The organism is Pandoraea bronchicola (genome assembly GCF_902459805.1).
Taxonomy (GTDB): domain Bacteria; phylum Pseudomonadota; class Gammaproteobacteria; order Burkholderiales; family Burkholderiaceae; genus Pandoraea; species Pandoraea bronchicola.
The window spans coordinates 227,407-282,914 of record NZ_CABPST010000003.1; the positions used below are offsets into that span (position 1 = coordinate 227,407).

Here is a 55,508-nt window from a genome sequence, read left to right on the forward strand (position 1 = left end):
CCCGACGCGTCGACGACTTGCTGGACCCCCTTGAAATAGGCGCCGAACGCCTGATCGAACTTGTCGTAGTGCTTCTCGTCCTTGATCAGCGAGAGGCGCGCCAGATAGTAGAACTCGTCGAGCGAGGGCGCGATGACCTGACGTTGCAAGGCTTCGAGCAGCGTCAGGTATTCCTTGACCGAGACCGGCAGTTTCGCCGCGCGCAAGGTGTAGAAGAAGTCGATCAGCATGACGGTGGCGAGCTTACCGGTTGGCGCGGTTCATGAAGACGAGGCGCTCGAACAGATGCATGTCCTGTTCGTTCTTGAGCAACGCGCCGGCAAGTGGCGGGATCGCCAGCTTGTTGTCGGCGCTGCGCAGCGCTTCGGGGCCGATTTCCTCGGCCATCAGCAGCTTGAGCCAGTCGATCAGCTCCGAGGTCGACGGCTTCTTCTTGAGCCCGGGGATCTCGCGCACTTCGAAGAAGGTCGCCATCGCGGCGTTGACCAGTTCGCGGCGAATGTTCGGGAAATGCACGTCGATGATCGACTGCATGGTCGCCGGATCGGGGAACTTGATGTAGTGGAAGAAGCAGCGGCGCAGGAAGGCGTCGGGCAGCTCCTTTTCGTTGTTCGACGTGATGATGACCAGCGGACGGTGGCGCGCCTTCACGAGCTGGCGTGTCTCGTACACATAGAATTCCATGCGGTCGAGTTCGCGCAGCAGGTCGTTGGGGAATTCAATGTCGGCCTTGTCGATTTCGTCGATGAGCAGCACGACGGGATGGTCGGCCTCGAACGCCTGCCAGAGCACGCCCCTGACGATGTAGTTGGCGATGTCGCGCACCCGCTCGTCGCCCAACTGCGAATCGCGCAAACGCGAAACCGCGTCGTACTCATACAGACCCTGCTGCGCTTTGGTCGTGGACTTCACGTGCCATTGCAGCAGCGGCATATCGAGTGCGGCGGCGACTTCCTCCGCGAGCATGGTCTTGCCGGTGCCGGGCTCGCCTTTGATGAGCAGCGGGCGTTGCAGCGTGGCCGCCGCATTCACGGCGAGCTTGAGGTCGTCGGTGGCGACGTACTGGGAAGAGCCTTCGAAGCGCATTGTCTGTGCCGTCCGCAAACAGCCGGCCAACCGGCCGGGCAGGGAAAAAGTTCAGTATAAGACATTGCGCATAAGCCTCGCTCGGACAGTCAAAATCTGTCTTTGCATCAAGGGCTTGCGAAAAAACTTCGGAGAACTGTGCGGGTCAGCCCCGAGTTTGCGGGGGCAAGGGTGTGGGTTACAATCGATTGCTTTTTTCACAGGTCGGCGGCCTTGGAGTCGGGACGGCGATCTGCGTGTTGCGGGCCGGTATTCCAACCAAAAACGTTCCCAAGAAGACCATGAAAAAGTTCCTCACGATGATGGCGCTGGCGCTCGGCAGCACGTCGCTCATGTCGCTCAGTGCGCTTCACGCGGCCGAACTCAAGCCCAATCTGGACGCGGCAAAGGACAAGGTAGCCATGTGTATCGGCTGCCACGGCATTCCCGACTATCGCACCGCGTTTCCCGAGGTGTATCACGTGCCCCGGATCGGCGGACAGAATGCGAAGTACATCGAAAACGCCCTGAAGGAGTACGCGAAGGGCGACCGCAAGTTCCAGACGATGCATGGCATCGCAGCCACGTTGACCGATCAGGACATCGTCGACATTGCCGCGTACTACGCGGCGCAATCGGCGTCGACGCCGGTCAATCCCCAGAAGTAAAACGTGCGTGGCTGAGGAGAACACGATGAAGCACTCGATGGTAAAGGCCGCGGCTGCGGCATCCCTGGCGCTCGGCGCCATGTTCGCGGGTTGGACCGGTTCGGCGTTCGCTGCCGGCAATATCGCCAACGGCAAAGCGCTCGTCGACAAAGGCATGTGCGCAAGCTGCCACGGCGCCAATCTGAACGCACCGATCACCCCGGAATACCCGAAACTGGCGGGGCAATATGCGGACTACGTCTATAACGCGCTGCGTGCCTATCAGAACGAAACCAGTCTCGTGTTCGGGCGTAGCAACGCCATCATGAAGACGCAGGTCATGTCCAATCCCGCGACGATCGGTGCGGACGGCAAGCCGCGTCCGTTCACCTCGCAGGAGCTGAAGGACATTTCGGCCTATATCGAATCGCTGCCCGGCGATCTCGTCACGAAGAAGTAAGCGCTCTGGCGTCACCATAAAAAAACGACGGTTGCTCCGATGGCAACCGTCGTCTGCATTTGTCTTCGCTCGCGGGCGTGCCTCGCGCAGGCTTGCGCTCAGCGCGAGGCTTGCTGCTCGATGCGTTGCAGGTAGGCGTCGGAGTCTGGCGGCTGGCCGGTGCGCTGCGCTTCCCAGAGCGTTTGTCCCAGACATTCCATGATGCGATGCTGCGCGTCATGCGGCGAGTCGAGACGCTGGGTCAGCTTCTCGTAGGCGGCACGAATGCCCGGGGGCTGATCGATCGAGACCTGCTCGCTGATTGCCAGATGCATCGACAGATGCAGGAACGGGTTGGTCTGTCCGGCCTCGGGCGAGTAATCGCGGGCGCTGGCGTCTTCGGTGTCGGACAGCGCGTCGTGATACTCGGGATGTTCATTGATCCAGTCGGCGGCCATGGTCTCGAGCGGCGTCAGGATGCTGCCGCTGCGCTGCTTTTGCCAGGTGGTGCAGAAGAATTGCCGGACTTCGTCTCGGCTCGGATTGAACATGGGGACTCCGTGGGGTTCTGATAAGGCATCTTGCAGCGCGCCATGCCATGACTACAATGGCGGATCGATTGCCGCAGTGCGCCGGGCGTGCCGTTGTGGGCGGAGTGCGCCGGAATCGCATGAAAACTGGCCGTATTGTCGCTCAATTTTCTCAATCATGTCGCAAAGCCCTCGCGTGCCGGCCGCCGCCGGAGACGTCTCTGTCATGCACCCGGCGCCCCCGCCTTCGGCCTGGGCTGGCGTCGCGCTGATTGCTGTCTCGGCGTCGGCGTTTGGGGCCATGGCCATCTTTGCGCGGGCGGCTGCGGCGTCAGGCGCCGACATCTTCGCGATGCTGCTGTTTCGCTTCTTCGTGGCGGCCATCCTGTTGCTGGTCTGGTGCCGGTTGCAACAGGTGCGCTTCCCGGCGCGCCGCAGGGCGCTCGGCATTGCCCTGATGGGCGGTATCGGCTACGTTGGCCAGTCGCTTTGCTTTTTCGGGGCGCTGCAATACGCACAGGCGTCGCTAGTCGCACTGCTGCTTTATCTCTATCCGGTGTTCGTCACGATCTTGGCGGCCATCTTTCTGCACGAACGCCTCACGCCGGTGACGCTCGGCGCGCTCGTGCTCTGTTCGCTCGGGACGGCGCTGACCGTCGGGGGCGGGCACGGGCAGCCGCTGGGCATGGCGTTGGCCGTGGCGGCGGCGTTGATCTACTCGGGCTATATCGTGGTCGGCGCTCGACTGACCCAGGGGGTGGATGCCCGCGCCACTGCAACGCTCGTCTGCCTGGCGGCGACGGTTTCCTTCGGAGCGATGGCGGCGGTGCGCGCGTCGCAAGGACTGCCCCTTCAATGGCCGGCAGGCGCGGGCGGCTGGGTGGCGCTCACCGCCATTGCGGTGTGCTCGACGGTCATCGCCATTCTGACGTTCTTCGCCGGATTGCAGCGTCTCGGGGCGGGGCGCGCCTCGATGCTCTCAACGCTGGAGCCGGTGGTCACGGTGCTGCTCGCGGCCATGCTGCTGGGTGAAACGCTCACCGCAGCGCAGCTTGGCGGCGGTGGACTGATTCTGGCGGGCGTGGTCTGGCTATCGGCACGCGGAGCGTCGGCAAACCCCTGATCGAACGGGGATTTTTGCCGCGTCAGCGCACGTCGCACGGCGACGGTACAATCGCCCATCGTTCGTTATTCATCCCGCCGAGGTCAATCGACATGAGCACCATTGCCAAAGAAGCCATCGCCCAACTGTTCACCGATGCCCGCACGCATAATGTGTGGCTCGACAAACCGGTCAGCGACGACACGCTGCACGAACTGTATGACCTGGTGAAGTGGGGCCCGACCTCGGCCAACACCACGCCCGCGCGCATCGTCTTTGTGAAGAGCGCGCAGGAGAAGGCCAGGCTGCTCGAATGCATGGCGCCGGGCAACGTCGACAAGACCCGCACCGCGCCGGTAACGGCCATCATCGCGTTCGATCTGAAGTTCTACGAGCACCTGCCCAAGCTGTTCCCGAATGGGGCCGAGAAGATGGTGCCGATGTTCTCGGGCGACGCTGCCAAGGCCGCCGGCGCGGCGCACATGAACAGCTCGCTGCAAGGCGGTTACTTCATTCTTGCTGCCCGCGCGCTGGGCCTCGACTGCGGCCCGATGGCCGGTTTCGATGCGCAGAAGGTCAACGACACGTTCTTCGCGGGTACCGACTGGCGCGTCAACTTCATCTGCAATCTCGGTTACGGCGATCACGGCAAGTTGTTCCCGCGCAATCCGCGTCTGTCGTTCGACGAGGCGGCGCGCATCATCTAAGCCGGACACGCGAGACCCTGAGGGCATTCTCAGGGCGCGCCAAACCCAACGGGCGGCCCCGATGTGCGGGCCGCCCGTTGCCGTTTACGGCGTTTGACTGAAGATGATCGTGGATCAGGTCTTCGGTGCGGGCGTCTTGGGGCGGAAGTCGCACAGCGGTTCGATGGCGCAATGCCAGCACTCCGGCTTGCGTGCCTTGCACACATAGCGGCCGTGCAGGATGAGCCAGTGATGCGCGTCGTGCTTGAACTCCCGTGGCGTGACGCGTTCCAGCGCCAGTTCCACGGCGAGCGGGTCTTTGCCGGGCGCCAGGCCCGTGCGGTTCGCGACGCGGAAGATGTGCGTGTCCACGGCAATCGTATCTTCGCCAAACGCGGTGTTGAGCACCACGTTCGCCGTCTTGCGACCCACGCCCGGCAGTGCTTCGAGCGCCTCACGCGAGCGCGGCACTTCGCCTCCATGCACGTCGAGCAGCAACTGACACGTCGCGATGACATTCTTGGCCTTCGTGCGGTACAGGCCGATGGTCTTGATGTAATCCGAGACGCCGGCCTCGCCGAGCGCGAGCATCTTCGCCGGGGTGTTCGCCACGGCGTACAACTTGCGGGTGGCTTTGTTCACGGAAACGTCGGTCGCCTGCGCCGAGAGCAGCACGGCAATCAGCAATTCGAACGGCGACGTGTACTCCAGCTCCGTCGTCGGATGAGGATTGAGTTGTTGCAGCGTCTCGAACAGGGCACGGCGTTTGGCGTCGTTCATGGCGGGTGGCGCGTGAGTTGTGGCGTCTGTCTTGTTGTCGGGGGACGGAACGTGCTGCGCTGTGCCTATGCCTTGCCCGGGGTGTCGTTGGTGTCCGGGAGAGCGGCGTCATGGGGGGGTGAGAGACCCATACGCTTACGCCGTGCCTCGGCTTCGTCGATCTGCGCCTGCACGTTGGCAGACACGTTCTCCGTATTTTTCGGCCCGAGTCCTTCCGCAGCCAGTGCGGCTTTCTTCTGGCGGGCGCGTTCGAGTGCCGCCTGAATGATGGCCTGCTTGCGGGCGGCAGCTTCGTCGACCACAGGGGACGACGCTGCCGTGCCGCTGGGTAAAACGGGCAATGTCGCCGCTTGCGCCTCGGTGGTTTGCGGCGCGCCGTGCGCTGCGCTCGGTGCAGTGGAGGCGCCGGGTGCCACGCGCGCCGCGCGAGCGGCCAGACGTGCTTCGCGCTGCGCCTTGTCCTTCTCGAGACGCACCTGATGCGCTTCGAAATGCGAGCGGGCCGCGTCGGCCTGTGTCTGCGACCAGGCGTCCCAGCCAGTGCGTTCGCCGGTGACCGGCACCATGTCGATACAGTCGACGGGGCAGGGCGGCACACACAGATCGCAACCCGTGCAGCGGTCTTCGATGACCGTATGCATCAACTTGGCAGCACCTACGATGGCATCGACAGGGCAGGCCTGCAGGCAAAGCGTACAGCCGATGCACAGCGATTCGTCGATGATGGCGCGGGGGCGCGGGCGCGCGACGCCATTCTCCGGATTGAGCGGAATAATGGGGCGGTCGAGCAGTTTGGCGAGACGTTCGACGCCTTCGGCACCGCCCGGCGGGCACTGGTTATAGCTGGCTTGCCCGCTGGCGATGGCGTCGGCATACGGGCGGCAACCCGCGTAACCGCACTTGGTGCACTGCGTCTGGGGCAATAGGGCATCGATGCGTTGCGCGAGCGCGCTGACTTCGGACACGTCTTTAGTGGGGGATTCGGCGGAAAGTCGAATTATCCTGCATTTTGCAGAAACACTGAAACCGTTGTGCCATAATTCCGCCCGTTGAGAACGACCGGCCGATCATGACAACCTCAGAAACCAAGATCAAACGGGACCCCGAACGCACCCGACAGCGCATTCTTGCCGCTGCGATCGAGGAGTTTGCCGAACGTGGTTCGAGCGGTGCGCGCGTGGACAGCATTGCGCGCCGAGCCGATATCAATGAACGCATGCTGTATTACTACTTCGGCAACAAGGATCAGCTCTATCTGGCCGTGCTCGAAGAGGTCTACGGCGAATTCAACCGAGCGGAACACGGGCTGAAGCTCGACGTACTCGCCCCGCTCGACGCCGTGGCCGAACTGGCTCACTTCGTGTGGGACTACTACGCCGAACATCCGGAACTGATTCAGCTCATCAATAACGAGAATCTGCACGAAGCGAAGTCGATGCGACAGTCGACGGAGATTCGTCAGCAGGTCTCGCCGATTGTCGAGCTGCTCGCGCAGACGCTCAAGCGCGGCCAAGCGAGCGGCGAAATCCGTCTGGGCGTCGATCCAGTGGATCTGTACGTGACGATCTCGGCGATGGGCTATTACGTCATGTCGAACCGGCACACATTGTCGATCGTCATGGGCCGCGACGTGATGGCTGCCGATTCGCGCAAGACGTATTCGGCCTTCAATACGCAAATGCTGCTGGATTCGCTACGTACGCGCTAACCGGGCGGCCGCGATCTGCGCCGGCCGGCACTGCCCGTCAAAAACAAAACCGCCGCGTGGGCCGAAGCCCTCGCGGCGGTTTTGTTATGACGCTGCGAAACACCGAATGCGGCTCAGGCGTGCTTCGCGATGAAGTCGCGGATCTGCGGATAGATCACGTTGCGCCAGCGGCTGCCGGAGAAAATCCCGTAATGGCCGCAAGACGGCGCCGTGAAATGCGCCCGGCGTTTGACCGGGATGCCGGTACACAGCTCGTGTGCGGCCTGCGTCTGGCCGCTGCCCGAGATATCGTCCAGTTCGCCTTCGATGGTGAAGAGCGCGGTCGTCTTGATGTCCTGCGGACGCACTCGCTGACCGGCCACGTCCCACGTGCCGCGCGCGAGGCTGAAATCCTGGAACACGGTCTTGATCGTGTCGAGATAGTACTCGGCCGCCATGTCGAGCACGGCGTTGTACTCGTCGTAGAAACGGCGATGCGAGTCGGCATCGTCGTTGTCGCCGCGCATCAGATCGAGATAGAAGTCCCAGTGCGACTTCAGGTGACGGTCCGGATTCATCGCAACGAACCCTGCGTGCTGCAGGAAGCCCGGATAGACCAGCCGGCCCGAGCCCGGATAGTTGGCCGGCACCGGGTGAATCACGTGATTCTCGAACCACTCGTACGACTTGTTCGTCGCAAGCGAGTTGACAGACGTCGGACTCTTGCGCGCATCGATCGGGCCACCCATCATCGTCATGGTCTTGGGCGTCTTTTCGCCGTTCGACGCCATGAGCGAGATCGCACCGAGCACCGGCACGGTCGGCTGGCACACCGAGATGACGTGCAGATTCTCAGCGCCGATGTGGCGAATGAAGTCCTGGATGTAGGCGACGTAGTCGTCCAGATGAAACTCGCCGTCTTCCAGCGGCACCATGCGCGCATCGACCCAGTCAGTGATGTAGACCTTGTGGTCCTTGAGCAGCGTGGTGACCGTGTCGCGCAACAGCGTGGCGTGGTGCCCCGACAGCGGTGCAACGACCAGCACGACCGGATCGTCCTTGAGCTGCCCCACGGCGCCAGCATCGTCTGCGTACCGCTTGAATCGCAGCAGGCGGCAGAACGGCTTCTCCATCGCCGTCATTTCTACGACGGGAATGTTGTAGCCATCGACTTCGACGGCCTTGATATTGAACTCGGGTTTTTCGTAGTCCTTGCCGAGCCGGTAGAGCAATTCATATCCGGCGGCGATGCGGGGCGCACCCGGCATCATGGCGAGCAGGCTGCCCGGGTTGACGAACGTCGTCGCCGCCGCCTTGGCCCACGTGGTGAGGGGATTCAACCACGCACGATTGTATTCGTGAATCTGATACAGCATGTTGTGTGCCCTGAGGCGGATGATGGAGGCAATTATGCAACCGTTTATCGCGGCTGTGCAACGCAGCATAACCCTGATATATGGCATTCCCGCATCATGGCGATAGTTTTAGCTTATTCCTATGATTGTTATTAACTATCGTTGTTGCAATGCAACAATGCGAATGCAAAAAAAAACCCGCCGGATCAGGCGGGCTTTTTCATCGATGACGCCAGAGGCGATCAGCGCAGCACTTGGGCGATGGCCGACGCGACGCTGTCGATGTTCTTGTCGTTGAGCGCGGCCACGCAGATACGGCCCGTGCTCACGGCATAGATGCCGAACTCTTCGCGCAGACGTTCGACCTGATCGGCCGTGAGGCCCGAGTACGAGAACATGCCGCGTTGCTTGATCACGAACGAGAAATCGCGTTCCACGCCGTGGGCGCGCAGCTTCTCGACCAGTGCCAGACGCATGGCGCGGATGCGCTCACGCATTTCGGCCAGCTCTTCCTCCCACAGGGCGCGCAGTTCGGCGTTGCCCAGCACGGCGGCGACGACCGAGCCACCGTGCGTCGGCGGGTTCGAATAGTTGGTGCGGATCACGCGCTTGAGCTGCGAGAGCACGCGGGTCGATTCGTCCTTGTTGCCCGTCACGATGGACAGGGCGCCGACGCGCTCGCCATACAGCGAGAACGACTTGGAGAACGAGCTCGACACGAAGAAGTTCAGGCCGGCGGCGGCGAACAGGCGCACCACGGCGGCGTCGGCATCGATGCCGTCACCAAAGCCTTGGTAGGCGATGTCGAGGAACGGCACCAGCTTGCGGGCCTTCACGAGTTCCACGACCTGGGCCCATTGGTCCATCGTCAGGTCGACGCCAGTCGGGTTGTGGCAGCAGGCGTGCAGCACGACGATGGTGCCTTCCGGCTCCTTGCCGAGCATGTCGAGCATGCCCGTCAGGTTCACGCCGTGCGATTCGGCGTCGTAGTACGGGTACGAGACGACGTTGAAGCCGGCTTGCGTGAACAGGGCGCGGTGGTTTTCCCAGCTCGGGTCGCTGATGGCGACCGTGGCGTTCGGGTTCAGTTGCTTGAGGAAGTCGGCGCCAATCTTGAGGGCGCCGGTGCCGCCCAGCGCCTGAGCGGTGATCACGCGGCCTTCGGCCAGCACGGGCGATTCCTTGCCGAACAGCATTTCCTGCACTGCCTTGTCGTACGCGGCGATGCCTTCGATCGGCAGATAGCCGCGCGGCAGACCGGCGGCCACACGTTGTTCTTCCGCTGCCTTCACGGCCTTGAGCAGGGGCAGTTTGCCTTCCGCATTGAAATACACGCCGACGCCCAGATTCACCTTATTGGTACGGTGATCGGCGTTGTAGGCTTCGTTCAGGCCAAGGATGGGGTCGCGCGGGGCGAGTTCGACAGCGGAGAAGAGGGTCATTTCGACGGCTCGAGGCAGGTAGTAGGAAAATGCAGCGGGTCGGCCGCAACTTACGCAGGATCGGCCCAACGGGGTATTTTAGCGAAGATTACCCGCGCTTGTGGTAAACACCCGCTCGCGCTGCGCGAATTCGCGCTATTTCGACACGAAAACTGCCACGTATTGCCAGAATTTGACGAAATCGCAGTGAAGCGTGCGGCGCGAAGGCGGTGCTGGCCGGGGCGCGTGCCGCCCTGGGGTCCCTGTTACCCATCGGACTCAGGGAATCGTCCGACGCGCTAGAATGCCAGATTACGTCTCTCATGCTCGCGCCCCCGCCATGACCCCTGCGGCTGACCACGACCTCGACGAAAGCAAGTTCCTGACGTTCCCGGATTCGCCTTACCAACTCTACTGTCCATTCCCTGCCGCCGGCGATCAGCCTGCGGCCATCGCGCAGTTGACCGAGGGCGTGCAAGACGGGCTCGCGTTCCAGACCTTGCTCGGTGTCACCGGGTCGGGCAAGACCTTCACGATGGCGAACGTGATCGCGCGGCTTGGCCGCCCGGCCATCGTATTCGCGCCCAACAAGACGCTTGCTGCCCAGCTTTACTCGGAGTTCCGCGAGTTCTTCCCGCGCAACGCGGTGGAGTACTTCGTCTCGTACTACGACTATTACCAGCCGGAAGCGTATGTGCCGCAGCGCGATCTCTTCATCGAGAAGGACTCGTCTGTCAACGAACACATCGAGCAGATGCGCCTTTCGGCAACGAAGAGCCTGCTCGAGCGCCGCGACGTGGTGATCGTGGCCACCGTCTCCGCCATCTACGGTATCGGAAATCCGAACGAATACCACCAGATGATTCTGACGGTACGTCAGGGCGACAAGATCGGCCAGCGCGACATCATCGCGCGATTGATCGCAATGCAGTACACGCGCAATGAAACGGATTTCGGACGGGGCACGTTCCGCGTGCGAGGCGACACCATCGATGTCTTCCCGGCGGAACACGCCGAACTGGCGTTGCGCGTGGAGTTGTTCGACGATGAAGTCGACACGCTGCAACTCTTCGATCCGCTCACGGGGCGCGTGCGGCAGAAGGTGCCGCGATTCACGGTGTATCCGTCGTCGCACTATGTGACTCCGCGAGACACGGTGCTGCGCGCCATCGAGACGATCAAGGACGAACTGCGCGAGCGGCTCGACTTCTTCTACAAGGAAGGCAAGCTGGTCGAGGCGCAGCGTCTGGAGCAGCGCACCCGGTTCGATCTGGAGATGTTGCAGGAACTGGGCTTCTGCAAGGGCATCGAGAACTATTCGCGGCATTTGTCCGGTGCCGCGCCGGGTGAGCCGCCGCCGACGCTTGTCGACTATCTGCCGCCAGACGCGTTGATGTTCCTCGACGAGTCTCACGTCCTCATCGGGCAGTTCAACGGCATGTACAACGGCGACCGGGCGCGCAAGGAAAACCTCGTCAACTACGGCTTCCGTTTGCCGTCGGCGCTGGATAATCGTCCGCTCAAGTTTGCCGAGTACGAACGCAAGATGCGTCAGGCGATTTTCGTCTCCGCCACGCCCGCAGATTACGAGGCCAAGCGCACGGGGCAGGTCGTGGAGCAGGTGGTGCGTCCGACCGGACTGATCGACCCGATCATCATGGTCCGCCCGGCGCGTACGCAGGTCGACGACGTCCTCACGGAAATCAACAAACGCGTCGCCGTGGAGGAGCGTGTGCTGGTCACCACGCTCACGAAGCGCATGGCGGAGCAGCTCACCGAGTATCTGTCCGATAACGGCGTGAAGGTCCGCTATCTGCACAGCGACATCGATACTGTCGAACGCGTAGAGATCATCCGTGATTTGCGCCTGGGCGCATTCGACGTGCTGGTCGGGATCAACTTGCTGCGTGAGGGGCTGGATATTCCGGAGGTGTCGCTCGTGGCAATTCTCGACGCGGACAAGGAAGGCTTCCTGCGCGCCGAGCGGTCATTGATTCAGACGATCGGCCGTGCGGCGCGCAACGTCAACGGAACGGCCATTCTGTACGGCGACAAGATGACCGATTCGATGAAGCGGGCGATCAGCGAGACGGAGCGTCGCCGTGCCAAGCAGATGGCGCACAACGAGGCCAACGGCATCGTGCCGACGGGCGTGAAGAAGCGCATCAAGGACATCATCGACGGTGTCTACGATCCGCAGGACGCCAAGGCGGAACTGGCCGAGGCCAAAGAGCAGGCGCATTATCAGGACATGTCGGAAAAGCAACTGGCTCGCGAGATCAAGAAGCTCGAGAAGCAGATGCAGGAACACGCTCGGAATCTGGAATTCGAGAAGGCTGCCAAGGTGCGCGACCAACTATTGCACGTCAAGGCGCTGGTGTTCGGAACCGATGGGGCGAGCGAGGCGGAGCTCGGGCCCAAGGTCTGATGGCCGGTGAAGGGGGAGGGCTTCTGCGCACGTGCGCGCCGCACGGCGACGTGATAAGCATTCCACAAGCAATTCGTTCCCATCGCCGCAGTGGCCGATTAGTCTGGACGGCACTGTCAACTTCGATGGATGTCCCATGTCTGCACACTTCTCCGGCGCTCGGCGCCGACTGCTGACGACCGGTGCCGCTGCACTGGCCGCTGCTGTCGCCGCCTCAACGGCATTCGCACAATCGGGCACGTCTGGCACGTCTGGCACGTCTGGCACGTCTGGCGCGACGGGCGCGACCGGAGGGCGAGTGCTGCGGATCGGTCATCAGAAGGGGCTGCTGACGCTGCTCAAGGGGCGCGGCACGCTCGAAAAGCAGCTGGCAACGCTGGGTGTCCACGTGAGCTGGACCGAATTCCCGTCAGGCCCCCCGCAGCTCGAAGCGCTCAATGTCGGTTCGATCGATTTTGGCGACGTCGGTGAAGCACCGCCGGTGTTCGCGCTCGCGGCCGGCGCGCCGTTCGTCTACTACGGGCAGAGCGTTCAGCGGCCAAAGAGCGAAGGACTGCTTGTGCCGAAGGGGTCGCCGATTACGTCGTTTGCGCAGCTCAAGGGCAAGCGCGTCGCGTTCACGAAGGGCTCGAATACACACTACCTGTATGTGCGCCTGCTGCAACAGGCCGGCCTCAAGCCGCAGGACATCACACCGGTTTTCCTGCAACCCGCCGATGCGCGTGCCGCGTTCGAGCGCGGCTCGGTCGACGCGTGGCTGGTGTGGGACCCGTTCCTCGCAGTTGCGCAAAAGTCACTCGGCGCGCGCCTCGTGGCCGATGGCTCCGGCCTCGTCGGCAATCGTTTGTATTTCTTTACCTCGCGCACGTACGTGCAACACAACGAGGACGTGTTGCGCGTGGTGATCGAGGAACTCAACGCCGTCGATCGATGGGTCGAGGCCAATCGTGCGGCGGCGGCTTCCGAATACGCGCAGTTGTGGGGTGTGCCGCGCGATGCGGTCGAGTTGGCGCTGTCGCGTCAGCGGTTCGGTATCGAGCGCATCACGCGCGCTACCCTGGCCGAACAGCAGCAGATCGCCGACGCGTTTCTTGAACTCAATCTTTTGCCCAAGCGTATCGACGTTGCGCAAGCGGCCCCGCCTTCGCTGGGGTGAGCGGCCCCGCCTTATTCACGGGATGGGAGCCCCGGTGCTGGGCGAAGATGCGCGGGGCGCAGGCGTCGAGTCCGGTTGCCGGGGCCGCCGGACCCGACGCCATCACAAGACGTTCGGGCGAGGCCCGAGCGCATGGCCCGGCAGCCAACCTGCTGGCATGTGGACTAATGAGACAATCGTGAGTGTTCGAGGCCGTGCGGAAACACTTCGAACGTATCGGACCCCGTGAGACGCTCTCGCGCCAGTTTCATGGGGCGGATTTCCGGTGTATCACGTTGATTATTCATGAGAAAAACCTCCGTCCTGTTTGTCTGCATGGGCAACATCTGCCGCTCACCCAGCGCCGACGGCATTTTCCGTTACCGTCTGGCCGAGGCCGGACTGACTGAGCTGATCGCCGTCGACTCGGCGGGCACGCACAGCTATCACATCGGCCATGCCCCCGATGCCCGCACACAAGCCGCGGCACAGCGGCGTGGCTACGATCTGAGCGCGTTGCGGGCGCGTCGGGTCGAAGCCGGCGACTTCGAGAACTTCGAGTGGATCGTCGCGATGGATAACGCCAACGCCGCCGAACTCTCGGCACGTTGTCCGGCTGAGTATCGTCACAAGATCGTGCGTCTGATGGACTTTGCGACGCGCCACGACGCCGCTGAAGTGCCCGACCCGTATTACGGTGGCGCGCAAGACTTCGAAACCGTGCTCGACTATATTGAGGACGGCCTCGACGGCCTGCTCGCGCGGCTGACAGAAGACGCCTGAAGCGTCGCGGTTCGACGGATGACGGGCGAGTGGCGAAAGACTGAGCATCTTCCGCGACACGCATCGATGGCGATATCATTCGCCCCAGCATCGGCGCAGTTGCGCCGGTTCGGCGGTATCCCCCGTCTTTCCTCGTCTCGCTGTCTGTCTTCATCCGCTCCCAATCGATGCTTAATTCGCTCACCTCGTACTGGCGCAAGTGGCGCACCTCGCGTCATGCCGGCCATCAGCTCGACGAACTGCTCGCGCATGCCGATCCGACGGCGTCGCTGGCCGTGCGCAATCAATGGCTGATCGAACTGGCGCATTGGGTGCAAAAGCGTGGCGCGCTCGTCAACGAAGTGCGCGAGGCGGGGGAGGCGGCGCGCTATCGTCCGCATACCCGTTTGCGTTATCTGCTCCAGATGCTGGAGCGCAATCCGGCGTGGCGTTTGCCTGTCGCTCGCACGCTACGTAGCATCATCAACGAGAGCGATGCGATTTCGCTGCTATGCGATACCGGCATGCCCGTGCGACCGGGGTTCTGGGGCGCGCTGGTCGAGCGTATCGAGAAGGCGCTGATTCCGCCGCCGCCGACGCGCCGCGATCTCTCCGCGCTATGCTCGCTCATGTTTCCCGACGCAGAGGCGGCCGACTGGATTGCCGTCATGCCGTCTGAGCTGCTGGCCGACCTCATCGCGCTGCTGCACTTCGGCGAGGATGAGGATGACGACATCGACTGGAATCCGTTCGCCGAAGACCTGCTCGCCGCCATGCATCACCTCGTCGACCAGATTGCGTCGACCGGGCTGTCACAGGCGGTGCGCTCACGTCTGACCTATCCCCGCGTTACCGAATCGCCGTTCTACCGGCTCGGACGCGCCATGCAGGAACTCGAGGAAGCGGGTCAGGAATTTGCACACGGCGCGCCGCCGTCGCAGTCCTTCGTGCAGCGCATCAATGTGTTTCGCGCGTTGCTCGACGATTGCGCCCGCGCGGCGCGTCAGGTCTATGCGCACCTCGACGAGAACGGTGTGAGCGTTGACATCGTGTTCCAGGTGGAGCGGGCCAAGGCGCGTATTCGCCGGCTCGAGCGCCTGCTCGAGGCGTGGCTGACCCAGGGTGACGAGGACCGCGCCACCGCGCGCGTGCGGTTGTTCGCAGATCTGGTGCGGGCTAACCGGGCCAGCCAGAGCGTGGGCGAACTGGCGCGTACATCGTTCGGACTGCTGGCACGCAAGGTCGTGGAGCGAAGCGCTGAGACGGGCGAACATTACATCGCGCGCAATCGCAGCGAGTACTTCGCGATGTTGAAGATGGCCTGCGGCGGCGGCCTCGTGACCGTGGTGACCGTCTATGTGAAGTTTCTGATCGTCAGTGCGCATTTGCCCGCCATCGTCGAAGGCTTCCTGGCCGGGGCCAACTACGCGCTTTGCTTCCTTTTCATGCATTTTTGCCACTTCACACTGGCCACCAAGCAGCCCGCGATGACAGCGCCCGCCATCGCCAGCAAGCTCGACGACGTTGACACCCCGGCTGGCATGGACGCCTTCGTCGGCGAGGTTATCGCGCTCGTGCGCACGCAGGCGGCGGCCATCTTCGGCAATCTGGCGATGGTGTTTCCCTTCTGCCTGCTGGTGCAATGGGTCGTCTCGGCGGCGCTGGGCATGAATACGATCCCGCCCGAAAAGGCGCACGCGACGCTCAATTCGTTCTCGATTCTTGGCGTAACCCCGCTCTTTGCCGCTATGACCGGGGTGCTGCTGTGGTTCTCGAGTCTGATTTCGGGTTGGGCGGACAACTGGTTTGCGCTGCATGGCATCGGCGATGTGCTGACCTACAACCGGCGTCTGCGTTTCGTTTTCGGCCGCAGCGGGGCGGCTCGACTGGCGGACGCGTGCCGTCGCCACATCGCTCCGGTGCTCGGGAATTTGACGCTCGGCTTCATGCTGGGTCTGGTGCCTGCCGTGCTGACGGCGTTCGCGTTGCCGTTCGAAGTCCGTCACGTGACCCTGTCGACCGGCGCTATCGCTACGTCGATCGGTGTGCTGGGCATGCCGGCGCTGCACGATCCGGCCCTTTGGCTCGCAGTCGCGGGTGTCGGGTCGATGGCCCTGCTCAACGTCGGCGTCAGTTTTGCGTTAGCATTTCACATGGCGCTCCGATCGCGTCCACTGCGACTGGGCGACCGCCGGCAAATCCACCGCGCCATCTGGCGAGCCGTGCTGCGCAATCCTCTGGTGCTGCTGTTCCCGCTGCGTTCGCCGCAGGGGGATGCTCGTCCCGAAAAATAAGAAATCTCATAAGCGGGCGAGGGAACTTCCGCAAAAAATGGGCCAGAAGTACTTGACTAAATTCGTAGGGAATTTATACTTGACGAAAATAGTCGAGATTAATCCCCTGCATCATCATGAGACTTACCACGAAAGGCCGTTTCGCCGTTACGGCGATGATCGACCTGGCCATGCGCCAGGACGCGGGTCCCGTGACGCTTGCGGGCATTAGTCAGCGTCAGCGAATTTCCCTCTCTTATCTGGAACAGCTGTTCGGTAAGCTGCGCCGCCATGAGATCGTGGAGAGCGTGCGCGGGCCGGGCGGCGGTTACAGCCTTGCGCGTCGTGCGGAAGAGGTGACGGTCGCCGACATCATCATTGCGGTCGACGAACCGCTTGACGCCACACAGTGCGGTAGCAAGGGCAACTGCGAAAAGGGCCAGGACGGCCATCGCGGCCACTGCATGACGCACGAGTTGTGGGCGACACTCAACCAGAAGATGGTCGAGTATCTTGATTCCGTTTCCCTGCGCGACCTCGTCGAGCAGCAGCGTAGCAAGCAGGCCCAGCAGACGGTCCTGCGCGACACCCGCGAGTCCGGCGCTACGAGTCAGACCATCGCTACGCGCATTCCCAATTCGGTCTTCGATATGGCCCGTTCATAACAGGCGCCACGGCACGATCCTGGAGCACCCCATGAAAAACGACACCCTCAACCTCCCCATCTACATGGATTACAGCGCCACGACGCCGATTGACCCGCGCGTGGTGGACAAGATGCTGCCCTACCTGCGCGAGCAGTTCGGCAACCCGGCATCGCGCAGCCACTCGTTTGGCTGGGCCGCCGAGCAAGCGGTGGAAGAGGCACGCGAGGAAGTGGCCAAGCTGGTGAACGCCGATCCGCGCGAGATCGTCTGGACGTCGGGCGCCACCGAGTCGAACAACCTCGCCATCAAGGGCGCGGCACACTTCTACCAGGGCAAGGGCAAGCACCTCATCACGGTGAAGACCGAGCACAAGGCCGTGCTCGACACGATGCGCGAACTTGAGCGCGAAGGCTTCGAAGTCACGTATCTGGACGTCAAGGACGACGGTCTGCTCGATCTGGATGTCTTCAAGGCGGCCCTGCGTCCGGACACGATTCTCGTGTCGATCATGGCGGTGAACAACGAGATCGGCGTGATTCAGGACATCGAAACCCTCGGCGAGATCTGCCGCGAGAAGGGCATCATTTTCCATGTCGACGCGGCACAGGCGACCGGCAAGATGCCGATCGATCTGGCTAAGCTGAAGGTCGACCTGATGTCGTTCTCGGCGCACAAGACGTATGGCCCGAAGGGTATCGGCGCGCTGTACGTGCGCCGTAAGCCGCGTGTGCGTATCGAGGCACAGATTCACGGCGGCGGTCACGAACGCGGCATGCGGTCGGGCACGCTGGCCACGCACCAGATCGTCGGCATGGGCGAGGCGTTCCGTCTCGCACGTGAAGAGATGGCGGCAGAGAACGAGCGCGTGCGTATGCTGCGCGATCGCCTGCTGCGCGGTCTGACGGAAATGGAAGAGGTGTATGTGAACGGCGACATGGAACAACGTGTGCCGCACAACCTGAACATCAGCTTCAATTTTGTCGAAGGCGAATCGCTGATCATGGCGATCAAGGATGTCGCGGTGTCGTCGGGTTCGGCGTGCACGTCGGCCTCGCTGGAGCCTTCGTACGTATTGCGTGCCCTGGGCCGTAACGACGAACTGGCGCACAGCTCGATTCGCTTTACGGTGGGTCGTTTCACGACCGAGCAGGAAGTCGACTACGTCATCGAACTGCTCAAGGGCAAGATCGGCAAGCTGCGCGATCTGTCGCCGCTGTGGGAAATGTACAAGGACGGGGTCGATCTGAATTCGATCCAGTGGGCCGCACACTGAGCATTCAAGGAGTTAGCCATGTCGTACAGCAAGGAAGTTCTGGATCACTACGAAAACCCGCGTAACGTTGGCTCGTTCGAAAAGGGCGATGACGCCGTCGGTACCGGTATGGTCGGCGCCCCGGCTTGCGGTGACGTGATGAAGCTGCAGATTCGTGTGAACGAAGCCGGCGTGATCGAAGACGCCAAGTTCAAGACCTACGGCTGCGGTTCGGCGATTGCATCGTCATCGCTCGTGACCGAGTGGGTCAAGGGCAAGACGCTGGATCAGGCGCTCGAAATCAAGAACACCGAGATCGCGCAGGAACTGGCGTTGCCGCCGGTGAAGATTCACTGCTCGATTCTGGCCGAAGACGCCATCAAGGCGGCCGTAGCCGACTACAAGCAGAAGCACGGCCAGACGGCCGAGCCGGCAAAGGCCGCCTGAGCGGCACGACGGATAAAGGAATCAGGCAAAAATGGCCATTACATTGACCGAGAAGGCCGCGCAGCACGTTTCGCGTTATCTGACGCGGCGCGGCAAGGGCGTGGGCCTGCGGCTGGGCGTGAAGACGACCGGCTGCTCGGGCCTGGCCTACAAGCTGGAATACGCCGACGAAGTGGCGACTGAAGACACGGTCTTCGAGAGCCACGGCGTGAAGGTACTCGTCGATCCGAAGAGTCTGCCGTATATCGATGGCACCGAGCTGGATTTCGCGCGCGAAGGCTTGAACGAAGGGTTCCGCTTCAACAATCCGAACGTCAAGGATGAGTGCGGCTGCGGCGAGTCGTTCCGCGTCTGACACCGTGCCATTGCGCGAGATCGTTGGTTTTCGCCAAGACGACGAAGGCCAGTGGGTCGCGCGATTGGCGTGCGGACATGGGCAACATGTCCGGCATCTTCCCCCGTGGCAGATCCGGACATGGACGCAAAGTCCCGCAGGCCGTGAAGCGATGCTCGGCACGACGCTGCCCTGCCGCAAGTGTGAGCGCGGCGAGCCGTCCGATGCGTGAAGCGCATCAAGCGGCGCAGTGAGGTTGCTGCGGATGCCGCAAGCCTGGGCCGCCGTGGTGAGCATGGCGGGCGGTGAGCAACAGCGTAGGCAGCAAGGCGGCGCGAGCCGCTTTTTTTACGGGCCGAAGGCGGGCCGAGTGCGGGTGGCGTGACGCGACGGCATGTCGCATCGACGCCCGTGACGAATGAAGAGTGCGCGATGAGTGCGTTGACTGACAACTATTTCACGCTGTTCGATCTGCCGCAGCGCTTTGCGCTAGACATCGAGTCGCTCGAGGCGGCCTACCGTGCCGTGCAATCGCGCGTGCATCCGGATCGATTCGCGAGTGCGAGCGACGCCGAGCGGCGCGTGGCCATGCAATGGGCTGCGCAGGCGAACGCTGCCTATCGCACGTTGCGCGACCCGTTGCAACGCGCGACGTATCTGCTCACGTTGCAGGGCATCGATGTGGGTGCGGAGAACAACACCGCGATGGCCCCCGATTTCCTGATGCAGCAGATGGAGTGGCGCGAAGCGATCGATGACGCCGTCGCCGCGCGCAATATCAATGCCCTCGAAGCGCTCGCCCGGTCCCTGCGCGACGATCGTCGTGTGCGGCTGACCAAGCTGGGTGACTGGCTCGAAAGCAGCGCCTGGCAGCCGGCGGCGGAAGCCGTGCGGCAACTGATGTTCATTGCGCGCGCCGAAGACGACATCGCGCAGCGCATCGAAATGCTGGAAAACGCGTGACGGCCCGGTGCGGCGCCGTCACATGTCATTGAGAACTGCTTGAGAACAGGGCGCACGCGCGAGCGCGTCGCCCGCATTGCAAAGTCATGGCCCTTCTGCAAATTTCCGAACCCGGCATGTCCCCCGCGCCGCACCAGCGGCGACTCGCCGTGGGCATCGACCTGGGCACGACGCATTCGCTCGTGGCCTCCGTACGCAGCGGTGTGGCCGAAGTCCTCCCCGACGATCAGGGCCGCGTGCTGCTGCCGTCCGTCGTGCGTTATCTGGGCGGTCATCGTACCCAGATCGGTTACGACGCCAAGGCGGCCGCCGCGACCGATCCGCGTAACACCATCGTCTCCGTCAAACGCTTCATGGGCCGGGGTCTGGCCGATGTCGCGCACGCCGATAACGCGCCGTACGATTTTGTCGACGCCCCCGGCATGGTGCAGATGACCACCGCAGGTGGCGTGAAGAGCCCGGTGGAAGTGTCTGCCGAAATTCTTGCGACGCTGCGTCAGCGCGCCGAAGACACGCTCGGCGACGATCTGGTGGGCGCGGTGATTACCGTTCCCGCGTACTTCGACGACGCGCAGCGTCAGGCCACCAAGGACGCCGCGCGTCTGGCCGGTCTGAATGTGCTGCGCCTGCTCAATGAGCCGACGGCCGCCGCGATCGCGTACGGTCTCGACAACGGGGCGGAAGGCCTCTACGCCGTCTACGATCTGGGCGGCGGCACATTCGATATTTCGATCCTTCGTCTGACGAAGGGGGTATTCGAAGTGCTCGCAGCGGGCGGTGATTCTGCGCTCGGCGGCGACGACTTCGATCAGGTGATCTACCGCTGGGCGGTGCAAGCTGCGGGTCTCGATGCGGCCTCGCTCACGCCTGAGGATGTGCGTGGCCTGCTCGATCAGGCGCGCACGGCAAAGGAAGCGCTGACCGACGCCGAGCAAGCGCCCATCGCGCTTGCGCTGTCTGGCGGACGCCACGTTGCGCTGCAGCTCACCCGCGAGCAGTTCACCGCGCTTGGCGCACCCCTCGTGCAGCGCACGATCGGTCCGATGCGCAAGGCGCTGCGCGACGCCGCGATGGGCCCGGAAGATGTCAAGGGCGTTGTGCTCGTGGGCGGCGCCACGCGCATGCCGCAAGTGCGCGCGGCCGTCGCGGCTTTCTTCGGTCGCGAGCCGCTGGTCGATCTCGACCCGGATCAGGTAGTGGCGCTCGGCGCTGCCGTGCAAGCCAATCTGCTCGCCGGCAATCAGGCGGAAGGTGACGATTGGTTGCTGCTCGACGTGATTCCGCTCTCGCTCGGTGTCGAGACGATGGGGGGCCTCGTCGAGAAAATCATTCCGCGCAACGCGACGATTCCGGTGGCGCGTGCGCAGGAATTCACCACGTTCAAGGACGGCCAGACGGCGATGGCCATTCACGTGCTGCAAGGCGAACGCGAACTGGCGTCGGATTGCCGGTCGCTGGCCCGGTTCGAGCTGCGTGGCATTCCGCCGATGACGGCCGGTGCGGCGCGCATTCGCGTGACGTATCAGGTCGACGCCGACGGGCTGCTGTCCGTCTCGGCACAAGAGATGCACTCGGGCGTTGCGGCCTCCATCGAGGTGAAGCCGTCTTACGGTCTGGCCGACGACGACATTTCGCGCATGCTGCAGGACAGCTTCGGCTCGGCCGAGCAGGATATGCGCGCCCGCGCGCTGCGCGAGCAGCAGGTGGAAGCAGAGCGTCTGCTGGTGGCGATCGACAGTGCCCTGCAGGCCGACCCGGAATTGCTCGAGGCCGCAGAGCGCGCAAAGATCGATAGCCTGCTGGCCGACTTGCGCCAGAAGGCTTCCGGCGATGATCAGACGGCGATCAAGGCGGCGACCGAAACGCTCTCGCACGCGACCGATGAGTTTGCTGCACGCCGCATGGACAAGAGCATCCGTGCAGCGCTGGCCGGCCGGCGCGTGGCGGACATCGACAAACTGTAAGACACACACGGAAATCCAAAGCCATGCCTCAAATCGTTGTATTGCCCCACGTCGAGCTGTGCCCCGAGGGCGCCGTGCTGGAAGTTCCGACGGGCACCTCCGTGTGCAGAGCGTTGCTGGACAACGGCATCGAGATCGAGCATGCGTGCGAGCTGTCGTGCGCCTGCACCACTTGCCACGTCATCGTGCGCGAGGGCTTCGAGTCGCTCGAGCCGGCCGAGGACGAGGAGGAGGATCTGCTCGACAAGGCCTGGGGCCTGGAGCCGACGTCGCGCCTGTCGTGCCAGACCTTGATGCCCGCCGACACCGATCTGGTCGTCGAAATTCCCAAGTACACGATCAATCACGCCAAGGAAAATCACTGAGCAACGCCGCTGGCGTCGTGTGGTGACAAGTCAGGAGAAAAGGAGCCTGCCCCATGAAATGGACCGACATTCAGGACATCGCGATTGCGCTTACCGAGGCACATCCCGATGTCGATCCGCAATACGTTCGCTTTACCGATCTGCACAAGTGGGTGATGGCGCTTGACGGTTTCGACGATTCGCCGGACCGTGCCGGTGAAAAGGTGCTGGAAGCCATTCAGATGGCGTGGATCGACGAAGTCTGACGACAGCGTATCGCGTTGGACGATGACCGAGCGGGATGACCCGCTACGCTACGCTGCGTAGTCGGTGTTTCGGTCGACGGTTCGGTCAAAACAAAAGCCGCTCATTTGAGCGGCTTTTGCATTTTTCTGCGATGTCCGTCACGTCGAGTACGACGCGCCGGGCGCGACGATCATCCCGCGCGCACCAGTCCGTTGTTCTCGAGCCGCACGCGATCGCCTGGCTGCACGCCCGGTGCCGACTGATACGTCCAGTAGCGAGTCTTGCCGGTATCCATACGCACGTACACGCGATAGACGGTCTCGGAGCGCACACGCTTTTCGACTTCATTGCCGGCCAGACCACCGCCCAGCGCGCCGACCACCGTCATCGCGGTGCGCCCGTTACCGGCGCCGAACTGGTTGCCCAGCAGGCCACCGGCCACGGCGCCGCCGACAGCGCCCAGACCCGATGCGCTGCCTTGCGTACGGATCGGCTCGACCGACTGCACGGTGCCGCATGTCGAGCAGGCGCCCGCCTGTTGTTGTGCGGCGGCTGCCGAGGTTCGCGCATACGACGGTTGCGGAGCAGGAGCAGGTTGTGCCGGGGCCTGCTGCGGTGCGTATCTGGATTGCTGAGTGGCTTGCTGAGTGGCTTGCTGCGGCACTTGCTGGGCCTGTTGTGACGCTTGCGGCTTTCCTTGCGGCGATTGCAGCGAAGACGACGACGGTTCTTGCGTCGAGGTCAATGCGTATTGGGAAGGGTTGCCGGCCGGCGCTGGGCCGTCCGTGCTCTTGGCCACGGGCAGCACGCCCGTGATCGCGGCCACGCCGAGCAGGCTGACGACGACGACGCTGCCGGCGGCGGCAGCGACCAGTGGATGCATGCGACGCGGTTGCAGATCGTTATCCATATTGTTTTCTCCATCGTGCGGTTGTTGCGCCCCCCTTTTTGCGTGCTGGCATGCACGGGGGTTTCGCTTAAGAAAAGTTTCCGTCAGGGCAAGCGCGGCATGCGTTTCATTTTGTAACGCGATGTAAGATGTGCATCGCGGCGACGCCGTGAAAATGCACATTGATGGCGCGGTAAGTGCATGAAAAATATAGAAAGTTTCTGTGTTTGATGTCATTCTTCGTGCCCCGCGCGCGAGGGTGTCTTAACAAATGAAACAAGTCGCGGAGGAGGACGGACGTGAATCGTCAGGCGGCGTCATCCGATTTGCCGTTGGCATCCGAAGGAAGGGGCTCGAGCCGCGATACGATGCCGCGCGGCGTGCTCATTGCCGCAGGTGTCGCAATGTTCGCGCAGTGGCTCGCATTGGGCGCGTGGGCCGTGAGCTGGCTGACGAGCGACGGCCGGGGAACGCAAGGCATGCCACCGCTGGGACACGACTTGCGCGTTTTCTGGACCGTGTCATGGATCACACGTCATGCCGACGCGCTTGCCGCATTCGATCCCGCGACGTTCGTTCCCGCCATACTTCGGTTCTTTCCCGCTTACCCGGAGGCCGGGTACTGGTTATATCCACCGACCTTTCAATGGCTCATCCAGCCGCTGTCGTTGCTGCCCTATCCGTGGGCATACGCGGTGTACGTGATCGTCAGCGTTGCGGCTTTCGCGATCGCGGTGCGGGAATGGAGGCAGCGCTCGCGCTGGCCATGGCTCGTCGCGATGGCATTTCCGGGCCTATGGATCGCATTGCTCGCCGGTCAGAACTCGCTCATCACACTGATGTTGATGAGCCTGGCGCTCGCCTATTCCGGCACTCGGCCGCTGCTTGCCGGGCTGTGCGGCGGGCTGCTGGTGATCAAGCCGCAACTGGCGATGTTGCTGCCGCTGTGGTGGCTATGCGCCCGGCAGTGGCGGGCACTGAGCGTCATGATCGTGACCGGTGGCGTCTGTTGCATCCTCTCGTTGGCATGGTCCGGTTGGGCGCTGTGGGACGCGTTCTTCACCGCAGTGTCGCAGTTCAACGCGGACGTGGTGCAGCAAGGTGCAGGCGGCATCTGGCATGCAATGCCAACGGTGTTTGCGGCAGCGCGCCTGCACGGTGCAACGTTACCGGTGGCGTACGCGTTATATGCCCTCGTGGCCGGTCTGTCGGTTGGGCTCGCCGCATCGCTGTGGAGCACGCGCGCGCCACTGCCATTGCGTGTGGCTGCCGCCATCATGGCGACGCTGCTCGCGCAGCCCTATTTGCTGTACTACGAGCTGGCGTGGCTCATCGTGCCGTTGTTGTGCCTGACGACTTCGCGCGACTTGGCCGGGACGACCGTACGACCTCCTCGAGGCGCGCGATTCGCCGGCGTGCTGCGAATCGCTGTCTGGCTGCTACCGTTGCAAGCGTACCTTGCGGTGCTCTGGACGCCGATGGGGCAGTGGGGCGTCTGGCTGTTACCGTTGACGATGTTACTGATCGCGGCGCGCGCATTGCGGTGGTGGCGCGCGCATAATGGCACGTATTGTCTGTGAACGTCATTCCTGTCGACTTGTCCCAACGTCATGATCGATACCCTGCCTCCGCTGGACACGCCGCTCGACGCAGCCGCCCATCCGCACGTCTATCCGTATGTGGTGCAACGTACCTGGGTCGATATGCACGATCCGGCGGGTGACGTCAGCGAGCCATTTTCCGATGACGTTTTCGTCACGCTGGTGCTCGATGGCCCGGCAGGGCTGCGCCGATTACAGTCGCGAGATCTACGCGAGGCCGGTCTGACATTCGAGGCGGCATTTGCACAAGCGGCATCGAACCTTTCCCGGGCATGGTCGGCGCGTCACTTCGAGTTCGGCATCGCCCGGCTCGATGACGGCACCCTCGTCGGCGGCTGTCGCGGCAACTGGATGGCACCTGCCGGGGGACTGGTGCTGGGCAATCTCTATCAATCGATGGTCGAACACTTCGACGTACCGGAGTTTGCTGCTGTTGCCGTGAATCGCACACTGCTTCTCGCGTTTCCAACCGACACAAAGACACTATCCTCGCTGGCACTGCGCCAGTTGGTGGAGGAGGGCTCGAGCGGCGCGATTCTCCCCATCTCGCGTAGCTGGCTGCGACTTGATGGCGACTGGCCGTCCGCTTATCGCGGTGAACCGGCGTTTTAGGAGGGACTTCCCCATTTCGCTTGAGTCGCGCGCCGGATGCGACAAACCAGGGGCGGTGGCGACTTGCCGGCCTTTCTTGCCGATGCAAGCTCCCGTCGAAGTGCCGATACTGGGCGGCACGTTCATGCCGTTTGCCGCATCACCTGATGTGGCCCTGGTGACACCGCGTTGCGAGATTGATGCCAACACCGATACCGACGTTTCGGACGAATCCACAGACGCATCCGCCGTCGAGCGTCTCACAGATCGCTTGCGCCGTTGAACGTCGGCCGCGAGTCGAAAAAAAACCGCAGCACCCTGACGAGGGCTGCGGCTGATTCATGCTTGCCGTAGGGCGCGAGGCGAGGGGCAATAGCCCGTCGCCTCTGGATCAGTCTTCGCGGCGCAGGTGCGGGAAGAGCAGCACGTCGCGAATGTTCGGGCTGTCGGTGAGCAGCATGATCAGACGGTCGATGCCGATACCGCAGCCGCCCGTCGGGGGCATGCCGTACTCGAGCGCGCGAATGTAGTCGGCGTCGTAGTACATCGCTTCTTCGTCGCCGGCGTCCTTCTGCTCGACCTGCGCGCGAAAGCGTGCGGCCTGATCTTCCGGATCGTTCAACTCCGAGAAGCCGTTCGCGATTTCGCGGCCCGTGATGAACAACTCGAAGCGCTCCGTGATGCCCGGCAGCGTGTCCGACGCACGCGCGAGCGGCGAGACCTCCACCGGATAGTCGACGATGAAGGTCGGCTCCCACAGTTGGCTCTCGGCCGTCTCTTCGAACAGCGCGAGTTGCAGTGCGCCGAGACCGGCGTTCTTGAACTGCGGTGCATCGACCTTCACGCCATACTTGCCCAGCGCCCCGCGCACGAAGTCGATGTCGGCCAGTTGCGCGTCGGTGAATTCAGGCGCGTACTTGCGGATCGCTTCGACGATCGTCAGACGATGGAACGGCTTGGACAGGTCCAGTTCACGGCCCTGATACTCGATGGTCGCGGTGCCGCGGGCATCGACGGCGGCGTTTCGGATCAGCGCTTCGGTGAAGTCCATCAGCCAGCGGTAGTCCGTATAGGCTGCGTAAAACTCCATCATCGTGAATTCCGGATTGTGGCGCGGCGACACGCCTTCATTACGGAAGTTACGGTTGATCTCGAACACACGCTCGAAGCCGCCGACGATCAGGCGTTTCAGATACAGTTCCGGCGCGATACGCAGATACATCTGCATGTCGAGCGCGTTGTGGTGCGTGATGAACGGCTTGGCCGCAGCGCCACCCGGGATCGGGTGCAGCATCGGCGTTTCGACTTCCATGAAGTCGGCGTCTGTCATGTGCTTGCGAATCGAGGCGATGGCCTTGGCGCGAGCGCGGAACGTGTTGCGCGTCTCGGGCGAGGTGATCAGGTCGACGTAGCGCTGACGGTACTTCGTCTCTTGGTCGGACAGTCCGTGGAACTTGTCCGGCAGCGGACGCAGTGCCTTGGCGAGCAGGCGCAGTTCCTTCACCTTGACCGACAACTCGCCGGTGCGCGTGCGGAACAGTGTGCCGGTCGCGGCGATGATGTCGCCGATGTCCCAGCCCTTGAAGGCGGTCATCGAGTCGGCGCCGACGTCGTCGCGGCCGATGAAGAACTGGATCTGGCCGCTGCTGTCCTGCACGGTGGCGAACGCGGCCTTGCCCATCACACGCTTGAGCATCATGCGCCCTGCCACCGACACGGGGACGGGCTCGGCTTCGAGCGTTTCGTTATCCACGTCCTGGAAACGGGCTTGCAGATCGCCCGCGTGATTCTCCGGGCGGAAGTCGTTCGGAAACGCCACGCCGTTGGCACGCAGTGCCTGCAGTTTCTCGCGACGCTCCACGATGAGCTTGTTGTCGTCCTGCGGCAGGTCGCCAGCCGGGGTGGCCGATTGGGCCGGAGTGTTTTGATCGGTCATGATGCGAACGATGAGGTTATTCGGTAAAACGCAGCGTGTGCAGCAGGGCATTCTTGAGCGAGCCGTCGGGCGCGCCCAGCCAGATCAGTTCGGTGCGATCCTGACGCGGTCCGGCGTTGGCCGCCGCACTCGGGTCTCGCACGAACAGCGCCGCGATCGCCTGCGAGCGCGGCTCATACAAAATGTGGACGTACTCGCTAGGGCAGTCGTGAGGCTTGCAGCTTTGCACCAGCAACCACGGTCTGCCTGCCACGCTCACGCGTTGCGACGGCGTCGACGTGCCCCCCTGACGTACCCACGCGGGAACCCCACGGGGCGCAACGATGCGTGCATACGCGCCCGAGAAGTCCGGACGCTTGAGCAATTCATGCAGGTACGGTCCCGTCTCGGGATTTGCACCGGGTGCGCCCGGCGTACTGGCCGGGGCAGCAACGGCGGCGCGCTGCATGCACAGCGCGCTCACCACCCACACGGCTAGCGTGCGGACAAACGCCATTCCTTACACTCCCTGCTTGAGACTCGCGGAGATGAAGTCGTCCAGATCGCCGTCGAGTACCTTGCCGGTATTGCCGGTTTCCACGCTGGTGCGCAGGTCCTTGACGCGCGACTGGTCGAGCACGTACGAGCGAATCTGGTGGCCCCAGCCCACATCGGTCTTGCTCGACTCCAGCTTGTCCTGCTCGGCGCGACGCTTGCGCATCTCGTGCTCGAACAGGCGCGAGCGCAGCATGTCCCACGCTTCGGCGCGGTTACGGTGCTGTGAACGGTCGTTCTGGCAGGCCACGACGATGCCGGTCGGGATGTGCGTCAAACGAACGGCGGAGTCGGTCTTGTTGATGTGCTGACCGCCCGCACCGGAGGCGCGATACGTGTCGGTGCGAACATCGGCCGGATTGATGTCGATCTCGATCGAATCATCCACTTCCGGGTACACGAACAGGCTGGCGAACGACGTGTGGCGACCGCCCGACGAGTCGAACGGCGACTTGCGCACCAAACGATGCACGCCGGTTTCCGTGCGCAGGTAGCCGTAGGCATAGTCGCCCGTGACTTTCAGCGAGGCGCTCTTGATGCCGGCGACGTCGCCGTCCGACACTTCAAGGACTTCGGCCTTGAAGCCCTTGCGTTCGCAGTAGCGCAGGTATTGGCGCAGCAACATGCCGGCCCAGTCGTTGGCCTCGGTGCCGCCGGCGCCGGCCTGGATGTCGATGAAGCAGTTGTTCGGGTCGGCCGGGTTGTTGAACATCCGGCGGAATTCCATCTCACCCACGCGCGCGGCGAGCGCCTGCGTGTCGCTTTCGAGCGCGAGCAACGAGTCTTCATCGCCCTCGTCGCGGGACATCTCGAACAGTTCCTGCGTATCGGAAAGGCCTGCGTCGAGCTCGGTCAGGTTGGTGACGATGCTATCGAGCGCCTTCTTTTCCTTGCCGAGTGCCTGCGCACGCTTGGAATCGTTCCAGATGTTGGGATCTTCGAGTTCTTTGTTGACTTCAATCAGGCGAGCTTGCTTGGCATCGAAGTCAAAGATACCCCCTGAGCTCGCCAACGCGGGTGCGCAGGTCGGCGAGCAGGGATTCAAGGGCGTTAAGGCGTTCGGCTTCCATGAGCTATGACGGTTGCGAATTCGGGAAAACCGCAATTATAGCGCAGCGAAGCCCCCATTCCCCTCACATTTCAGGGGGAACTCAGCGGGCGGTGTGGCGCAGACCGAAGGCGTCACGGGCGTAACCGACATCGGCGAGCGACGTGTCGTCGAACGAGGCAAGGGCTTCCGCTTGCAGCGTCTGCTCGTAATGCAGGCGCCATTGATCCATGGCACGGAAGAACAGGCCGAGCGGCGTGACCGGTGCAGCAACCACCGGTGCGAAGGTGTTGACATTGGCGGCGGCGGACAGAGGGCGGAACATGATGTGACTTCCTTCGGGAGTGGCGGCGGACTGACCGGGGCGGGATGCCGTGGCAGACGTCGCACTAGGGATAACCCGAAGCTTATGCCTTCCTGTTGCGCTAAAAAAGTGAAATATTGAGGCGTTTTTGTTCACTATTATTGAAGTGTCGCCGCTCGTCGCTTAACATTTGCCGATTCAACCCCTTCCTTCCTGCGATCCGCTATCCGCTATCCGCAACCCGGCCCGGGAGACATTCATGGATTTTCTCCAGCTTCAGACCTTCAAGGCCATCGTCGACGAAGGCAGCGTGCTTGGCGCTGCCGAAGCGCTGCACTGCGTGCAGTCGAACGTCACGGCCCGCATTCGGGCGCTCGAGTACACGGTAGGCGTCAAGCTCTTCCATCGGCAGGGGCGACGTCTGCAACTCACGCCGAGCGGGCGCACACTGCTTGGCTATGCCGACCGGATTCTGGCGCTCTCGCGTGAGGCCAGCGCGGCGCTCAATCCGGCAAGCGAGCCGTCCGGCGACTTTTCGCTGGGGGCGATCGAGTCGTCGGCAACGTCGCGGTTGCCAGCGGTGCTCGCACGCTTTCACGCGGCGTATCCGAAGGTACGTCTGAATCTGGTGACTGACACGTCGCTCAACCTGCTCGACGAGATCCAGCATGGCCGCGTCGACGCGGCGCTGATAGCGGGAACCGCCTGTCTCGAAGCTCAGGCGCAGGCCGTTATCGTGTCCGATGAGGTCTATCGTGAGCCGATCGTGCTGGTGGCCCCAGCCCGGGCGGGGCGGGTGCTCGAAGCGTCGGACCTGTCGGGCGCCACGCTACTGATGTGGCCGCCGGGCTGTCCGTATCGCGCCACGATGGAGCAATGGCTGGCGGCGAACGCCGTCACGCCGGGGCGCATTCTCAGCTATGGCAGTTACGCGACGATCGTGGCCTGTGTCGGTGCTGGCGTCGGTTACTCGCTCGTGCCGCGCGGTATCTATCTGCGGTATCGGAAGGAGGCCAACATTGTCGGCCACGCGATGGAAGATCTGGCCGCTGTGCCGAACTTCTTCGTCCGGCATCGCGGTGTCGACGTGCATCCGGCGCGCGAAGCCTTCTTGCGTGTCATGCACGAGTACGTCGCCGAGGCGCAGCCCGTTTAATCTTCCCGCCAGGCGGGAACGCGGGTGATGCATTGCATAAAGCGGATCATCAAATGATAATGTGTCTCATTAACATTTGAGTCGAGGATAATCCGGAGATGGCCAATGCTCAGCCTTGGCGGCACGTCATCGATTTCGAGGGGCTATCGTTCGCGCGCGGCGTACAGCAGGCGCAGGCGGGCGAGTCTGTGCGCGAAGCGCTTGCCGGCGGCGACATCAAGATCGTGTTTCTGCTCGACGGAGCGTTGCAGTGGGGCGCCGGTGGCGCATCGCTGTTGAGCGCGGGGCCGGGCAGCGTCAATATCTGCTTTGGCGCGACTGCGCTCGACATCGACAACGTCTATGTCGAGTCGGACACGTTGCGCTATTGCAGCCTACGGCTCTCCGAGCGTTATCTGCACGCGACGTGCGGTCTGGACGCACATTCGCTGACACGGCGCTGGCGCGAGGCGGTAGGCGATTCGCGCCGCGTGAGGGGTGACTGGTGCGATAGCAGTGCGGTGCTCACGCGCGGCATGAGTGCCGAAGAGTGGCGTTGGGCAAGTGCGATGACGTCGCCGGCGGCTGACGATGGCGATGCGTCCTGGCAGCGCCTCGCGCTCGTCGGTCAGACGTTCGACGCGTTGGCGCGATGTGCGGCATACCCCCCTGACGCGACCGACATGCCGGACGATTATCCTGCGCGCTCCCTCGGTGGGGCAGAGCGGCAGATCACCGTGGAATCCCCTCGCGAGCGGGTGATGCGCCGTGCTGTCCTGGCTGCCCGCGACGTGCTCGACGAGCGCTTGCAGGCACCGCCGTCGTTACCCGCACTGGCCCGCGAGGTCGGTATCAACGTCAATAAATTGTGTGCTGGCTTTCGCGAACAATTCGGCACGACCGTGCACGGATACGTGCGCGAGCGGCGTCTGGCGACGGCGTTCGAACTTCTCAGTGCGCGACGAATCAGCGTGAGCGAGGCTGCGTGGCAATGCGGCTATACCGACTCGCATTTCACGAAAGTCTTCCGCGCACGCTTCGGTGTACTGCCCAACACGCTCACGCGTGAGGCGGGATTGGCGCGCTGACGCGTCGAAGCGAGTGACACGCTGGCGCATCAATTTGTGATGCCATCGCTAACCTTGGTGATGCAAGCGCGAGTGGCGGCGACGCGCACCCGTCACGATGACGAGATCGATTCTCAGTCTCGTTGGTGTCTTGCCGATGTCTTTCAAAACCACAAGTCGTTACCGCGTCGAATCCCAGTGTTCGACGGTCGTGCCCGGGGTGTGGCGCGCCGTTGCCATCGCGGCGTTTGCCGCCGTCGCGGGCGGGGCCGTGACGCCAGTGTTTGCACAAGTCGCGTCTGCGGCGTTCGCTTCTTCCCCTTCAATTTCCGCTTCCGACGCGCCGGATTCATCGTCGCAAGCCGCTGCGCTGCCAGTCACGCACGTCATTGGCACGGCCGAGCGCGACGCCGCCACGCAAGGTTCCTTGCTGGGCAGAATTGCGCCGTCGGTGCGTGACATTCCGCAGACTGTCATCGTTGTCGACGAGAAGCTCATGCAGCAGCAGGGCACACACACTGTCGAGGACGTGCTGCAAAACGTGCCCGGCATTACCGTGCAGCCGTATGTGTTGCTCACGACGGCGTTCTACTCGCGCGGTTTCAAGCTCGACGCCTTTGAGCAGGACGGTGTCCCCGTGCTGATGGCCAACACGGCCGCCGGCCCGCAGGACATGACGCCCTACGAGCGCGTCGAGATCATTCGTGGCTCGACCGGCCTGTTTCATGGCACCGGCAACCCCGGCGGCCTCATCAACCTCGTGCACAAGCGGCCGGGCAAGACCTTCGCGGCGTCGGCCAGCCTTACATTGGGCCGTTGGGATCGCTATCGAGAGGAGGCCGACATTGGCGGTCCGCTCAACGACAGCGGGTCGTTGCGCGCACGTGTCGCGGTGTCGGACGATCGTCAGCGCATGGACTACGACGTTGGCCGCCAGCACGCGACCACCGTCTATGGCGTGGCGGAAGCCGACCTGACGTCGTCGACGCTGTTTCGCGTGGGCGTTCAACATCAACGCACGACGTCGACACCGAACCTCGCAGGCGTGCCATTCTCGACTACGGGCGGCGATTTGAACCTGCCGCGCTCGATCTTCCTCGGCTCGTCGTGGGACACCTTCGACTGGACCGAGACCCGTGTGTTCGGCACGCTGGAGCAGCAACTCGGCAACGGCTGGGCGGCCAAGCTCTCGGCGAACTATCTCGATGGGGGCGGCGATCTGAAATACGGCGTGGCGTTCGGGGCGATCAATCCCGCGACCGGTGCCGGCAGCCAATTGACCGGCGCGGCGTACCGCTTCGACAACGCGCAAACGGGCGTGGACTTGCAGGTCGATGGTCCGGTAAAGCTGTTCGGTCGTGAACATCATCTGCTCTTCGGCTTGCAGCGTCTCGAATCCACGACGCAGCAACGTAGCGCTGCATTGATCCCGTCGGTGAACGGCAAACCCGTCAACGTCTTCCGCTGGGACCCGAATTCCGTGCCGGAGCCCGCCACCGGGCCGTTCTCGAACGTAACGCCCACACGCACTGTGCAAAACGGGGCGTACGCGATGGGCCGCATCCGTCTTGCTCAACCGCTGACACTGGTGCTCGGTGCGCGCGTGTCGTGGTGGGACCAGCACGCACCGGTGAGCAGTTACCGCACCGGCGCGAAGGCCACGCCCTATGGCGGCGTGGTGTTCGATCTCAACGACCAATGGTCGCTATACGCGAGCTACGCCGACATCTTCCAGCCGCAGACCGTGCTCGATGCCAGCAACCGCCTGCTCAAGCCGATTACGGGGGCGAGCTACGAAGCGGGGGTGAAAGGGCAACTGTTCGACGGTGCACTCGATGTCTCGCTGGCCGTCTTTCGTATCCGTCAGAAAAACCGCGCGCAGACCGATCCGAGCGTGCCGTGCGTGGGCACGACTTGCCGCTACATCGCGTCGGGCGAAGTGCAGAGCCAGGGTGTGGAGATGCAGGCCAATGGTCAGATCACCGACGCCTGGAACGTGTTTGCGGGGTACACCTTCAATACGACGAAGTACCTGAGCGACACCGCGATGCAAGGGCAATCGTTCTCGGATTTCGCGCCGCGTCACTTGCTGCGCCTGTGGACGAACTACGACCTGCCGTTCGACGCGCGGCGCTGGAGCGTGGGGGGCGGTGTCGATGTGCAGAGCGAGACGTCGGCCACTTCGAACGGCATACGGCTGCGGCAAGGCGGGTACGCAACTGTGAATCTGCGCACGGGCTATCGCTACAGCAAGCATGTGTCGGCGTCGCTCAATGTGAACAATGTGTTCGACCGCCGCTACTACCAGAGCCTGTCGAATGCGAACTGGAACAACCATTACGGCACGCCGCGCAGCGTGATGATGACCTTGCGCGCCGATTACTGATCTCTTCGGCGAACGCGCGGGTGTTCCGATCGCGTTCGTCTCTCAATGAACAAGGAGCGAATTCATGAGCAACGTGACGATCTTGACGCGGGCAATCCGCCACGTGGCCGTAGCCGCCGCGGTGACTGGGGTGGCCGGTGTGCCGACGGCACATGCGCAGACGACAGCGCCGGTTGGCGGGGCGAGTGTCTGTACGGCCCTGGCGACGGTTTCAACACTGCGAGGCACTTACCAGTTGGAAGGCGAGGGGCCGTTGCCCATCGAACTGGTGCTCGCGCCGCGTGAGGGGGCGTCGTCTCGTCTGTTCCAGGTGACGGGGTTGGTGTCGGAGGGCGAGCATCGGTTCGGCGTAGTCGGCATGGCGTACTGCACCGGCGAGGGGCAGGGCACGCTTGCGCTCGACATGACGATGAGCGGCGGCTTTCACGACACGCCGGTCGACGATGAACTGCGGCGCGCGTGGCCGGCCGGCAAGGCGCCGAAGCGGGCGAGTTCGGCGGGCACGAGCGTAGTTCATGCCGAAGTGAATCTGGCGTCGATGCATGGCTGGGCCGAGGCGATGCGCACCATCGTGCTGACCGGTCAGCGTGTGATGGGGCCACGTCATATATCGGCGGCGCTCGTGCTGACTGGGGCGGGTGCTGCCGGGGAGGCCGGCCGTGAACGTTGATGACGGGGAAAGGGCGCTCGGTGCGCATCTGCCGTGGGTCTGCGAGCAAGGTCGCGATTCACTTATCGGTCTTTATGACGACGATAGCCTCGCGGCTCTCGCTGCCCGTGGCGGCGCGCGTCGCATGATCGGCATGTTCGACGCGCCGGACGATGCCTCGGTGCATGCTGACGTATGGGAGTGCCACGAGGCGGGCGATGAATTGCTGATAGTCGCGCGGGGTGCGCTGGCCGTCGATTACGTGGATCTGGCGGGCGTCGCGCGCACACTGGAGATCGTGGGGCCACGATTGGCGGTGGTGCCGTCGCGCTGCTGGCACCGTGTGCGGGTGCTCGTGCCTGCCGTGCTGGCCTTCGTCACGCCGACCGGGAGAACGCGTCGCGCGGCGCAACCGTTTGGGTGATTCCGGTGTCGGGCTTGCCGGAAAACGGCGATGTTGGGGAAGGCGACGGTGCGGCCGGTGCCGGCATGGCGCAGGCACCGTCGCCGTGTGGCTTCACGCCTGAGCGTGTTCGACAATCATCTGCACGCGCGACACGCCGTTGAACGTGTCTGCTGCCAGTCGATACGCAAACTGCGCACGGCTCGGCAAGGTGTCGGCGTGATTGAACCAGATGGCATTGAAGCGCATGCGTCCGCGACCGAGTTGCAGCTTCAGATGCTTGTCCTTGAGGATGGCTTGCGAGAGCACATCGAACTCGCCCGAGAACACCGGCGGCGGGAAGCCTTGTCCCCACACTTGCGCGTCGAGCAACGCGACGAATGGCGGCACGAAGCATTCGTCGCCGATGTCGCCATCGGTTTCGATCACGCGCGACAGCGTCTTCTCATCGAGCCACGCCTGTCCGACCGCTTCGAACGCCGCCTGAAAGCGCGGCAGGGCGTCGGCGGCGATCGTGAGGCCGGCGGCCATCGCGTGGCCACCGAACTTGGCGATCAGGCCCGGTTCGCGCTTGGTGACCAGATCGAGGGCGTCGCGCAAGTGAAAGCCGGGGATCGAGCGGCCGGAGCCCTTGATCTGGCCGTCGTCACCCGGGGCGAACACGATGGTCGGGCGATAGAACTTCTCTTTGAGGCGGGCGGCCACGATCCCGATCACGCCCTGATGCCAGGTTTCGTTGAAAGCGCACAGCGTGGTGGCGGCACGCGGATCGAAGCGCGCCAGATCGGCCAGCGCCTCCTGTTGCATGCCGGCTTCGATCTCGCGGCGCTCGCGATTCATCGCGTCGAGCTCTTGTGCGAGCGTCCAGGCGCGCCCATCGTCGTCGGTCAGAAGACATTCGATACCCAGCGACATATCGGCGAGGCGTCCGGCGGCGTTCAGCCGCGGGCCGAGACCGAAGCCCAGATCGAAGCTGCCCGCCTGACGCGCGTTGCGGGCGGCGGCGCGAAAGAGCGCGTTGATGCCCGGGTGCATGCGACCCGCGCGCATGCGCGAGAGACCCTGCGCCACCAGAATGCGGTTGTTGGCATCGAGTTTGACGACGTCCGCGACCGTGCCCAGTGCGACCAGGTCGAGCAGGGCGTCGAGGCGGGGCTGCTCGCGGGCATCGAACGCGCCGCGTGAGCGCAACTCGGCCCGAAGGGCGAGCAGGACATAGAACATCACGCCGACACCGGCCAGATGCTTGCTCGGGAATTCGCAGCCGGGCTGGTTCGGGTTGACGATGCAGCGCGCGTTGGGCAATTCGCTGCCCGGCAAGTGGTGATCGGTCACCACCACTTCGATACCGAGCGCCTGTGCGGCGGCCACCCCGTCGAGGCTGGCAATGCCGTTGTCGACCGTGATCAGCACATCGGGCGGCCCCTGTTTGCCTTGCGCAGCCAACGCCACGATTTCGGGGGTCAGGCCATAACCGTATTCGAAGCGGTTCGGCACGAGATATTCGACCTTCGCGCCGAACATGCGCAGACCGCGCACGGCCACGGCACATGCGGTCGCGCCGTCGCAATCGTAGTCGGCCACCACGAGCATGCGCTTGCCGGCGGCAATGGCGTCGGCAAGGAAGACGGCGGCTTCTTGCGCCCCCTTGAGCTGCGAGGGAGGAATCAGACGAGCGAGCGCCGTTTCCGTCTCGGCGCTCCCGGCCACGCCGCGCGAGGCGAACAGGCGGGCGAGTACCGGGTGGACACCGTCGCGCGCGAGGGCGTCGGCCGTCGCGTCGTCGACATGGCGGGTGACGATGTCGGTCATGTGACTTCCTCGCCAATCCGGGCGAACTGCACCATGCGGGCGTCGAGCGCCTGACGGCGCCAGAACTTGCGCAGGTCGCCGCTGCGTGAGCGAATCGTCACGCTGTGGCTGTCGCCGCACAGGGTGAGCGAGACTTCCCGCGCCTGCCCCTTGCTCACGCGCTCCAGCGCAGGCGCGAGCCATGTGCGCTCGATGTCGACCAGGGCATCGCGCCAACGGGCCCAGTCTTCCATCAGGAAATGCGGTGTCAGGGTGTCGATCTGCACGAAGGTTCGGCCGTTGGCGGCAGCCAGGCCGGCGTTTGTGCCATGCAGGGCGATCTGCAGATGGGTCGCCAGGCCGCGCGTGGCGGGATCGTCCGCCAGAATCGTCACGCACGGCCGGTTCAGACGCGGTGCGGCGATACGTTGGCCGCCTGCGTAGAGCCAGATGGCGTTGACCGGCGGCAGGCGGCGCGCTTCGCGAGCCTGATTGGCCGGATGGTCGTACCAGGCCATCTGCACTTCGTTCTGCCACTTGCGCCACGTCAACTCGGCGTTGCCTTGCGGCAGCCAGATATCGACGTTACGGCCCGCAGCGCGCGCGGGCGACGCCGTGAGGAGGTCGCCCAAGGCCGGCGCGCTCAGGTACCAACGGTCAGCACGCGGTGCGATCAACTCGGCCCCTTCTTCGGCAAACAGCGCGTGCGCGGTGGCGAAGAGGGCGGCCGATTCCTCGGCGCTCAGCGCCAGTTCGGCCGGATCCGTCAGCACCAGGTGGTCGGTGGCGATATGGATGTGCGCGGGCTGTGCGCAGTACCAGAAACGGGTGTCGAGCGTGCCGCTGTCTTCGAGCAGCATGAACGGCGCAAGCGGCGCGCGCGACGGCGCACCGGGCAGGCCAAAGGCGTCGGTCAGCCAGCGTTCATGCGGCAGCGTGGGGACAAACGGGTCTTCCGGCACGTCCTGCGCCGCCTGGACGCCGCGCGCGAGCAACTTTTCGAGCGCGGGCAACTCCAATTCGGCCAGCAGTGCGGGCAAATGGGCCGACGCGGGCAGCGCGAACGGCAAGAGAAAGTGCAGGGCAGGTGTATCCATGTCGAGGCGAATTGTATGGCAAACTTCGCGCTGGCAGTTGGGTGACCCTGACGTCAGGTACGGAACGTACCGTCCTTCGCGCCGGGCCGGGGCCGGGTGCGGGGGCGCGGGAGCCGGTGCAGACCGGTGCCGCTACGCTCCGATCGATCCTTATCAAGAATCAGGAATCCGTTTGAAATTCCCATACGAATGGCAGATCGGCTGGCGCTATACGCGCACCGGCAAGCGATCATCCGGCAACGGTTTCATTTCCTTCATTTCCTTCATCTCCATGGCCGGCATTGCGCTGGGCGTGGCGGCGCTCATCGTGGTGCTCTCGGTGATGAACGGCTTTCAGAAGGAAGTTCGGGACCGCATGCTCTCCGTGCTGGCGCACATCGAGGTCTTCGCGGTCGACGGCAATTTGCCCGACTGGCAGCGCACGGCCGCCGAAGCGCTTCAGAACAAGAGCGTGATTGCTGCCGCTCCCTACGTGGGCGAGCAGGCCATGCTCACGCGCGATGACAACGTGCGCGGCGTGGTGCTGCGCGGTATCGTTCCCAGCGAAGAAGCCAAGGTTTCCGATCTCGGAAAGCAGATCACGGACGGCACGCTCGCCAATCTGACGCCGGGCGGTTTCGGCATCGTGCTCGGGCGCGAACTGGCCCGGGCGCTGGGTGTGACCATCGGCGACAAGATCACGCTGGTGGCGCCGCAGGGGACGATCACCCCCGCCGGGGTGCTGCCGCGCGTGAAGCAATTCACCGTGGTGGCCATTTTCACGGCGGGTCACTATGAATACGACAGTTCGCTGGCCCTGATCGATCTGCACGATGCCGAGACGCTGTTCCGTCTCGATGGTCCGACGGGCGTGCGTCTGAAAATTCAGGATATGGAGCAAGCGCCGCTGGTGGCGCGCGAGCTTGCCAAGACGCTGTCCGGCAACATGTGGGTGCGTGACTGGACGCAGCAGAACAAGAATTGGTTCGTCGCGGTGCAGACCGAAAAGCGCATGATGTTCATCATCCTGACGCTTATCATCGCCGTGGCCGCTTTCAACCTGGTGTCCTCGCTCGTGATGACGGTGACCGACAAGTACGCGGACATCGCGATTCTGCGAACGCTCGGTGCGCAGCCGGGCTCGATCATGAAGATCTTCATCGTGCAGGGCGTGACGATCGGCTTCGCCGGGGCGTTGCTCGGGGTGGGGCTGGGCTGTCTCATCTCGGTCAACATCGGCACCATCGTGCCATTCATCGAGCGCATGCTTGGCATCCACTTCCTGCCGCAAGACATTTATTTCATCTCCGAATTGCCTTCGGATCTGCAATCGTCGGACGTGATCCGCATCGGGGTGATTTCCTTCATCCTGTCGGCACTGGCGACGATCTACCCGAGCTGGCGTGCCTCGCGCGTCAAACCGGCGGAGGCCCTGCGCTATGAGTGACGCCAACAAACCTATGGCCCCTGTGTCGAATCTGGCTTACGACGGCCCGGTGCTGCGCGCGCGCGATCTGCACAAGACATTCAAGCAAGGCCAACTGAATGTGACGGTACTCAACGGCGCGAGTCTCGATGTGTTGCCCGGCGAGAAGGTGGCGATCGTGGGCGCGTCGGGGTCTGGCAAGAGCACACTGCTGCATGTGCTGGGCGGACTCGACGATCCGTCGCGTGGCGAGGTGTCGCTGCTGGGCAAGCCGTTCTCGTCGCTCAAAGAGCGCGACAAGACGACGCAGCGCAATCAGTCGCTCGGCTTCGTGTACCAGTTCCACCATCTGCTGGCCGAATTCTCGGCGCTCGATAACGTGGCGATGCCGCTGCGCATTCGCCGTATGCCGACAGAACAGGCACGTCAAACGGCGCAGGCCATGCTCGAACGGGTGGGGCTCGGCCCGCGCATGAAGCATCGTCCGTCGGAGTTGTCGGGCGGCGAGCGTCAGCGCGTGGCGATGGCGCGAGCGCTGGTCACGCAGCCGGCTTGCGTGCTGGCCGACGAGCCGACCGGCAACCTCGACGGGCATACCGCCGAGACGGTGTTCGAACTGATGCTCGAGTTGTCCGAGACGCTGAAGACCAGTTTTGTGATCGTGACGCACGATATCGATCTGGCCCGCCGCTGCGACCGCGCGTTGCGATTGCGCGAAGGCGTGCTGGAACCGGCCTGAACGCCGGGCGAAAGTGCTGGCGCCTGACGCTGGGCGACATTGACGAAGCGCCGGGGTTTTCCCCGGCGTTTTGTTTTTCGGGGGGGGGGGCGGGACAACGTCAGTTTCGGCGATGTCCTAGACCGTAACGCGGTGTTGTCCGATGGTCATGAACAGGCCACCGTGCGAGCCTTGTCATCGACCCGTAGAATTGACGCTCAAGGACACCTGACCATGTGGATCGATACCCATTGCCATCTCGATGCGGCCGAGTTTGACGCCGACCGCGCGACCGTAATTGCTGACGCCGTGGCACAGGGCGTGGCGGGGCTGGTGGTGCCCGCCGTCGAATGCGCGACGTTCGACGCGGCGCGTGCAGCCGCAGGCGCGATCCCTGGCGGCGCTTACGCATTGGGCATTCATCCGCTTTACACGCCAAGGGCGCGCGATGAGGACATTGCCACATTGCGCCGCGCTGTCGAGCGGGCGATGGGCGATCCGCGTTTCGTCGGCATCGGCGAGATCGGGCTGGATTTCTTCGTCAGCACACTTGATCCGGAACGTCAGCAGTTCTTCTACGTCGAGCAGTTGAAGATCGCGCGTGACTTCGATTTGCCCGTCATTCTTCATGTACGCCGCTCGCAGGATGCCTTGCTCAAGCAACTGCGCATCTTCACGCCGCGCGGCGGCATCGCTCACGCCTTCAATGGCAGCCGCCAGCAGGCGGACCTGTTCGTCGAGCGAGGCTTCTGTCTGGGGTTCGGCGGGCAGATGACGTTCGACCGTGCCTTGCAGATCCGCCGTCTCGCGGTGGATCTGCCCCTGTCGGCGCTGGTGCTGGAAACCGACGCGCCCGACATCGCGCCGGCGTGGCGCTACAAGCAGCGCAACAGTCCGGTGGAACTGCCACGCATCGCACAGGTGCTCGCGGAACTGCGCGGGGTGTCGTCCGACACGCTGTCGCAGGCGACGTGCGCCAACGCGTGGCGTGTGCTGCCGCGTCTGCCGGGGGCGATGGCCATGGCGCCCGGCGACGGGCCTGTCGCCAGCATTTCCCTCATCTCCGACGAACCGGCGCGCTGACGCTGCGGCGTCGCGCGGTTTTCGATACGTGACGCGGGGACGTCATGAGACTTGTGCTGCTTGCGTGGGTCGCGGGCGTCTGGTGGCTGCAACAGGCGTCGGCCTTGCCCGGCGGGAGGGGCTTCGCTGTGGCGATTGGCGTTGCCGGGGGCGTGAGTGCGGCGTGTGCGATCTGGGCGTTGATGCGAAACGGGCACGATGGCGCGCAGGCGCTGGCGGGGCGCAGCGGCGCTGGCATTGTCCGTGGCGCTTCGCATCCCGATAGCGGGTGGCCTCAGCGGTGCATGGTCATGGTGCTCGCCATTTGTGCTGCGGTGCTCGGGTATTCGTGGGCGGCGCTTCGGGCCGACGCGCGATTGAGTGATCGCCTTTCCGTCGCGTTGGAAGGGGCGGATCTGACGGTCATCGGCATCGTCGCCGGGCTGCCTGTCGCGACCGGCGATGGATTGCGATTCACGTTCGACGTGGAGAGCGCGTATCTCATGGACGGCGGATGTGTGGTGCCGGCGTCCGAGATCGCGCCGGCGATGCCCGGGAAGCGTGGCGACCAACCGGGGGCGATCGCCGGCGACACGTCTTGCCCACCCGCGCATGTCCCGACGCACATCGAACTGGTATGGGCCGGACGTGCGCCGCTCGGGCGTCGAGGAGGCGCGTCTGACAACGACATCGGGCCAGCGCGGTGGCTGCCGGCCGGGGACGAAGGCGCCGCAGGGGCCGGGCATCTGCGGGCAGGTGAGCGATGGCGATTGCCGGTGCGATTGAAGGCCCCGCGAGGCTTTGCGAACTGGCACGGTTTCGATGCCGAGTTGAGGGCGCTCGTTCGGGGCATTCGCGCGACGGGGTATGTGCGGGCTTCCTATGCCGGGGGAAGAGCGTCGAAGGTGAACGGGGTACGGCGTCTGCAACCCGGGCCGATGCCGGGATACCGGTTGGTGGCGTGGCGCGACCGGTTACGCGACAAATTTCGCACCGCCCTGGGCCCGTCGGCGCGATACGGCGGTGTGTTGATGGCACTGGCGCTGGGAGAGCGTGGCGATATGGCTGATGATGACTGGCAAGTGTTTGCCGATACCGGCGTGAGTCATCTGCTGGCGATCTCTGGGCTGCATGTATCGCTGGTTGCGGGGGCATTTGCTGCGTTCATCGGGATGTTGTGGCGACGAGCGTGCGGCCGGCGCTTCAGCTTGCCGCTATGGTGGCCGGCGCCGAAGGCCGCAGCTGTGGCCGGTTTGCTCGCGGCGGTGGCTTATGGCGCGGTGGCCGGATGGGGGGTGCCGGTGCGTCGGGCTGTCGGCATGGTGGCGATTCTGGTGGTGGCGCTGCTCAATGGCCGATTCGCTGCGCCGTCTTACGCGCTGATGTGGGCGTTGGCGGTGATCGTCACGCTCGATCCATGGGCCGTGGTGACGCCTGGGCTTTGGCTTTCGTTTGGTGCGGTTGCCGCGCTGGTCATGGCCGCGAGACGTCGCGAACCATGGCGGACGGCGCGGCGGCGCGATGTGCCGCGCGCGTCCGATGCGCAAAATATCTCCGATGTCTCCGATGTGTCGGGTGTGTCGGGGCCCGGTGGGACGGGGCTGGTTCGGGCGCTGGAAAGATCGCGGGAAGTGCGTGGCGTGTCGGAGCAGGCGAGCTTCACGGGAGCTTTTTGCCGCTGGAGAGCGGCGGTGGCCGCCGGCCTCTGGCGGTCGGCGCGCGCGCAATATGCGGTCACGATAGGAATGGTGCCGTTGACGCTGGCATGGTTTGGCGCCGTGCCGTTGCTGGGGCCATTGGCGAACGCCATCGCCATTCCGGTGATGACACTGATCGTGACGCCGCTGGCGTTGATCAGCCTGTTATTGCCCGCGACATTGGCACATTGGGCGCTTGCGCTGGCACACCTCGTGGTCGTCTGGCTGGCGGATTGGCTCGGAACACTGGCGGCATTGCCGTGGGCCGTATGGCGTGCAGCCGTTGCCCCGCCATGGGCTCAGGCTGCGGCTGTCGGCGGCGTGATCCTGTGCCTGATACCGCTGCCCGTTGGCATACGCAGGGCGAAGGCTTGGCTCGTCGGCATTCGCCTTGCCGGTTTCGCGTTGATGGGTCCGGCGTGGCTCGCTTCGTCGCCGCGGCCCGGCGCGGAGGAGTTTCGCGTCACCATGCTCGACATCGGGCAGGGCAATGCCGTGCTGGTCGAAACGGCAACGCGCACGCTCCTCTTCGATGCCGGGCCGCCGCTGGGAAGGCGCAGCGATACGGGGCGCCGTGTGATCGTTCCCTATCTGCGAGCCCATGGGATTGAGCGGCTCGATCGCGTCGTCGTCAGCCACGCCCACGACGATCACTTTGGCGGCGCGTTGAGCGTGCTTAGGGCCTATCCGGACGCGCAGATGCTCTCGTCGTTGCCCGCTTCGCATCCGGTGCGTCGCGCTGCCGCCTCGCATCGAACCTGCCTCGCGGGACAACAGTGGACGTGGGACGGCGTGACATTCCGCTTTCTGCACCCGGATAAGGCGACCTTGCGCGATGGATGGGGCGGACGCGTCGGGCCGAACGGGGTCAGTTGCGTGCTTAGCGTATCGAATGGGAAACACAGCGCGCTACTCGCAGCTGACGCCGAAGCGCCTCAGGAGCGTGCCATGCTGGCACGATTTGGCGCGGGATTGCGCTCGGACATCCTGCTTGTGCCGCATCACGGGAGTTTGACCTCATCGACACCGGCATTCGTGGCGGCTGTATCGCCGGCCCACGGGGTGTTTCAAACCGGCTATCGCAACCGCTTTGGGCATCCGAGGCCGGCGATCATCGCGCGCTATCGGGCGGCAGGCACTCGAATTTGGCAAACCGTATCGCACGGAGGCGTTCGGTTTTCGATCACCCGAGACCAAATCGAGGCACGATCGTATCGAGAGCAATACCGGCGGTACTGGCACGCGGAAGTGCCGGATATCTCGGAGATCGACGCACGGAGACCGGGCCGAGCGGGCGGTTGAAGGCGTTGGCGGACCAACGCGGACCTCGCGGACTTCGCGGACTTCGCGGACTTCGCGGACTTCGCGGACCTCGCGGACCTCGCGGACTTCGCGGACCTCGCGGACCTCGCGGACCTCGCGGACCTCGCGGACCTCGCGGATTTCGCGGATTTCGCGGATTTCGCGATTCGACGGAAACCTCTACCGGTACTCCACGGGCGGTTCGCTAGAATGGTTCGGCAAGTGCCAGGCGGCGGATTCTCCCGGAATCCGATTCGGGCTTCGCGGGCTTCGCGGGCAGCGCGGGCAGCGCAAAAGGGCAGTCGCGGCACTCCGGCCGACACCAGCGAGATTCGCGCAAGGCCGGCTTGGCAACATACAGAATTCCATGACAAGAGACATCATCCATTTTTCGCACGGCAACGGCTTTCCAGCGGGCGTCTATCGCAAGATGCTCGGTGCGCTGGCCGACGAGTACGACGTGCGTGCCATCGACCGTATCGGTCACGATCCGCGCTATCCGGTCACGCCGGGTTGGCGCTATTTGCGCAACGAGTTGGTGGACACGCTCGTGCGCCAGTATCACGGCGAGCCGGTCTGGCTGGTTGGGCATTCGCTCGGGGGGTTCCTGAGCCTAATGGCCGCGCTCAAGGCGCCGCAGTGCGTGCGTGGTGTCGTGATGATCGATTCGCCTATCGTCACGCCGGGCTGGCGCACGCAGATGCTCCGGCTGGGTCTGCTCACCGGGCTTTACGAACGGCTGTCGCCTGCCGGCGTGACCAAGCGGCGTCGCGATCGTTGGCCCGACTGGGAAGCCGCATGGCAGCATTTCGTCGGTAAGCCGGCCTTCGCCCGTTGGGACCCGGACGTGCTGCGCGACTATATCGACTGCGGCACATCGCCGACCGGTGAAGGCGCGGCCCGGCGCCTGGCGTTTGCTCGAGAAATCGAATATCGCATCTATCTGACGCTGCCGCCGCTGCTTGCTGTGCGGGCCATGCGCGGCGTGCCTGTGCCGGTCGGGTTTCTCGCGGGTACCGAGTCGCGCGAGCTGCGCCAGGCGGGAATCGGGGCGACGCGCCGTATCGTCGGCACCCATTTGCGCTATGTCCACGGCACTCATCTCTTCCCGATGGAGCGCCCGCTGGAGACTGCCGCTGCGGTGCGCGACATGCTCGCGGAGCTGCGCGGCGAGCATCGCCGCCCGCTCGCGGCGTAAGGCCTGCGCGGGCCGCTTGCGTCCAGGGGGAGCGGGGCCGGGTGGATTCGCGCCGGGGCGCGCTTGTCGTGACAGGACGGCGCGCGCGGTGCCTGTCAAGGCCAAAATTTGCCGCGCCGCACGTCGAGGGCGGGGCGGCTTTCGGGTATAATCCGGCTTTCCCGCGAGCAATTACTGCGATGACCAAATTCGTTTTTGTCACGGGCGGCGTGGTTTCCTCTCTTGGTAAGGGAATTGCTGCCGCATCTCTGGCCGCGATTCTAGAATCGCGTGGCCTCAAAGTCACTCTCCTCAAACTTGACCCCTACATCAACGTCGACCCGGGCACGATGAGCCCGTTTCAGCACGGCGAGGTGTTTGTCACTGAGGATGGTGCGGAAACCGACCTCGATCTGGGCCACTATGAGCGCTTCATCAGCGCCAAGATGCGTCGTGCGAACAACTTCACGACGGGCCAGATCTACGAATCGGTGATCCGCAAGGAGCGCCGTGGCGAGTATCTCGGCAAGACCGTTCAGGTCATTCCGCACATCACCAATGAAATTCAGGCCTTCGTCGAGCGCGGTGCGCGTTCGACCTGGGACGGCCATCCGGACGTGGCCATCGTCGAAATCGGCGGTACGGTCGGCGATATCGAATCGCTGCCGTTCCTCGAAGCCGCACGTCAGATGAATCTGCGCCTGGGCCGCAACAGCGTGGCCTTCGTGCACCTGACGCTCGTGCCGTACATTGCAACGGCCGGCGAACTCAAGACCAAGCCGACGCAACACAGCGTGCAGAAGCTGCGCGAAATCGGTATCTCGCCGGACGTGCTGCTATGCCGTGCCGACCGTCAGATTCCGGAAGACGAGTGCGCCAAGATCTCGCTGTTCGCGAACATCCCGCAAGACGCCGTGATCTCGGTCTGGGACGTCGACACGATCTACAAGATCCCGCAGATGCTGCATGATCAGGGCATGGACAAGATCATCTGCGACGAGCTGAAGATCGAGGCCAAGCCGGCCGACCTGTCCATGTGGACACGTCTGGTGCATGCCGTCGAAAATCCCAAGCACGATGTCACCATCGGCATGGTTGGCAAGTACGTCGATCTGACCGAGTCGTACAAGTCACTCATCGAAGCGCTGCGTCACGCCGCGATCCACACGGAAACGCGCGTGAACATCGAGTACATCGATTCCGAACAGATCGAGAAGGACGGCACGGACGCCCTCAAGCATCTGGACGCCATTCTCGTGCCGGGCGGTTTCGGTCGCCGGGGTACCGAAGGCAAGATCAAGGCGATCCGCTACGCTCGCGAGAACCGCGTGCCGTATCTGGGCATCTGCCTTGGCATGCAGCTCGCCGTGATCGAATTCGCGCGCGATGTGGCCAAGCTGGCCGATGCGAACAGTACGGAGTTCGATCCCTCGACGCCGCACCCGGTCGTCGCCCTCATTACCGAGTGGCAGGATCGCGATGGCAAGATCGAGCAGCGTACCGAAGATTCGGATCTGGGTGGCACGATGCGCCTGGGCTCGCAACGCGTGCCGATCAAGACCGAAACGCTCGCCTCGCGCATCTATGGCGACACGGTCAATGAGCGTCACCGCCACCGTTACGAAGTCAACAACCACTACGTCCCGCAGCTCGAAGCCGCCGGTATGGTGATCTCGGCGCGTACGCCGACCGAGAACCTGCCGGAGATGATGGAATTGCCGCAGCAGGTGCACCCGTGGTTCGTGGGCGTTCAGTTCCACCCGGAATTCACCTCGACGCCGCGCGACGGCCATCCGCTCTTCAAGGCTTACGTTGAAGCCGCGCTGGCAGGTCAGCAGGCGCGCAAGAAGGCCGCCTGAGACTGAGTGGCCGCGAGCGAGAGACAAGGAGTTCCCATGAAACTGTGCGGTTTCGAAGTTGGCCTGGATAAGCCGTTTTTCCTGATCGCAGGCACCTGCGTCGTCGAGTCGGAGCAAATGACCATCGACGTCGCAGGGCAGCTCAAGGAAATGACGAGCGCGCTTGGCATTCCGTTCATCTACAAGTCGTCGTTCGACAAGGCGAATCGCAGCTCGGGCAAATCGTTTCGCGGCCCCGGGCGCGAGGCGGGCCTGAAGATCCTGGAAGCCGTTCGCCGTCAACTCGGCGTGCCCGTGCTGACCGATGTGCACACCGAAGAGGACGTGGCCGTGGCCGCGCCCATCGTCGACGTGCTGCAGACGCCTGCGTTCCTGTGCCGGCAGACCGATTTCATCCGCGCCTGCGCCCAGTCGGGCAAGCCGGTGAACATCAAGAAGGGACAGTTTCTCGCGCCGCACGACATGATCAACGTCATCGACAAAGCCCGTGACGCTGCGCGCGAAGCCGGTCTGCCCGATGACGTGTTCATGGCTTGCGAGCGGGGTGTTTCGTTCGGCTACAACAATCTGGTCTCGGACATGCGCTCGCTGGCGATCATGCGCGAGACCGGCGCGCCAGTCGTGTTCGACGCAACCCACTCGGTACAACTGCCGGGCGGCCAGGGCACCAGCTCGGGCGGCCAGCGCGAGTTCGTGCCGGTGCTTTCGCGCGCGGCTGTGGCCGTGGGCGTGTCGGGCCTGTTCATGGAGACACATCCGGACCCGGCCTGTGCCCTCTCGGATGGCCCCAACGCCGTGCCGCTCGGGCGCATGCGTGAACTGCTCACCACGCTCAAGACCATTGACGCGGCGGTGAAGCAGGGTGAGTTTCTGGAAAATAATTTCAACTGAAATGAGACACGCCGTCCTGGGGCCAATATCAGTACGCCCACAGGACGGGTATAGCGCTTCGACGCCTTGGCAGCACGGCGTCGAGTCGTTAAGCTTGTCGCGCAGCGGCCGTCAATGGCCGCCGCGAGGGCGAGCCCTCGAGGAGATGCCCGTGTGCCGTACGCCGAGCGCACCGTCCATCGAAGTTGTCCCACAGGCCGCCGTGCCTCATTTCGAGGCGCCGTTGTTCCCCCGTCTATGTATTGTCCGGCCGGTGCGCGCAAGATCGCGGCATCGGTGCCCACGTCAGGATTCGGCGCGTGCGCCCGACGTGCGCGCGGCATATGACGGGCTGCGGCGCGATGCAGGTTCCCTTTAGCGTTTTTGTCATTCAGTTACCGAGGAATACATGAGTGCAATCGTAGATATCATCGGGCGCGAAGTGCTGGACTCGCGCGGCAATCCGACGGTCGAGTGCGACGTGCTGCTGGAGTCGGGCGTGATGGGCCGTGCGGCAGTGCCGTCGGGCGCATCGACCGGCTCGCGCGAAGCGATCGAACTGCGCGACGGCGATAAGGATCGCTATCTTGGCAAGGGTGTGCAGAAGGCAGTCGAGCACATCAACACCGAGATTTCGGAAGCGATCATGGGCCTGGATGCGGCAGAGCAGGCCTTCCTGGACAAGACCCTGATCGAACTCGACGGCACGGACAACAAGTCGCGCCTCGGTGCGAACGCCACGCTGGCCGTGTCGATGGCCGTGGCCAAGGCCGCGGCGGAAGAAGCCGGTCTGCCGCTGTACCGCTATTTCGGTGGTTCGGGCGCCATGCAAATGCCGGTGCCGATGATGAACATCGTCAACGGCGGTGCGCACGCCAACAACAGCCTGGACATCCAGGAATTCATGGTGATGCCCGTCAGCCAGACGAGCTTCCGTGAAGCCCTGCGTTGCGGCGCGGAAATCTTCCATGCGCTGAAGAAGATCATTTCGGACAAGGGCATGAGCACGGCCGTGGGCGATGAAGGCGGTTTCGCACCGAACTTCGCGTCTAACGAAGAGTGCCTGACGACCATTCAGCAAGCTGTCGAGAATGCGGGTTATCGCCTGGGCGACGACGTGCTGCTGGCGCTCGACTGCGCCTCGACCGAGTTCTTCAAGAACGGCAAGTACGAACTGGCCGGCGAAGGCCTGTCGCTGACCTCGGAAGAGTTTGCCGACTACCTCGCCAACCTGTGCGACAAGTTCCCGATCGTTTCGATCGAAGACGGCATGTCGGAAGACGACTGGGCCGGCTGGAAGATCCTGACCGAGAAGCTGGGCAAGAAGGTGCAACTGGTCGGTGACGATCTGTTCGTGACCAACACGAAGATCCTGAAGCAGGGCATCGAGCAGGGCGTTGCCAACTCGATCCTCATCAAGATCAACCAGATCGGTACGCTCACTGAGACCTTCGCCGCTATCGAAATGGCCAAGCGCGCCGGCTACACGGCCGTGGTGTCGCACCGTTCGGGCGAAACCGAAGACTCGACGATCGCCGACATCGCCGTGGGCACGAACGCCGGTCAGATCAAGACCGGTTCGCTCTCGCGTAGCGACCGTATCGCCAAGTACAACCAGTTGCTTCGCATCGAGGAAGATCTCGGCGATATCGCATCGTATCCGGGCAAGGAAACGTTCTACAATCTGCGCTAATTCCGTTTCCCCGGAAAGTTGAGTCCCGATTCCGGTCAGGACGCACTTTCCGGAATTCTTGCCAGGCGAAAGCATGCGAATGGTGACCTTGGTACTGGTGCTGCTTCTGGTAGTGATCCAGTATCCGCTCTGGTTCGGCCACGGTGGTTGGTTGTACGTGCACGAACTGCGCGACGAGTTGAGCGCCGAACAGCAGAAGAACGAGCAGTTGAAGGAACGTAACGATCGCCTTGCCGGCGAAGTGCAGGATCTGCAGGAAGGCACGGCGGCGATCGAGGAGCGCGCTCGTTTCGAGCTGGGCATGGTCAAGGACGGCGAAGTGTTCGTGCAGTTCGTCGCACCTGACGGCACCGGTGGACCGCAGGCAGCCTCCGGTGCCGACGCACCGCTCGTGTCGTCGACCGAGCCCGCGCACAAGTCGGTTGCTGCGGCGCCGCCGGCCGCTACGCCGTCGTCTCAGACGAAGGGCAAGGCGCAGTCGGCGCACAAGACTCAGCATCACTAATCGCCGCTGGCGTCACGCGCGGACGGTAAAACGAAAAGGCGTTCCCTCGGGAACGCCTTTTTCATTGCCTCTCGGCGGCGTGCCGGTCAGAAGCCGATGCCAATGCCGACCGACGAGCGCGGGCCATACCCGCCCGGGCCGTACCATCCCGATCCGTACCAGCCGGGCCCATACCATCCCGGGCTTCCCCAGCCGCCGTAGAAATAGGCGTTGCTGCTGTAACTGCGCAGCGCGTCCTCGAGCGCGCGCTGGGCCCGTTCGCGCTCGATGGTCGTTTCCTGTTCGTCGTAAATGCGCTTGTTCAGGCGTGTCAGATCCTGCTTCTGAGCCTCCGTCATTGCCGGAGCATCTTGTGTTTGCGCAAGACGAGCGGAGGGCGCGTCGGGGGCGGGCAGTTGCAACTGCGCACAGCCCGCGACGAGCGCCAGCAGCAGTGTGCTGAGTGCGCCGGCGACGGGACGAATTCGCTGCATTCGCTGCATTCGCTGCAAGCCGGCTGTTTGTGAGTGGGGAGCGAGTCGCGACATGAACGAATCCCGGTGGATTGGCAGCGTGGACGCGAGGCGGCATGCCTCGCTATGTCTGACGTGAGATTCGCGGGCGCACCGGTCGTTCCGTGCGTCCGTCATTGCGTCGTTTTTCAATGCTGCCCTGACGGTGCGGCGTGCGACTGCTCGGCAAAGAGGTGCGCCGCGTCCACCTTGTCGAAGTGATAGGTCTGGCGACAGAACTCGCACGCCACTTCAACGTTCGGACGCTCGTCGAACACGCTCATGACTTCCGCTTCGCCCAGCGTGCGCAGCATGTTGGCGACCCGCTCACGCGAGCAGGTGCAGCGGAACGCGGCGACCTGCGGCTCGAACACACGCACGGCCTCTTCCCAGAACAGGCGATGCAGCAGCGTTTCCCGGTCGGTACTCAGCATTTCGTCGCGCTTGAGCGTGTTGCCCAGTTGGCAGACGCGATTCCACGTGTCCTCGTCCAGTTCGGGGGCGCGCTCGGCGCCTGCGCCTGCGGTGCCGCCATGTCCAGGCAGCTTCTGCAGCAGGATGCCGACCGCATGATCGTCGTCCGACGCCAGCCACAGACGCGTGTCGAGCTGCTCGGAATGGTGCATGTAGTGCTCGAGCACCGAGGCCATGTCGGGCAGGGGGCCATGTTCGTCCGACAGCGGCACGATGCCCTGGTAAGGCTGCTGGCCCGGTTGCTTGACGCGCGGGTCGAGCGTGATGGCGAAACTTGCGCGGCCATCGACGTTCACAAGCGACTTGAGCGTGGCGTCGTCGGGAATCTCGCCGTTGTACTTCGCGGTTGCGCGCATCGTCAGGTCGGCGTTGCATTCGACCACGATCATGGTGACGGGGCCGTCGCCATGCAGTTGCAGAATCAGGGCGCCGTCGAATTTGACGTTGGCGGTGAGCAGCGCCGCAGCGGCCATCATTTCGCCGAGCAGGTGGCGCACCGGCAACGGGTAGTCGTGACGTTCCAGCACCGCGCGCCAGGTGGCGTCGAGGCTGACGTACTCGCCGCGCACCGGGGCGGCGTCGAACATGAATTTCTGAAGTTGATCGGACACGGTTGAATTCCTGAAAAATGCGGCAACGGCGGTCAGTGTGGCGGGCGACGGTGCGCGGGAAAAAACCGCACGAACAGGCCAGATTTCGCACAAAAGCCGGTGATTGGCGCGTCAATGTTGCGATATTTGGGGGCGCGCGCCGCATTTTCAACCGCCCGGCAGCGCAGGCTCGCGCGCCGGACTGCCAGCGCGCCGCCGCCGGTCGTTTGCTTAGCCGATGCGCACCAGTTGTTCCTTGAAAACCTGGCGGCGCGTCGCGTAGACATCCGCGTTGCGCTTGAGGTTGGCGACTTCCTCGTCGGTCAGCTCGCGCACGACCTTGGCGGGCACGCCCAGAATCAGGGAGCGATCGGGAAACGTCTTGCGTTCGGTGACCAGCGCCCCGGCGCCCACCAGGCTGTCGCGGCCAATGACCGCGCCATTGAGCAGCACGGCCTGAATGCCGATCAGCGAATTCTCACCCACTGTGCAGCCGTGCAGCATCGCCTGATGGCCGACGCTCACGCCGTTAGCCAGCGTCAGCGGATATCCCGGGTCGGCATGCAGGACGGCGCCTTCCTGCACGTTGGTGCCCGCGCCGACCTTGATCGGCTCGTTGTCGCCGCGAATCGCCACGCCGGGCCAAACGCTGCTGTTCTCGGCGAGGATCACCTCTCCGATGATGGTCGCAGTGTCGGCCACGAAAGCACTCTCGTGGATCTGCGGGGTCTTGTCTCCAAGTTTATAGATCGGCATAGCGGCTTCGGTTCGCGGTTAAAATCGACGAAATTGCTATTGTAACGTCATGGCCGATTTCACTCCCGTGCCCGGCGGCGGTGCCGCCCACAACGCCGTTTCCGGCAGTTCCATCGATGCTTCCTGGCCCTGCGACGCGCCTGTCATGCTCGTCATGACGGGTTGCGCCCGCGAGCGCGCGCTCGCGCTCCTGCGTCTATGCGACCCGTATGAGAAAGCCCGCGGCGTGGCGGCGCTTCGCGACGCGGTGCGCGATGGCATCGCGCGCTGGCACCCCGAACGGCGCTTCGGTGGGGTTGGAATGGCCGAAATGGCGGGGGCGTCCGATCCGTCCAATGTGGCCAATGCGCCCAAGGCGGCGGACGAGCGCGACGCAGGTATTCCGGGACGTCCGGCGTTGCCCCGGCTGGTTTCCCCGCGTGAGCTCAAGCACCGCGCCGTGACGTCGGTCGAAGGGCGTGCCGCACTGTTGCATGCGCTTGCCCATATCGAATTCAATGCGATCAATCTTGCGCTCGACGCCCTGTGGCGCTTCGAGGGCCTGCCCGCCGAGTATTACGACGATTGGTTGCAGGTCGCCGCGGAAGAGGCGCATCACTTCTCGCTGCTCTCGACGCACCTGAAAACACTGGGCGACGCTTACGACTACGGCTGTTTTCCTGCGCACGATGGGCTGTGGGAGATGGCGCGCCGCACGTCAGGCGACTGGCTGGCACGTCTCGCACTGGTGCCGCGCACGCTGGAAGCGCGCGGACTCGATGCCAGTCCGCCGATCAAGGCGAAGTTGGCCAGCGCCGGCGACGCTGCCGGTGCGGCCATTCTCGACATCATCCTGCGCGACGAAATCGGGCATGTCGCCATCGGCAACCGGTGGTATCGCTGGGGCTGCGAGCGCGCCGGATGCGATCCCATCGAGACTTACGCGCGGCTGGCGGTCCAATACAGTGCGCCGCGCCTGCGTGGACCGTTCAATCTGGCGGCCCGCCGGGCGGCGGGCTTCGACGATGACGAACTCGCGGCCCTTCAGGCGAGCGAGTGACATCGCGGCCGATGCGTCAATTTTGAAGCCGATATACTCGGTGATCCTCAATCGTTTCGATCTTCACTATCTGCCAGCGACATGACCGATTCGCGATCCGAATTTCTGACGGTGCGCGGCCTGCGCCACCACGTTCGGCAGTGGGGTACGCCCGGCGCGCCGAAGCTGTTCCTGTTGCACGGGTGGATGGATGTGTCGGCGTCGTTCCAGTTCGTGGCGCAATCGCTGGCGCAACGCTGGCATCTGCTCGCCCCCGACTGGCGCGGCTATGGCCTCACGGACTGGCCGGTTGCCGATGGCCGCAGCGGCAGCTACTGGTTTCCCGACTATCTCGCCGACCTTGAAGCCTTGCTCGACGTCTACACCGAGCCGGGCGAAGCCATCAACCTGATCGGCCACAGCATGGGCGGCAACGTCGCGTGCCTGTATGCCGGGGTTCGGCCGGCGCGGGTGCGACGTCTCGTGAATCTCGAGGGGTTCGGTCTGCCGCCGTCCCAGCCCATCGCGGCCATTCGTCAACTCGGCCGTTGGCTCGACGATTTGCAGAGTGTGCCCACGCTGCGGCCGTACGCCACGCTCGACGACGTGGCAGCGCGGCTGCGCAAGACGAATCCGCGTCTCACACCGGAGCGGGCGGCGTGGCTGGCCCAGCGCTGGGCGCGCCAGGAACGCGACGGGCAATGGCATTTGCTTGCCGATGCGGCGCATAAGATCGCCAATCCGTACCCTTACCGGCTCGATGAGGCCATGGCGGTATGGAGCAACGTGAGCGCGCCGGTGTTGCATGTGGAGGCGACGGATTCGGAAGTGTTGCAACACTTCGTCGGGGCGCAGGGCAAGGAGGTGTTCCGCGAACGTTTCGAGGTCTTTCCGAATTTGACGGAAGTCTTCGTGACCGATGCGGGCCACATGCTGCATCACGATCAACCCGAAGCCGTGGCCCGGTTGATCGATGACTTCTGCCGGGCGTAAGTGCGCGAGCGCGCAGGCGACTCGCGTCGCGTGCACTTGAGCGGTAGAATGAAGCCGTCATTACAACGTCACGCGCCCGTCTCTGGCGGGTCGGACGTGTCACAGCCTGGCGGCTCATCATGCTTAACGCGGATCTTCATTGTCATTCCAAGGTATCGGACGGTACGCTTACACCGTCTGAAGTGGCGCAGGTCGCCTTCGAGGCCGGCGTCGACCTGTGGGCGCTGACCGATCACGATGAGATCGGCGGCCAGCGCGAAGCGCGCGCGGCGGCCGAAGCGCTGGGCATGCGTTATGTGAGCGGCGTGGAGATTTCCATCACGTGGGCCAATCGCACGGTGCATATCGTCGGGCTGAACGTCGACCCCGACAACCCTGCGCTGATCGACGGCCTCGCGGCCACGCGGGGCGGCCGGGCGGCGCGGGCCGAGCAGATGAGCGAGCAACTGGCGGCGGCGGGCATCCCGAACGCGTACGAAGGTGCGCTGCGCTACGTTGGGAATCCCGACCTGATTTCGCGCACGCACTTCGCACGGTATCTGGTGGAGATCGGCAAATGCGCCTCGGTCTCGGATGTCTTCGCGAAGTATTTGGCGGAAGGGCGCCCAGGCTATGTGCCGCACCGCTGGGCGACGCTGGAGGAATCCGTGAAATGGATTCGTGGCGCGGGCGGCGTCGCCGTCGTGGCGCACCCGGGCCGCTACAAATTCTCTCCGCTCGAATTCGGGGTACTGTTTGATCAGTTCCGTGAGTTGGGCGGCGAAGGTATCGAAGTGATTACCGGCAGCCACACGCCGGAGCAGTACCGCGAGTATGCCGATGTCGCGCGCCAGTACGGTTTTCTGGCGTCGCGCGGCTCGGATTTCCATGGACCGACCGAGAGCCGCGCGCTCCTCGGCAAGCTGCCTGCGCTGCCCGACGATCTCACTCCGGTCTGGAACCGCTGGCAGTAACCTTTCG

General features: G+C 63.8%; 55 protein-coding genes (1 of these 55 running past the window's edge). 38 read left to right on the forward strand and 17 right to left on the reverse strand.

The features are described 5' to 3' along the window. Window positions 1-230, reverse strand: the start of a protein-coding gene (locus PBR20603_RS08605) for a vWA domain-containing protein (RefSeq protein ID WP_150559130.1). 946 nt of this gene lie to the left of the window's left edge; only the first 230 of its 1,176 coding nucleotides appear in the window; it begins with the start codon at window positions 228-230; its stop codon lies beyond the left edge, outside the window. Window positions 231-243: 13 nt separating this feature from the next. Then, a complete protein-coding gene (locus tag PBR20603_RS08610) occupies window positions 244-1,086 on the reverse strand; it encodes an AAA family ATPase (protein WP_150559131.1) in 843 nt (280 codons plus the stop codon). Window positions 1,087-1,367: 281 nt separating this feature from the next. Between PBR20603_RS08610 and PBR20603_RS08615 the strand changes: the two genes are divergently transcribed. Together PBR20603_RS08615 and PBR20603_RS08620 are read left to right on the forward strand one after the other, a co-directional pair. Then, window positions 1,368-1,733, forward strand: a complete 366-nt coding sequence (locus PBR20603_RS08615) for a c-type cytochrome (protein ID WP_150559132.1) — start codon at window positions 1,368-1,370, stop codon at window positions 1,731-1,733. Between the two features lie 25 nt (window positions 1,734-1,758). Further along, complete coding sequence (locus PBR20603_RS08620) at window positions 1,759-2,172, forward strand: c-type cytochrome (protein WP_425495796.1); 414 nt, start codon at window positions 1,759-1,761, stop codon at window positions 2,170-2,172. A 98-nt stretch (window positions 2,173-2,270) separates the two neighbouring features. On the opposite strand, the gene PBR20603_RS08625 is transcribed toward PBR20603_RS08620, so the two are convergent. After that, window positions 2,271-2,702 (reverse strand): DUF1841 family protein, encoded by a 432-nt coding sequence (locus PBR20603_RS08625; protein WP_150559133.1) that lies wholly within the window; start codon window positions 2,700-2,702, stop codon window positions 2,271-2,273. A 205-nt stretch (window positions 2,703-2,907) separates the two neighbouring features. Between PBR20603_RS08625 and PBR20603_RS08630 the strand changes: the two genes are divergently transcribed. Both PBR20603_RS08630 and PBR20603_RS08635 read left to right on the forward strand, forming a co-directional pair. Next, window positions 2,908-3,804 (forward strand): DMT family transporter, encoded by an 897-nt coding sequence (locus PBR20603_RS08630; RefSeq protein ID WP_150559381.1) that lies wholly within the window; start codon window positions 2,908-2,910, stop codon window positions 3,802-3,804. Between the two features lie 92 nt (window positions 3,805-3,896). After that, the gene (locus PBR20603_RS08635) at window positions 3,897-4,490 is read left to right on the forward strand and encodes a malonic semialdehyde reductase (protein ID WP_150559134.1); all 594 of its coding nucleotides are present in this window, start codon (window positions 3,897-3,899) and stop codon (window positions 4,488-4,490) included. Window positions 4,491-4,604: 114 nt separating this feature from the next. Here the strand turns inward: PBR20603_RS08635 and nth are convergent, their stop codons facing one another. Both nth and rsxB read right to left on the reverse strand, forming a co-directional pair. Continuing rightward, window positions 4,605-5,249 carry an endonuclease III gene (gene nth, locus PBR20603_RS08640; protein ID WP_150559135.1) on the reverse strand — a complete coding sequence of 215 codons (645 nt, stop codon included), beginning with the start codon at window positions 5,247-5,249 and terminating at the stop codon, window positions 4,605-4,607. A gap of 65 nt (window positions 5,250-5,314) precedes the next feature. Beyond that, the gene (rsxB, locus tag PBR20603_RS08645) at window positions 5,315-6,214 is read right to left on the reverse strand and encodes an electron transport complex subunit RsxB (protein WP_150559136.1); all 900 of its coding nucleotides are present in this window, start codon (window positions 6,212-6,214) and stop codon (window positions 5,315-5,317) included. Window positions 6,215-6,318: 104 nt separating this feature from the next. Here rsxB and PBR20603_RS08650 point away from each other — a divergent pair, with 104 nt between their 5' ends. Then, on the forward strand, window positions 6,319-6,957 hold the full coding sequence (locus PBR20603_RS08650) for a TetR/AcrR family transcriptional regulator (protein WP_150559137.1): 639 nt from the start codon (window positions 6,319-6,321) through the stop codon (window positions 6,955-6,957). A gap of 113 nt (window positions 6,958-7,070) precedes the next feature. Here the strand turns inward: PBR20603_RS08650 and PBR20603_RS08655 are convergent, their stop codons facing one another. Together PBR20603_RS08655 and PBR20603_RS08660 are read right to left on the reverse strand one after the other, a co-directional pair. After that, the gene (locus tag PBR20603_RS08655; protein ID WP_150559138.1) at window positions 7,071-8,312 is read right to left on the reverse strand and encodes a polyhydroxyalkanoate depolymerase; all 1,242 of its coding nucleotides are present in this window, start codon (window positions 8,310-8,312) and stop codon (window positions 7,071-7,073) included. A 221-nt stretch (window positions 8,313-8,533) separates the two neighbouring features. Next, the gene (locus PBR20603_RS08660) at window positions 8,534-9,733 is read right to left on the reverse strand and encodes an amino acid aminotransferase (RefSeq protein WP_150559139.1); all 1,200 of its coding nucleotides are present in this window, start codon (window positions 9,731-9,733) and stop codon (window positions 8,534-8,536) included. A 319-nt stretch (window positions 9,734-10,052) separates the two neighbouring features. Here PBR20603_RS08660 and uvrB point away from each other — a divergent pair, with 319 nt between their 5' ends. The 13 genes from uvrB to iscX all read left to right on the forward strand — a co-directional run bounded on the left by uvrB (window position 10,053) and on the right by iscX (window position 22,527). Then, window positions 10,053-12,140: an excinuclease ABC subunit UvrB gene (gene uvrB / locus PBR20603_RS08665; protein ID WP_150559140.1), complete on the forward strand. Its 2,088-nt coding sequence runs from the start codon at window positions 10,053-10,055 to the stop codon at window positions 12,138-12,140. 136 nt (window positions 12,141-12,276) lie between these two features. Then, entirely contained in the window at window positions 12,277-13,296 is a 1,020-nt protein-coding gene (locus PBR20603_RS08670; RefSeq protein ID WP_150559141.1) for a sulfonate ABC transporter substrate-binding protein, read from the forward strand. A gap of 285 nt (window positions 13,297-13,581) precedes the next feature. Beyond that, entirely contained in the window at window positions 13,582-14,058 is a 477-nt protein-coding gene (locus tag PBR20603_RS08675) for a low molecular weight protein-tyrosine-phosphatase (RefSeq protein WP_174977848.1), read from the forward strand. 167 nt (window positions 14,059-14,225) lie between these two features. Further along, entirely contained in the window at window positions 14,226-16,331 is a 2,106-nt protein-coding gene (locus PBR20603_RS08680; protein WP_150559142.1) for a site-specific recombinase, read from the forward strand. A 116-nt stretch (window positions 16,332-16,447) separates the two neighbouring features. Continuing rightward, window positions 16,448-16,975 carry a Fe-S cluster assembly transcriptional regulator IscR gene (gene iscR, locus PBR20603_RS08685; protein WP_150559143.1) on the forward strand — a complete coding sequence of 176 codons (528 nt, stop codon included), beginning with the start codon at window positions 16,448-16,450 and terminating at the stop codon, window positions 16,973-16,975. A gap of 31 nt (window positions 16,976-17,006) precedes the next feature. After that, entirely contained in the window at window positions 17,007-18,230 is a 1,224-nt protein-coding gene (locus PBR20603_RS08690; protein ID WP_150559144.1) for an IscS subfamily cysteine desulfurase, read from the forward strand. A gap of 18 nt (window positions 18,231-18,248) precedes the next feature. Then, window positions 18,249-18,656: a Fe-S cluster assembly scaffold IscU gene (gene iscU / locus PBR20603_RS08695; protein ID WP_150559145.1), complete on the forward strand. Its 408-nt coding sequence runs from the start codon at window positions 18,249-18,251 to the stop codon at window positions 18,654-18,656. Between the two features lie 31 nt (window positions 18,657-18,687). Then, window positions 18,688-19,011 (forward strand): iron-sulfur cluster assembly protein IscA, encoded by a 324-nt coding sequence (gene iscA / locus PBR20603_RS08700; protein WP_150559146.1) that lies wholly within the window; start codon window positions 18,688-18,690, stop codon window positions 19,009-19,011. Beyond that, on the forward strand, window positions 18,977-19,222 hold the full coding sequence (locus PBR20603_RS08705) for a DUF3565 domain-containing protein (protein ID WP_150559147.1): 246 nt from the start codon (window positions 18,977-18,979) through the stop codon (window positions 19,220-19,222). Before iscA ends, PBR20603_RS08705 begins: the two co-directional genes overlap by 35 nt. 200 nt (window positions 19,223-19,422) lie before the next feature. Beyond that, entirely contained in the window at window positions 19,423-19,953 is a 531-nt protein-coding gene (gene hscB, locus PBR20603_RS08710; RefSeq protein ID WP_150559148.1) for a Fe-S protein assembly co-chaperone HscB, read from the forward strand. An 86-nt stretch (window positions 19,954-20,039) separates the two neighbouring features. Beyond that, complete coding sequence (gene hscA, locus PBR20603_RS08715; RefSeq protein WP_150559149.1) at window positions 20,040-21,917, forward strand: Fe-S protein assembly chaperone HscA; 1,878 nt, start codon at window positions 20,040-20,042, stop codon at window positions 21,915-21,917. Window positions 21,918-21,940: 23 nt separating this feature from the next. Then, window positions 21,941-22,282 carry an ISC system 2Fe-2S type ferredoxin gene (gene fdx, locus PBR20603_RS08720; protein ID WP_150559150.1) on the forward strand — a complete coding sequence of 114 codons (342 nt, stop codon included), beginning with the start codon at window positions 21,941-21,943 and terminating at the stop codon, window positions 22,280-22,282. Window positions 22,283-22,335: 53 nt separating this feature from the next. Continuing rightward, window positions 22,336-22,527, forward strand: coding sequence for a Fe-S cluster assembly protein IscX (gene iscX, locus PBR20603_RS08725; protein WP_042115426.1), 192 nt, complete (start codon window positions 22,336-22,338; stop codon window positions 22,525-22,527). A gap of 170 nt (window positions 22,528-22,697) precedes the next feature. Here iscX and PBR20603_RS08730 read toward each other — a convergent pair whose 3' ends face one another. Next, on the reverse strand, window positions 22,698-23,417 hold the full coding sequence (locus PBR20603_RS08730; protein ID WP_150559151.1) for a glycine zipper 2TM domain-containing protein: 720 nt from the start codon (window positions 23,415-23,417) through the stop codon (window positions 22,698-22,700). Between the two features lie 278 nt (window positions 23,418-23,695). Between PBR20603_RS08730 and PBR20603_RS08735 the strand changes: the two genes are divergently transcribed. The 3 genes from PBR20603_RS08735 (at window position 23,696) to PBR20603_RS08745 (ending at window position 25,871) form a co-directional block, all read left to right on the forward strand. Further along, window positions 23,696-24,976, forward strand: coding sequence for a glycosyltransferase family 87 protein (locus tag PBR20603_RS08735; protein WP_150559152.1), 1,281 nt, complete (start codon window positions 23,696-23,698; stop codon window positions 24,974-24,976). 30 nt (window positions 24,977-25,006) lie between these two features. Further along, complete coding sequence (locus PBR20603_RS08740) at window positions 25,007-25,609, forward strand: hypothetical protein (RefSeq protein WP_150559153.1); 603 nt, start codon at window positions 25,007-25,009, stop codon at window positions 25,607-25,609. An 82-nt stretch (window positions 25,610-25,691) separates the two neighbouring features. Then, window positions 25,692-25,871: a hypothetical protein gene (locus tag PBR20603_RS08745; RefSeq protein ID WP_150559154.1), complete on the forward strand. Its 180-nt coding sequence runs from the start codon at window positions 25,692-25,694 to the stop codon at window positions 25,869-25,871. Window positions 25,872-25,979: 108 nt separating this feature from the next. Here PBR20603_RS08745 and lysS read toward each other — a convergent pair whose 3' ends face one another. From lysS to PBR20603_RS08765, 4 genes are all read right to left on the reverse strand, one after another. Further along, on the reverse strand, window positions 25,980-27,524 hold the full coding sequence (gene lysS / locus PBR20603_RS08750) for a lysine--tRNA ligase (RefSeq protein WP_150559155.1): 1,545 nt from the start codon (window positions 27,522-27,524) through the stop codon (window positions 25,980-25,982). Between the two features lie 16 nt (window positions 27,525-27,540). Beyond that, window positions 27,541-28,020, reverse strand: a complete 480-nt coding sequence (locus PBR20603_RS08755) for an Ivy family c-type lysozyme inhibitor (RefSeq protein WP_150559156.1) — start codon at window positions 28,018-28,020, stop codon at window positions 27,541-27,543. Between the two features lie 3 nt (window positions 28,021-28,023). Further along, window positions 28,024-29,128, reverse strand: a protein-coding gene (gene prfB / locus PBR20603_RS08760; RefSeq protein WP_174977849.1) for a peptide chain release factor 2 whose coding sequence is annotated in 2 segments (ribosomal slippage) — window positions 28,024-29,055 and window positions 29,057-29,128 — 1,104 coding nt in all. Because the reading frame shifts where the segments join, the coding sequence is not laid out codon by codon here. A gap of 81 nt (window positions 29,129-29,209) precedes the next feature. Continuing rightward, on the reverse strand, window positions 29,210-29,431 hold the full coding sequence (locus PBR20603_RS08765) for a hypothetical protein (RefSeq protein WP_150559158.1): 222 nt from the start codon (window positions 29,429-29,431) through the stop codon (window positions 29,210-29,212). 238 nt (window positions 29,432-29,669) lie between these two features. Between PBR20603_RS08765 and PBR20603_RS08770 the strand changes: the two genes are divergently transcribed. From PBR20603_RS08770 to PBR20603_RS08790, 5 genes are all read left to right on the forward strand, one after another. After that, the gene (locus PBR20603_RS08770) at window positions 29,670-30,566 is read left to right on the forward strand and encodes a LysR family transcriptional regulator (RefSeq protein WP_150559159.1); all 897 of its coding nucleotides are present in this window, start codon (window positions 29,670-29,672) and stop codon (window positions 30,564-30,566) included. A 98-nt stretch (window positions 30,567-30,664) separates the two neighbouring features. Further along, a complete protein-coding gene (locus tag PBR20603_RS08775) occupies window positions 30,665-31,633 on the forward strand; it encodes a helix-turn-helix transcriptional regulator (RefSeq protein WP_150559160.1) in 969 nt (322 codons plus the stop codon). A gap of 136 nt (window positions 31,634-31,769) precedes the next feature. Further along, window positions 31,770-33,998, forward strand: coding sequence for a TonB-dependent siderophore receptor (locus PBR20603_RS08780; RefSeq protein ID WP_174977850.1), 2,229 nt, complete (start codon window positions 31,770-31,772; stop codon window positions 33,996-33,998). A gap of 64 nt (window positions 33,999-34,062) precedes the next feature. Continuing rightward, window positions 34,063-34,668: a hypothetical protein gene (locus PBR20603_RS08785; RefSeq protein WP_150559162.1), complete on the forward strand. Its 606-nt coding sequence runs from the start codon at window positions 34,063-34,065 to the stop codon at window positions 34,666-34,668. After that, entirely contained in the window at window positions 34,658-35,071 is a 414-nt protein-coding gene (locus PBR20603_RS08790) for a cupin (protein ID WP_150559163.1), read from the forward strand. The genes PBR20603_RS08785 and PBR20603_RS08790 overlap by 11 nt, the downstream gene beginning before the upstream one ends. 93 nt (window positions 35,072-35,164) lie before the next feature. On the opposite strand, the gene recJ is transcribed toward PBR20603_RS08790, so the two are convergent. Both recJ and PBR20603_RS08800 read right to left on the reverse strand, forming a co-directional pair. After that, window positions 35,165-36,862, reverse strand: coding sequence for a single-stranded-DNA-specific exonuclease RecJ (gene recJ, locus PBR20603_RS08795; protein WP_150559164.1), 1,698 nt, complete (start codon window positions 36,860-36,862; stop codon window positions 35,165-35,167). After that, window positions 36,859-37,938: a regulator gene (locus PBR20603_RS08800; protein ID WP_150559165.1), complete on the reverse strand. Its 1,080-nt coding sequence runs from the start codon at window positions 37,936-37,938 to the stop codon at window positions 36,859-36,861. Before PBR20603_RS08800 ends, recJ begins: the two co-directional genes overlap by 4 nt. 172 nt (window positions 37,939-38,110) lie before the next feature. On the opposite strand from PBR20603_RS08800, the gene PBR20603_RS08805 reads away from it, so the two are divergent. From PBR20603_RS08805 to ftsB, 9 genes are all read left to right on the forward strand, one after another. Further along, the gene (locus PBR20603_RS08805) at window positions 38,111-39,364 is read left to right on the forward strand and encodes a lipoprotein-releasing ABC transporter permease subunit (RefSeq protein WP_150559166.1); all 1,254 of its coding nucleotides are present in this window, start codon (window positions 38,111-38,113) and stop codon (window positions 39,362-39,364) included. 13 nt (window positions 39,365-39,377) lie between these two features. Beyond that, window positions 39,378-40,082: a lipoprotein-releasing ABC transporter ATP-binding protein LolD gene (gene lolD / locus PBR20603_RS08810; RefSeq protein WP_150559383.1), complete on the forward strand. Its 705-nt coding sequence runs from the start codon at window positions 39,378-39,380 to the stop codon at window positions 40,080-40,082. Between the two features lie 213 nt (window positions 40,083-40,295). Continuing rightward, window positions 40,296-41,144, forward strand: a complete 849-nt coding sequence (locus tag PBR20603_RS08815) for a TatD family hydrolase (RefSeq protein ID WP_150559167.1) — start codon at window positions 40,296-40,298, stop codon at window positions 41,142-41,144. A 44-nt stretch (window positions 41,145-41,188) separates the two neighbouring features. Continuing rightward, window positions 41,189-44,122 carry a DNA internalization-related competence protein ComEC/Rec2 gene (locus PBR20603_RS08820; RefSeq protein ID WP_150559168.1) on the forward strand — a complete coding sequence of 978 codons (2,934 nt, stop codon included), beginning with the start codon at window positions 41,189-41,191 and terminating at the stop codon, window positions 44,120-44,122. Window positions 44,123-44,489: 367 nt separating this feature from the next. After that, on the forward strand, window positions 44,490-45,320 hold the full coding sequence (locus tag PBR20603_RS08825) for an alpha/beta fold hydrolase (RefSeq protein WP_150559169.1): 831 nt from the start codon (window positions 44,490-44,492) through the stop codon (window positions 45,318-45,320). A gap of 179 nt (window positions 45,321-45,499) precedes the next feature. Then, window positions 45,500-47,158, forward strand: coding sequence for a CTP synthase (pyrG, locus tag PBR20603_RS08830; protein ID WP_150559170.1), 1,659 nt, complete (start codon window positions 45,500-45,502; stop codon window positions 47,156-47,158). Between the two features lie 36 nt (window positions 47,159-47,194). After that, window positions 47,195-48,049 (forward strand): 3-deoxy-8-phosphooctulonate synthase, encoded by an 855-nt coding sequence (gene kdsA / locus PBR20603_RS08835; RefSeq protein ID WP_150559171.1) that lies wholly within the window; start codon window positions 47,195-47,197, stop codon window positions 48,047-48,049. A 388-nt stretch (window positions 48,050-48,437) separates the two neighbouring features. Beyond that, window positions 48,438-49,721, forward strand: a complete 1,284-nt coding sequence (gene eno / locus PBR20603_RS08840) for a phosphopyruvate hydratase (protein ID WP_039373660.1) — start codon at window positions 48,438-48,440, stop codon at window positions 49,719-49,721. A gap of 73 nt (window positions 49,722-49,794) precedes the next feature. Further along, entirely contained in the window at window positions 49,795-50,226 is a 432-nt protein-coding gene (gene ftsB / locus PBR20603_RS08845; protein WP_150559172.1) for a cell division protein FtsB, read from the forward strand. 86 nt (window positions 50,227-50,312) lie between these two features. Here ftsB and PBR20603_RS08850 read toward each other — a convergent pair whose 3' ends face one another. The 3 genes from PBR20603_RS08850 to PBR20603_RS08860 form a co-directional block, all read right to left on the reverse strand. Beyond that, window positions 50,313-50,699 (reverse strand): hypothetical protein, encoded by a 387-nt coding sequence (locus tag PBR20603_RS08850; protein ID WP_150559173.1) that lies wholly within the window; start codon window positions 50,697-50,699, stop codon window positions 50,313-50,315. Between the two features lie 167 nt (window positions 50,700-50,866). Further along, entirely contained in the window at window positions 50,867-51,802 is a 936-nt protein-coding gene (gene hslO / locus PBR20603_RS08855; RefSeq protein ID WP_150559174.1) for an Hsp33 family molecular chaperone HslO, read from the reverse strand. A gap of 210 nt (window positions 51,803-52,012) precedes the next feature. Further along, window positions 52,013-52,537, reverse strand: a complete 525-nt coding sequence (locus tag PBR20603_RS08860) for a gamma carbonic anhydrase family protein (RefSeq protein ID WP_150559175.1) — start codon at window positions 52,535-52,537, stop codon at window positions 52,013-52,015. Between the two features lie 154 nt (window positions 52,538-52,691). Between PBR20603_RS08860 and PBR20603_RS08865 the strand changes: the two genes are divergently transcribed. The 3 genes from PBR20603_RS08865 (at window position 52,692) to PBR20603_RS08875 (ending at window position 55,501) form a co-directional block, all read left to right on the forward strand. Next, window positions 52,692-53,576, forward strand: a complete 885-nt coding sequence (locus PBR20603_RS08865) for a ferritin-like domain-containing protein (protein WP_150559384.1) — start codon at window positions 52,692-52,694, stop codon at window positions 53,574-53,576. Between the two features lie 81 nt (window positions 53,577-53,657). Next, window positions 53,658-54,548: an alpha/beta fold hydrolase gene (locus PBR20603_RS08870; RefSeq protein ID WP_150559176.1), complete on the forward strand. Its 891-nt coding sequence runs from the start codon at window positions 53,658-53,660 to the stop codon at window positions 54,546-54,548. 119 nt (window positions 54,549-54,667) lie between these two features. Next, window positions 54,668-55,501 carry a 3',5'-nucleoside bisphosphate phosphatase gene (locus tag PBR20603_RS08875; RefSeq protein WP_150559177.1) on the forward strand — a complete coding sequence of 278 codons (834 nt, stop codon included), beginning with the start codon at window positions 54,668-54,670 and terminating at the stop codon, window positions 55,499-55,501. Window positions 55,502-55,508 lie beyond the last annotated feature (7 nt).

What these genes read in the sequence shown, in the direction of transcription:
- PBR20603_RS08780 (WP_174977850.1), top strand. Translation starts at nt 31,770, where the DNA reads ATGTCTTTCAAAACCACAAGTCGTTACCGCGTCGAATCCCAGTGTTCG.
- PBR20603_RS08615 (WP_150559132.1), top strand. Translation starts at nt 1,368, where the DNA reads ATGAAAAAGTTCCTCACGATGATGGCGCTGGCGCTCGGCAGCACGTCG.
- PBR20603_RS08765 (WP_150559158.1), bottom strand. Translation starts at nt 29,431, where the DNA reads ATGTTCCGCCCTCTGTCCGCCGCCGCCAATGTCAACACCTTCGCACCG.
- PBR20603_RS08680 (WP_150559142.1), top strand. Translation starts at nt 14,226, where the DNA reads ATGCTTAATTCGCTCACCTCGTACTGGCGCAAGTGGCGCACCTCGCGT.
- PBR20603_RS08860 (WP_150559175.1), bottom strand. Translation starts at nt 52,537, where the DNA reads ATGCCGATCTATAAACTTGGAGACAAGACCCCGCAGATCCACGAGAGT.
- eno (WP_039373660.1), top strand. Translation starts at nt 48,438, where the DNA reads ATGAGTGCAATCGTAGATATCATCGGGCGCGAAGTGCTGGACTCGCGC.
- PBR20603_RS08770 (WP_150559159.1), top strand. Translation starts at nt 29,670, where the DNA reads ATGGATTTTCTCCAGCTTCAGACCTTCAAGGCCATCGTCGACGAAGGC.
- kdsA (WP_150559171.1), top strand. Translation starts at nt 47,195, where the DNA reads ATGAAACTGTGCGGTTTCGAAGTTGGCCTGGATAAGCCGTTTTTCCTG.
- PBR20603_RS08865 (WP_150559384.1), top strand. Translation starts at nt 52,692, where the DNA reads ATGACGGGTTGCGCCCGCGAGCGCGCGCTCGCGCTCCTGCGTCTATGC.
- PBR20603_RS08800 (WP_150559165.1), bottom strand. Translation starts at nt 37,938, where the DNA reads ATGGATACACCTGCCCTGCACTTTCTCTTGCCGTTCGCGCTGCCCGCG.
- PBR20603_RS08870 (WP_150559176.1), top strand. Translation starts at nt 53,658, where the DNA reads ATGACCGATTCGCGATCCGAATTTCTGACGGTGCGCGGCCTGCGCCAC.
- uvrB (WP_150559140.1), top strand. Translation starts at nt 10,053, where the DNA reads ATGACCCCTGCGGCTGACCACGACCTCGACGAAAGCAAGTTCCTGACG.
- pyrG (WP_150559170.1), top strand. Translation starts at nt 45,500, where the DNA reads ATGACCAAATTCGTTTTTGTCACGGGCGGCGTGGTTTCCTCTCTTGGT.
- PBR20603_RS08620 (WP_425495796.1), top strand. Translation starts at nt 1,759, where the DNA reads ATGAAGCACTCGATGGTAAAGGCCGCGGCTGCGGCATCCCTGGCGCTC.
- PBR20603_RS08745 (WP_150559154.1), top strand. Translation starts at nt 25,692, where the DNA reads ATGCAAGCTCCCGTCGAAGTGCCGATACTGGGCGGCACGTTCATGCCG.
- ftsB (WP_150559172.1), top strand. Translation starts at nt 49,795, where the DNA reads ATGCGAATGGTGACCTTGGTACTGGTGCTGCTTCTGGTAGTGATCCAG.
- PBR20603_RS08740 (WP_150559153.1), top strand. Translation starts at nt 25,007, where the DNA reads ATGATCGATACCCTGCCTCCGCTGGACACGCCGCTCGACGCAGCCGCC.
- PBR20603_RS08635 (WP_150559134.1), top strand. Translation starts at nt 3,897, where the DNA reads ATGAGCACCATTGCCAAAGAAGCCATCGCCCAACTGTTCACCGATGCC.
- PBR20603_RS08625 (WP_150559133.1), bottom strand. Translation starts at nt 2,702, where the DNA reads ATGTTCAATCCGAGCCGAGACGAAGTCCGGCAATTCTTCTGCACCACC.
- PBR20603_RS08655 (WP_150559138.1), bottom strand. Translation starts at nt 8,312, where the DNA reads ATGCTGTATCAGATTCACGAATACAATCGTGCGTGGTTGAATCCCCTC.
- PBR20603_RS08690 (WP_150559144.1), top strand. Translation starts at nt 17,007, where the DNA reads ATGAAAAACGACACCCTCAACCTCCCCATCTACATGGATTACAGCGCC.
- PBR20603_RS08610 (WP_150559131.1), bottom strand. Translation starts at nt 1,086, where the DNA reads ATGCGCTTCGAAGGCTCTTCCCAGTACGTCGCCACCGACGACCTCAAG.
- hscB (WP_150559148.1), top strand. Translation starts at nt 19,423, where the DNA reads ATGAGTGCGTTGACTGACAACTATTTCACGCTGTTCGATCTGCCGCAG.
- PBR20603_RS08850 (WP_150559173.1), bottom strand. Translation starts at nt 50,699, where the DNA reads ATGCAGCGAATTCGTCCCGTCGCCGGCGCACTCAGCACACTGCTGCTG.
- iscX (WP_042115426.1), top strand. Translation starts at nt 22,336, where the DNA reads ATGAAATGGACCGACATTCAGGACATCGCGATTGCGCTTACCGAGGCA.
- PBR20603_RS08875 (WP_150559177.1), top strand. Translation starts at nt 54,668, where the DNA reads ATGCTTAACGCGGATCTTCATTGTCATTCCAAGGTATCGGACGGTACG.
- PBR20603_RS08675 (WP_174977848.1), top strand. Translation starts at nt 13,582, where the DNA reads ATGAGAAAAACCTCCGTCCTGTTTGTCTGCATGGGCAACATCTGCCGC.
- PBR20603_RS08670 (WP_150559141.1), top strand. Translation starts at nt 12,277, where the DNA reads ATGTCTGCACACTTCTCCGGCGCTCGGCGCCGACTGCTGACGACCGGT.
- PBR20603_RS08755 (WP_150559156.1), bottom strand. Translation starts at nt 28,020, where the DNA reads ATGGCGTTTGTCCGCACGCTAGCCGTGTGGGTGGTGAGCGCGCTGTGC.
- PBR20603_RS08815 (WP_150559167.1), top strand. Translation starts at nt 40,296, where the DNA reads ATGTGGATCGATACCCATTGCCATCTCGATGCGGCCGAGTTTGACGCC.
- nth (WP_150559135.1), bottom strand. Translation starts at nt 5,249, where the DNA reads ATGAACGACGCCAAACGCCGTGCCCTGTTCGAGACGCTGCAACAACTC.
- PBR20603_RS08775 (WP_150559160.1), top strand. Translation starts at nt 30,665, where the DNA reads ATGGCCAATGCTCAGCCTTGGCGGCACGTCATCGATTTCGAGGGGCTA.
- lolD (WP_150559383.1), top strand. Translation starts at nt 39,378, where the DNA reads ATGGCCCCTGTGTCGAATCTGGCTTACGACGGCCCGGTGCTGCGCGCG.
- PBR20603_RS08785 (WP_150559162.1), top strand. Translation starts at nt 34,063, where the DNA reads ATGAGCAACGTGACGATCTTGACGCGGGCAATCCGCCACGTGGCCGTA.
- recJ (WP_150559164.1), bottom strand. Translation starts at nt 36,862, where the DNA reads ATGACCGACATCGTCACCCGCCATGTCGACGACGCGACGGCCGACGCC.
- PBR20603_RS08730 (WP_150559151.1), bottom strand. Translation starts at nt 23,417, where the DNA reads ATGGATAACGATCTGCAACCGCGTCGCATGCATCCACTGGTCGCTGCC.
- iscA (WP_150559146.1), top strand. Translation starts at nt 18,688, where the DNA reads ATGGCCATTACATTGACCGAGAAGGCCGCGCAGCACGTTTCGCGTTAT.
- fdx (WP_150559150.1), top strand. Translation starts at nt 21,941, where the DNA reads ATGCCTCAAATCGTTGTATTGCCCCACGTCGAGCTGTGCCCCGAGGGC.
- PBR20603_RS08820 (WP_150559168.1), top strand. Translation starts at nt 41,189, where the DNA reads ATGAGACTTGTGCTGCTTGCGTGGGTCGCGGGCGTCTGGTGGCTGCAA.
- PBR20603_RS08660 (WP_150559139.1), bottom strand. Translation starts at nt 9,733, where the DNA reads ATGACCCTCTTCTCCGCTGTCGAACTCGCCCCGCGCGACCCCATCCTT.
- PBR20603_RS08825 (WP_150559169.1), top strand. Translation starts at nt 44,490, where the DNA reads ATGACAAGAGACATCATCCATTTTTCGCACGGCAACGGCTTTCCAGCG.
- PBR20603_RS08705 (WP_150559147.1), top strand. Translation starts at nt 18,977, where the DNA reads ATGAGTGCGGCTGCGGCGAGTCGTTCCGCGTCTGACACCGTGCCATTG.
- PBR20603_RS08630 (WP_150559381.1), top strand. Translation starts at nt 2,908, where the DNA reads ATGCACCCGGCGCCCCCGCCTTCGGCCTGGGCTGGCGTCGCGCTGATT.
- iscR (WP_150559143.1), top strand. Translation starts at nt 16,448, where the DNA reads ATGAGACTTACCACGAAAGGCCGTTTCGCCGTTACGGCGATGATCGAC.
- PBR20603_RS08650 (WP_150559137.1), top strand. Translation starts at nt 6,319, where the DNA reads ATGACAACCTCAGAAACCAAGATCAAACGGGACCCCGAACGCACCCGA.
- hscA (WP_150559149.1), top strand. Translation starts at nt 20,040, where the DNA reads ATGGCCCTTCTGCAAATTTCCGAACCCGGCATGTCCCCCGCGCCGCAC.
- iscU (WP_150559145.1), top strand. Translation starts at nt 18,249, where the DNA reads ATGTCGTACAGCAAGGAAGTTCTGGATCACTACGAAAACCCGCGTAAC.
- lysS (WP_150559155.1), bottom strand. Translation starts at nt 27,524, where the DNA reads ATGACCGATCAAAACACTCCGGCCCAATCGGCCACCCCGGCTGGCGAC.